This is a genomic window from Dolichospermum compactum NIES-806, assembly GCF_002368115.1.
Taxonomy (GTDB): domain Bacteria; phylum Cyanobacteriota; class Cyanobacteriia; order Cyanobacteriales; family Nostocaceae; genus Dolichospermum; species Dolichospermum compactum.
The window spans coordinates 1,864,186-1,915,877 of the sequence record NZ_AP018316.1 but is presented as its reverse complement, the minus strand read 5'-3'; the positions used below and the strand labels follow the sequence as shown (position 1 = coordinate 1,915,877).

Genomic DNA, 51,692 nt, shown 5'->3' with positions numbered 1-51,692 from the left:
GCGTAAGTCCTACAAGGATAAAACCGAAATCAAAAAATGATCAAATTTATAGACTTATTTAGTGGTACAGGTGGATTTAGATTAGCAATTGAAAAGATTTGTGATAATTATAAAATTAATTCTCAATGTGTTTTTTCCAGTGATATTGATATAAATGCCCAAAAAATCTATTCAGAAAACTTTGGAGAAACACCCATAGGAGATATTACCAAAATTGACGAAAATGATATTCCTGACCATGACATATTATTAGGTGGTTTTCCTTGTCAACCCTTTAGCATTTGTGGAGAACTAAAAGGATTTGAAGATACCAGAGGAACATTATTTTTTGATATTGCCAGAATTATTAAAAATAAACAACCGTCAGCCTTTATATTAGAAAATGTCAAACAATTACAAGGACATCAACAGGGGCAAACATTAAAAATAATTATTAATACATTAAAAGAATTAGGCTATTATACAGATTATAAAATTCTCAATGCTCTTAATTTCGGTTTACCACAAAAACGAGAAAGAATTTTAATCGTCGGCTTAAAAAATCAAAATCATTACCATAACTTTAATTGGCCATTAATCAAAATGCCCATGCAGCCTTTATCAGAAATATTAGAAAAATCTGTTTCTGAATTTTATTATGCTTCCGAAAAAATTCGCCAAAATCGGTTACAAAAAGTCAAACCTGAGCAAAAATATGAGCAACCAACAATATGGCATGAAAATAAATCTGGTAATATTAGTATACATCCTTATTCCTGTGCTTTGAGGGCAGGAGCATCTTATAATTATTTATTAGTCAACGGCGAAAGAAGATTAACCGCAAGAGAAATGTTGAGATTGCAAGGTTTTCCAGAATCTTATAAAATAGTAGGCAGCTATCAAACCATGCGAAAATTAACTGGTAATGCGATCGCAATTCCTTGTGTTGCTACTGTGATTGATTCTGTAATTAAGACAATATATTGAAAATTATCACTTATGAATTATCTTTATCTTCACGGTTTCGCTTCCAGTCCAAATTCAGCAAAAGCCCAAAACATTCAACAAAGATTATCACAACACCACATCCCAATATCTATCCCTGACCTAAACAGTGGCGGATTTACTCACTTAACCATCACTCGACAAATTCAACAAATTGCGGCTCATCTTCCTGCAAATTCCCAACCTGTAACCCTCATTGGTTCTAGCTTAGGTGGTTTGATATCTGCCCATTTAGCACAACAACATTTACAAGTACAACGCCTAATATTATTAGCGCCAGCTTTCGGTTTTTTATCCCACTGGTTGCCAAAATTAGGCATAAGATTAAAATTATGGCAATTAATGAAATATATGATGATTTATCATTATGGCTATCAAAAATCACTGCCTCTACATTATAATTTTGTTACCGATGCTAAACAATATTCAGAAGATTTATTACAACGTCCCCTTCCCACCTTGATTTTACATGGTAAACATGATGAAGTAATCCCCATCCAAGCTAGTCGCACTTTTGCTATTTCCCGTCCCTGGGTAAAATTAATAGAATTTAATAGTGATCATAGCTTAGGCAATGTCAGCGATGAAATTTGGCAAGCAATTTATTCATTTTGTCAATTATCATAAATAACAAAATGTAACAAAGACAAGTTTTACCAATTACCAATTACCAATGACAAATCTTAAATTTATTCGTTCCGATTTATCCCAACTTAACGCTTATAAAGCTCATCCTGGTAGCGATAGTGCTGAACCAGTCGCCGTCCAATTTGACAGATTAGATACTAATGAAAGTCCCTTGGATTTACCACCGGAAATCAAAGAAAAATTAGCCTGGACTTATCAGCAAGTTATTGAAACTAATCGTTATCCTGATGGTGGACACGAGACTCTAAAAAATGCCATTTCCCAATATGTAAATGAATCAGCAAATCTAGAAAATTCAACTTTCACCGCTGCGAATATTTCCGTCGGTAATGGTTCAGATGAATTAATTAGATCCCTATTAATTGCCACCTGTTTAGGGGGAGAAGGTTCTATATTAGTCGCCAATCCTACCTTTTCCATGTATGGAATTTTAGCCCAGACTTTAGGCATTCCTGTAGTTACAGTAGGCAGAAATCACAGCAACTTTGAAACTGATTTAGCAGCCGCAAAATCTGCCATTTCCCAAACACAAAATCCGCCCATTCGCGTCGTTTTTGTCGTTCACCCCAATTCCCCCACCGCTAATTCCTTAACAGCAGCGGAACTGGAATGGTTAAAAAGTTTACCAGAAGAAATTTTAGTAGTTATTGATGAAGCTTACTTTGAATTTAGTCAAACCACCTTAGGCGGAGAATTATTACAACATCCTAACTGGATAATATTACGCACCTTTTCTAAAGCCTTTCGTCTGGCTGCCATGCGTGTAGGTTATTGTATCGCTCATCCAGATGCGATCGCCATTTTAGAAAAAGTTCGTCTTCCTTACAATCTTCCCAGCTTTTCTATCGCCGCCGCCCTCGTAGCCTTAGAAAATCGGCAACTTTTGCTAGAGTCAATCCCCCAAATCCTCAGCGAAAGAACCAAAATGATCACAGCCTTATCCGCACATCCAACCCTGGAAATTACACCCAGCAGCACCAACTTTATTTACTTGCGGATTAAAACCGATGACTCTAAATTATCAACCACCGTTTTAACAAATCTCAACCAAAAGCTGAGAAATCAAGGGACTCTGATTAGACTTTTACCCAATGGCTTAAGAATCACTATCGGTACACCCGCAGAAAACACCCGCACCCTGGAGCGAATACAAGCATTTTTGTAAAAGTAGCAACTAATTACCACTCATTCATTTTCTGTATCAATGCCTACGTGACGAACAATCGTTACAGTTTGTGTTAACACACCTACTAACATCGCAAAAGCCTCATCTGGGATACAAGCCACTATTTCAGATGGGAAAAATACCTCAAACTGATCAAGAATCTTTTTTACTCGCTCTTTAGCAATTTGACCCTCCGTAATTTGTTTAATCAAGCGAATCCATTGTCGCCTAAGCAAATAAGCTTTTTGACGATCTTCATGGGATTCAGGAATCAACAAAGACAGATTGCCTATAGGTAAAATCCCTTGGCAATCACTATCATGATCTCCACCAATCGCTGCTCCAGGTCCAGCAAACTCGGCATGGTATTCTTTAAAAAGTATTAACCCATTCCTTGTCCGACTATTAACCATGAGAACCTTGCCACCATGAATTAGTGTGACGAGCTTAGAGCCATTAAATTGCCCATTTCCATCTGGCATGATAATTTGGTTAATAACACTAATTTGAATGTGATAATTTGATACGGTATTCCCTGGTGTTACTTGGACAGTATCATTTATTTTAGAAATAAACACGCACTTTAGTCATTTTAATTATCCTATTCTATGGGATTAATGCTGGATTTCAATCAATCCAGAGTCACCTTGTTTGACAGCTTGTCATTTGACTAATCCCACGAAATTAAATGAGAATTATAAAGGATATTTGCACGGATTCAGCCATTGTTGTAGAGAGAACACCACATGAAAAAAATAATCCCAGTATTATTATTAGGCATAGCTATCTTCACCTTTGCCTTCAGTAGTCCCGCTTTAGCCGCTGACGCTGGTAGTGGCGCGGCAATATTTAAGGCTAATTGTGCTTCTTGTCACGCGGGTGGTAAAAATTTAGTTAATGCTGCCAAAACCCTGAAAAAAGCAGATTTGGAAAAGTACGGTATGTATTCAGCAGAAGCCATTATTGCTCAAGTTACTAAGGGTAAAGGCGCAATGCCAGCTTTTAGTAGGAGGTTAAAACCAGCACAAATAGAAGATGTAGCTGCTTATGTCCTACAACAAGCTGATAATGGCTGGGAAAAGTAAAGTTACATCTAACTTGATGACCTAACAATGTGCAGGGCTTTTCGCTGATTATTCCTATAGTTATAGCAGTATTCACTCTTTTAGAACTTACGCAACTAGCACTAGCACATTTTAAGGTGCATCAGACATAAAATATCTGTATATTGTCAGTATTTATACAGTCTGACGCACCCTACAATAGATTTTTTGTGTGACACTGGCGTAAGTCCTATCTTTGTGAGATGCAGTCAGCAAATCGCAAAGCCCGTAGGGGCGGGGAAAACCCGCCCTCGATTGTATTGCTATCATATTATTCATAACTAAATCATAAAATATGAGTTTATCAAGCATCACTATAGAACAGCGGGAAAAAGAAACTGAAGCCTTAAAGACTTTCCTGGTCTTTAGTTTTATTGGCTCACTAGCATTACATATTGGACTACTAGCTTTAGCTATTAATAAGTTTTTCTTCAAAGTACCTGAAGTTACAAATAAACCCATTGAAGTAACAATTTTAGAAACTCTCCCTCAGAAAATAATCCAACCACCAGTAGAGATGAAATCCCTACCAAAAATAAATTCTGGTGGTGGAAATGAAGGCGGCAAAATTTCCATACCAACAAAAACAACGATCATTAGTAAAATCAAGTCTTCTGTTGCACCTGTAAGCAAACAGCCTCAAGCAAAAAATACTGATAACTTTATTAGTAAACAATCCCCAATGCTCACGTCTCCTAAAACTGCAATCACACCAAATTCTATAAAAAATAACTTCATAGCAAACACAATTCCTGAACCAGTAATAGCAACAACTCCGACAGAAATCAAACCAATCCAAAAATTAGATGAAAATTCAAATACCCTAGCATCTATTCAACCCCAGGCAGAAACGAAACCTACAGAAATCCCATTCAAGTCAGAAACTCAACCCAATATTAGTTCTCATAATATCCCTAGCAATTCCACGACTTCCACAGATGTTTCGCAGAATAGAACTATTTTAAATAATTTAGGTGATCATCGCTGGAGAAATATTTTAGGTAAAGATTCTGGTAATGGTATTGGAAACAGTTCTGGTAATGGTATTGGAAACAGTTTTGGTAACGGTGTGGAAAACACAGCAAGGCCAGAAAATACACCAGTAGCTACCGCACCCAAACCTCCCATCGAAAACAGTTCTAAATTGAATCGTGCGGATTGTCTACAGTGTCAAATTAAGTATCCAGAGAGAGCCAGACGACGGGGCGCAGAAGGAAATCCAGAAGTTGCTATTGATACTGATAATAATGGTAATGTTACGAGGGTGCGGTTAATCCGTTCCAGTGGTGATAGTGAACTAGATGAAGCTGCTCAAAAAGCTGCTCAAGAGTGGAAATTAACACCCACAGAAGCAGGAAGAGAAGGAGTAAGAGCCTCAGTTAACTTTGCTATTAAAGGATCAAATCGTCACCGTAAACTTCAAGAACGCCAAATAGAAAAACGGCGAGAAGCCATTAAGAAAATAATTGAACAAGAAGCTTCTAGTTCCACTCCCATAGAATCACCTCCACGCAATCGAAGAAAAACAAATCCTATTATTACTGATGTCCCCTCCGAAAATACAACTAGACGGCAACAAGAATCTGCACCCTCCAAAAGTAAACCAGTTTCACTACCTCGTCAGCGTGTTGAACCTGAACAACCCAAGCAAACAGAAGAATCTCCAGCCCGTCGCGGTTCAGTTCAGCCCGTAAAATCTGACATAGGTAATCAATCTAACGAAGGTAGAACCGAAAGAGTACAAAAAAGTCAGAGACGCTTAGCAGAAGTCCTCCGTCGTCGTCAAAAGTCTGCTGACTCACCACCAGCAGAATCTCCCGCACAACTAGAACCTGTGACTACATCACCAACTGAGTCTACTAGTGAATAGTGCTATAGCGGTATCCACTTGCATGAGATACATCATAGCCCACTCCTTGCTTGCGGCAAGGGGGTTGAGGGTGGGTTTATTGTATCTCACTCAATCGAGAACCGCTATAGTACACTGCGGCGTAAGTGAATGAACCATTTTAATGAGATACTAAACAAGATAATTAAACTGGTTTGGAGTTATAAAAAGGAATCAGGGTATGTCCAGATTAGCCGCAAAAACAATAAAGTTTAAGGTGAGTGTTAATTTTTGTGACTGATTTTCCTAATATGCTTAAAAAAAGCTAAAAATACATAATTATAATTCACAAGGAACAGGAGTGCTTTTGGATTTAAGTAGTAAAATTGGAGATTAATATAAAACCTCATAAAATAAATTTCAAATGCAGGAAAATATTACTTTACCAGGTGATCCACTACCATTCAATTCCATATTTTATATTGAACGCCCTCCCATTGAAAGTGATGCTTATACAGAATTAGTCAAACCAGGGAGTTTGATTCGGATTAAAGCACCTCGACAAATGGGCAAAAGTTCTTTAATGTTACAGCTAATTCACCAAGCTCAAATACATGAATATTCCGTAGTTACTATAGACTTTAAACTAGTAGATACCCAAACTTTTTTGAGCCTGAATAATTTTTTACGCTGGTTTTGTGTAAATGTAGCTCGGCAGTTGTCACTTGCATCACATTTAGATGATTATTGGGATGAGGAAATTGGCAGAAGTGTTGAATGTTAGGAAAAGATTAAAAAAAAGTACCATAATTTGATACAATCTAAAAAAATATAGATAAAGAATTATCAAATTATGCGCTTAAAGAATTTCCCAGAAGTGGTCAAAACAATATTGAAACCATTGCCCAAAAAAGATTATCCAGTTCTGGACACATTTTCATTTGTATCAGTGTGGTTACAGTATGTCATGGATAAAAGTATAGTGAGTATGAGAGATTTATTTCAAAGACTAAATAATCAAGGGATAGATTTAAAAATATCAAATTTTTCCAAGGCAAGTAAAAAGAGAGATACTCAAGTATTTTTGGAGATAATAACTGAATTAAACAATCAACTGAGAAAGAAAAAAGGAAAGGAAGAAACCCAAGCATTATTTCCTATAGATTCAACAATTATTACATTAACAAGTAAATTATTATGGAGTCAAGGATATCATCAAGTAAAACTATTTTGTGGGTTAGATAGTTTGACATCAGAAGTTGGTGGAATGGTGATTCATTTTGGGCAAGGACATGACCATAAATATGGACAAGAAACAGTAGAAGCAATTCCGTCAAAAGGAGTAGGGATAATGGATAGAGGATTTGCATCCTCCGAAAGAATATCTGAATTAAAACAACAAAAAAATAAAGCTTTTGTCTTAAGAATTAAAAATAATGTCACTTTAGAAATGCTAGAAAATGGTAATTGTAAAGTTGGCAAAGATGAAAGAGAAGTGGAAATTAGAGTAGTAGCATTTTGTGATATAGAAACTAAGAGTGAATTTCGTTTAGCAACAAACTTATTAAATGAAGGAGAAGAGCAAGTTAGTAATCAAGAGATTATGGAAATTTACATACAAAGATGGCAAATTGAATTGTTATGGAAATTCTTAAAAATGCACCTCAAGTTAGACAGACTTATGACAAAGAATGAGAATGGAATTAGAATTCAGATAATGTGCTGTTTAATCGCTTATTTGATATTGCAACTAATAGAAATACCGCAAGAATTTGGCAAAACTTTATTAGATAAACTCCGTTATCTTCAGTCCTATATGTGTCAGGAAATAAGTTATGTTCATTGGTTTAGAAAACTTATTTGGATAAGATGAAAAATAGCACTTATAGGCTAAGTTTATTTCAATATGTAAAGTTTTATTACGCTATTCAACATTTCTGGGAAATTGGTAGTAAAGTTAGTGCTTCAATTTATTTCGATAGTTATTTATTAGAGCAAATTAAAAGTCCATTAGTTTTAATTTTAAATGAAGTAGATTATGTTTTTCAACATCAACAAATAGCCCAGGATTTTTCACTTTTACTACGGAGTTGGCATGAACAAGGTAAACAAACTCTAGCTTGGCAAAAGGTTCGGTTAGTATTATTGCACTCCACTGAAGTTTATATCCCTTTAAATATCAATCAATCTCCGTTTAATGTTGGGTTGTCATTGAAATTACCAGAATTTACCATTGAGCAAGTCACAGAATTAGCTAGACGTTACAAACTAGATTGCTGTGATATTCAATCTGTGGAAAACTTAATGTATTGGGTAGGAGGACAGCCATATCTAATTCATCAGGCGTTATATTATATCCACCAGCAAAAAATTTCCTTAGAAGAACTATTAGATAATTGTACAAATGGTAAATGTATTTACAGCGGATATTTAAGAAATATACTCAATATATTGCTACAAGATGCAGAATTGTCTCAAGCATATAATCAAGTTGTCAATTCCCCAAATAGCAACATAAACTTGTCAGCGAATTTGGTTTATAAATTAGATAGTTTAGGGTTAATTAAATTAAGTGGCTATAATTATGAACCTTTTTGCGAACTGTATCGTTTATTTTTTCAAAAAAATTTACTAATAGAAAGTAATGCTATTCCGTGGGATAAATTAAAAAAAGAAAATGAAAAATTGCAATTGTTAGTTAATATTGATAAACTAACTCAACTTGCTAATCGTAAATGTTTTGATGAAACTTTGGAAATAGAATGGGAAAGAATGACATACATCCAAGAACCTCTATCTTTAATATTAGCAGATTTGGATGAATTTAAATTTCATAATGATACCTATGGACATCAAAGTGGTGATAATTGTTTACGTCAAATTGCTCAAGCAATTAATTCAGTAATTAAAAATCCAGATCATTTAGTTGCTCGTTATGGTGGTGAAGAATTTGTATTAATTTTGCCACAAGTTGACGCAGAAGCAGCTATATTCATTGCTGAAGAAATCAGAGAAACAGTAAAATCATTGAGAATTAAAATTCCTGAGTTAACAAAAAAAAATCAATTAACAAACATGATTAGCTTAACCATAAGCTTAGGAATTGCCTGTATCATTCCTTCAGGAGATTTTTCTTTAAGAGAATTTTTTGAAGCGGCTGATCAAGCACTTTATCAAGCTAAGAAATTAGGGCGCGATCGCACTATCTTAAGTTCTAAATTTAAATTTGGCTATGATGAATAATAAATATCACTAATATGAATACTTATACATATCAAGTCGGTGGTAGCCTCATAAATAATGCTCCTAGTTATGTAGAAAGACAGGCAGATATAGAAATATATAACGCTTTAAAAAAGGGTGAGTTTTGTTATGTTCTTAACTGTCGTCAAATGGGTAAATCATCCCTACTAGTAAGAACTAAACATCATTTAGAAAAAGATGGATTGAAATGTACAACTGTTGATATGACGAATATTGGCGGTGAGAATATTACTCCAAGTCAATGGTATAAGGGAATAATCGCTGATTTATGCCGAGGATTTAAACTTTTAGGAAAATTCAATTTAAAATCATGGTGGCAAACAGGAGATGATATTTCCTTGGTCCAAAACTTAAGTCGGTTTATTTCTGAATTACTAACTCAACTTCCAGACGAAAAGCTAATTATTTTTATAGATGAAATTGATAGTATCCTCAGCTTGAATTTTCCGGTAGATGATTTTTTTGCATTAATTAGATACTGCTATAATCAAAGAGCCATAGATCCCGAATATCAAAGATTGACATTTGCCATTTTTGGAGTAGCTACTCCATCAGATTTAATTCAAGATGTAAAAAGAACACCTTTTAATATTGGTCAAGCTATTGAGTTAAAAGGATTTCAAATAGAAGAAGTGGATTCTTTAATTAGAGGATTAGAAGTAGTAATACCTAATTCGTACCCAGTAATGAAAAAAATTTTAGGTTGGACAGGGGGACAGCCTTTTTTAACCCAAAAGTTATGTAATCTCATCAGTAATTTTAACACAAGTAATTATCATATAAATTTTGCTAAAGGTTATGAAGAATTTTGGTTAGATAATATTGTAAATGAATATATTATTCAAAATTGGGAATCTCAAGACGAACCAGAACATTTAAGAACTATCCGAGATCGACTACTTTATAATCAACAGCTTGTCAGCAGATTATTGGGAATTTACCAGCAAATTTTGCAAGGTATAGAAGTTAAATCTGATGATAGTAGAGAACAAATAGAATTATTGCTATCAGGTTTAGTTATTAAACAAGCAGGATTATTAACGTTTAAAAATCGCATCTATGCCCAAGTATTTAATTTGGATTGGGTAGAAAGACAATTAGCTAATTTACGTCCTTACTCGCAAACATTTGATGCGTGGTTAACTTCTCAACAAACTGATGAATCTCGTTTATTAAGAGGACAAGCACTAGCAGATGCTCAAGCTTGGGCTTGGGATAAAAGTTTAACAAATTTAGACAATCAATTTTTAGCTAGAAGTTCAGAATTAGAACGCCAAGAACAACAGCTTGTTTTAGTAGCAGAAAGAGCTAAAAATATGGAAATTCAACTACTTGAACAACACAAAAATGCTAAATTACAAAAATTTTTGTTGGCCGTAATTAGCACAGCTTTTCTAACTTCTGTCAGTTTAGGAGGAATGGCTTTCTGGTTATATCGTCAATCTCTCCAGAATGAAAAATTAGCAAAAATTAGTGAAATTAAAGCCTTAGTATCTTCTGCCAATGGTCGCTTTAAGTCTCATCAAGAATTAGAAGCATTGATGGATGCTATTAAAGCAAAAAGAGAATTAAAAAAATTAAATATTAATTATCCTGAACTGGATCAACTAACTGATAATGTTCTTCGTAAAGCCAGTTATGGAGCGCAAGAACGTAATCGCTTATCAGGTCAGAATGTTAGTTTGGTTTGGGATTTAGCCTGGAGTCCTGATGGACAAAAGATGGCAATTACTAATCGAGATGAAGTTTCATTATGGAATAAAAATGGCCAATTAATTCGGACTTTTAAAGGTCATCATGCCACAGTTTCCACAGTTGCTTTTAGTCCTGATGGCAAAATGATTGCTTCAGGTAGTCTTGATAAAACTGTCAAGTTTTGGTCATTGCAGGGGCAAGAGTTGAAAACTATCTCTGTTAATGCAGAAGTTAAAAGTATAGCTTTAAGTCTTGATGGTCAACTTTTAGCAATTGGCATGAATGATGGTAATTTAGGATTGTGGAATTTAGCAACAAGAAAACTCACTATCATTAAGGCTCATCCATTAACTATTTATAAAGTTCTCTTTACTCCCGATAGTAAAAAATTAGTAACAGGTAGTTTTGATGGTAAAGCAATTCTGTGGAGTCGAGACGGGAAAAAATTAGTTAGTTTTAATCATGGTCAAGATGCTGTGCGTGGTTTAGCAATTTCTCCTAATGGTAAGCTGTTGGCTATAGGTGGTAATAATAAAAAAATAGAAATTTGGAATCTTAATGGTAAAAAAATCAGTAATTTTCAGGGGCAACATTCAGTAATAGCGATCGCTTTCAGTGCTGATAGTCAAACTATTGCGGCTGCCAGTTGGGATAAAGTAGTGAAAATATGGACTATAGACGGTAAGGATTTACTAACTTTAGAAGGACATCAACAGGCAATTTGGGCGATCGCTTGGAGTCCTGATGGTAAAATTCTGGCTACAGGTAGTTTAGATAATAGTGTCAAATTTTGGCAATTACAAAATCCTTTACTCACAGTTTTAAGAGGCCATCAACTCAACTTAACACAAGCTGCTATCAGTCATAACGGTAAAATTATTGCTACTACAGGTTGGGATTATGTCATCAATATTTGGCAGCGTCATGGCAAATTACTCAAAAGTTTAAAAGGACATCAAAATGGCATTACCTCACTTGTCTTTAGTCCTGATAGCCAATATTTAGCAACTGGTAGTTATGATAGAACCATCAAAATCTGGAACATAGACGGCACTCTCATAGATATTCTTTCAGGACATACAGCGGGGATTGATAATATTGCTTTGAGTCCTGATGGTCAACTTCTCGCTTCCGTTAGTTTTGATCAAACCCTCCGACTTTGGCAACGAGATTACAAAAAACCCTTTAGTTTTCGCTGGCAAAAAACTATCCAAGCACATAAAGAGCCTATTGTTAGTGTAGAATTTAGTCCTGATGGTCAAGTAATAGCAACTGCCAGTTATGATAAAACAGTTCGTCTATGGAATAGAGAGGGTAAACTCCTCAACACCTTAAAAGGACATAACGGCCAAGTGTTTGATGTCACCTTTAGTCCTGATGGTAAATTAATTGCATCGTTAAGTGATGATCGAACTATCAAATTATGGCAAATCAATGGCAACTTATTAAAAACATTAGTAACTTCCAAAGTTGGATTGAACAAAATCAAATTTAGTCCAGATGGAAAAATGATAGCTGCTGCTAGTGACGAAAACACAATCAATCTTTGGGATCTTGATGGTAAGCCAATTATTACCCTATTTGGTCATCGGGCGGTAGTATCTTCTTTAACTTTCAGTGCTGATAGAAAAAGTTTAGTATCCGTGAGTGGCGATCGCACTGCTATTATCTGGAATTTACCCCAAATCTTTGCCACGAATGAATTAGATTATGCTTGTAACTGGGTAAAAGATTACTTACAGAATAATCAGGAATTAGAAAATTTAGGAAAAAATAATTCCCCCCAAGAGAAGCATTCTGATCGCCATTTGTGCGATCGTTAGAAGAAGCCGAAGTAATTTTAGATGAAAAGCCTACAGCGGTATGCACTTGAATGAGATACAGAATCTACAGTAAAAGCCTTATGGTAAGAGATTCTTACCTGCTGACTCCTGAATCCTGACTCCTGACTCTTGCTATATTCTGTTTCAATGGCAAAAAGCGTTACTCTAGATGATAAAGTTCAAAAATAATTATGACACCGGAAGACATAGCGGGTACGTTAATAGAGTTATTTAGTGCTGAAGTTGTTAAACCTATCGCCCCAGGTTCTTGGCAAGTAGAAACTACTGAGTTTAGGTTGTTGGCGCTGCTTTCAGAAGATAATACTTGGTTGCGGATATTATTGCCAATTATGCCCTTGCAAGAAGCCGCAGCTTTTATAACGCAGTTTCTAGAGGCTAATTTTGATGATACTCAGGAAACACGATATGCTGTTTATGATGATGTAGTTTGGGGAGTATTTCAGCATAATAGTGGCACTTTGACTAATGGAGATTTTGCTAATGCGATCGCTCGTCTGATTTCATTATATAGAGCTGGTGTTAATGATGTTTTCAATAATTTAGTAGAAACTCGTATCCGCGAAATTATTAAAGCCGCAAAACAACAGGGACAATCTTTAGAAGCCACTATGCAAAATCTGGATCGTTTTTATGCCGAAGGATTATTAGGAGATATTGACCAAAATGCCCAGGGAAGAGAACAAGTTTTAGCAGCTTGGCAAAGACAATTAGAACGTCTTTGGATGGAGATGTAATCGAATTAACAGGGAAAGTTTTTGGATTACTTCTCCATAAGTTCAGATTAAATTTGACTAGATATCGGTGAGATTTATCCCTAAGATTGGACAGTTTACGGATTTATTTCCAGACCAATCTGTGAAGGTATGATCATTTTTGTAATGTCTGGGTGTTTGCACCATTAATTCCCAGGCTTTTCCAGCATTTAATAAGTTGAATCGTTCGGGGTAATGTGTTTGTAATAGTTCTTGCACCATTGGCGCATAATCTGAATTCATGCCTGGAAAAATGTGATGTTCTGTATGGTAAGAAAAGTTTAAATGTAAGACATCAAATAGTTTCGGAACTCGAATAGAGAGACTATTTATCAGAGGATCATTTACATTTGTCATGCGGCACAACATATGATTGGTATAGATATAAAATATGACACCTGCATAGCCTATCCAGATAGGCAAGAAGTAGCTAAGAAGTAGTTTAATGGGATGGAACTCCAGGTAAGTCAAGATGGTGGCATGGATGGCGATAATCATGAGTAATTCTATAGCGATCGCTCTTCGTTCTTTCCCACTAACTGTAAAAGCCACCACAGGATACTCAGCCTTATCATTATTGAATAATACAACTGAGGTCAAATTCCGAAATGTATGAACTCCCCAAGCATGACCCATTCCTATAAACAATAAAATAGGATTTACCTCAGCCGACGGTACAAAAGCATTTTGAATCCATTTACCCCAACTTTTAGGTTGACTATCTAAATAATTGCGATCTGGATCTTGTAAAGAATTTGTTTTATTATGATGTTCTCGATTGTGTACTGCCTTCCATAAGGTTGGTGGCATCCATCCTATTGTGAATCCCAATAAGCTAATTATTTGTCTCAACCAAGGATTTTTCACTGTACGGCTGTGTAGCAAATCATGGGTACTAAAAAGCAAAACAATCACACTATTAGCCATCACCAATGTTAATGGTAAATACAGCCAGATAAAATACCAATTCCAGTCATCAAGATGATTGGCAATCCCCCAACCTAAAATCATAATTGCTAGATTAATTAAGAGAATCCAGAGTTTATTGATATCAGGTGAAAATGCTTCTGGCGGCAGTAAAGGACGCAGCTTTTTAGCATACTCTGCTTGCGTCATCCAAGTTTTTTGTTCAAGTGTATTCATGAATATTTTTAGTTTTGTTTGCAGGTTGATTACGCCAAGTGTGAGTGTGAGTAATTGTTAAGTTGATTTTTTACCGTGATCTCATCTAGTTTTTTTCTAAATAAAGATTAATTTTGAGAAGTTAGAAATTCTCTCAAATTTTTTCTTAAGTTTTCACTAATATCACCCGCAACAAAGCAAATATTAGGACAAGATATATCTCCACTTAACAAATTTTCTAACAGAAGATGACACAAATCCATATCATTGGAGTTATGACGGTTAAATTCTGCGTCAGCATCTGGACATAATTTAACTGCTGTGACAATAACTCCCGCAAAAATATTCTCACGCCGTAAATTCTCCACAAAAGCATTCAGCGTATCTCTGTCAAAATCATTTTTTTCTATCTTGATATTAAAACCAGCATTAGTTTCAACCCATTTAAATTCTTCTTTAATTGTATCTACGGGTATTTCAAAACCATCAGACATACGCTTTAATTTTTGTTTGATAATACGTTCCTGGATCAAAATTGGAATCCTGCCATCTAACCCACCATCCCCCGGTCCTCTGCGTCGAGGAAGTCTGGTAACTTGAGGCGCAGGATCACCGCCTAAAACTTGAACAATGCGATTAGCAATCTCTCGTTTGTCTTTAGGTGATAAAGAAATTAAATGCTCAACTAACCTTTTTTGTAGATTGCCCATTATTGCCTATTGATTGTTCTAATAAATCCAGACAAAGGTGAAATACATGATTAATAGCATCCTCAGTTGTAATAGGAGATTTCCCATTCACCAAATGAATTTCTGAACCAAGAATTAACACCATCCATCGAGGAACAGTGACTCGCTGTAATTTCTCAGTATTAGTCTTAGGTTTTTGAGATATTGCTTCTATTAATTGTTTAGCTGATTTATACTGTATTTGATCTATTATGCTTTCTCGAATGTCTAATTTTTTTGTAGAAGTAATAGCAAAGGATAATTCAATTAGTTTTTTGGCTGACTTTGTAGAAAGATAAATACCTAGTTGATCAATTAACTCTTGATCCAGTAAATTCGAGTCAAACGTTATAGATATATTTTTCAAATTTCCTGATATTTGACTTTTAAGTGTCTCAGTCAGCTTAGACATAAATTTTCTCACATATCAAGTTCAGCAAGAACAGAGCGTAGACTTTGCGAAAATATTTCATCCGATGTAAAGTCTAAAGGGGACAAATTTACAAACGGCAACCAATGAGGAGATAAAAATTCATCAATTCCATAATTTTGCAGCAATTTGGAGACTTTCTCATAAGGTTGATCATAATCATCACTAGGAAATCTATTATTGACAATAATTCTTACTTTAGGAACAATGTCAATTAAAAGGCCAAAATTCAGGAGGGATGCTGTTTCTTTAACTATATCCTCTAATCCAATAGGATCGTACTCAGGGACGACAGGAACAATCAGCCGCCATCCCCGCTTTGTCACTACAGCAGCAGGTACTTTATAATAATCGTCTGTGTCAGCAACCAGAAAATCATAATTATTTGCACCAGGAAAGGAATCAGGTAAGGGTTCTGTTTCTCTAATATCTATCTTATTTCTGTCATTTGCAAAGTAATCTATAGATTTTAAGAAATTACCCATTCGGCTTCTTCCAGCAAGGTCTAAAGCCCAAAGACGTTTGTTTTGCTGGGCTAGTAGTAAGGCAATATTTGTAGCCACTGTTGTTTTTCCTACTCCACCCTTGGTTGCATTGACTACGATTTTCAGCACTCTTATTACTCCATTGTATGAGGAAGATTGTTCTAAGTTGAGGTTTGTATTGAAAAGACTGTTTTCTTCACCTATTCAGGTAACTCAGCAGCATTACGAATGTTTTGCAAAATTAAACTAGGTGCAGTTCGTTTAACTAAACCAGTTAATACGTTACCAGGACCAATTTCTACAACTTTCTCAATGCCATCTTCTACTAATTGCAAACAAATTTCTCGCCAGCGGACAGAACCAGTCATTTGTTGAGAAAGACGCTGTTTTAAAGTTTCCGCTGCCACTGCTGGAATTGGATCTACATTAGATAAAACTGGGACAGTTGCTGACTGAAAAATCACTGAATCCAGAACTTCTTGAAATTCCATTGCGGCTGCTTTCATTAAATGGGAATGAAATGCACCCGAAACCTTTAAGGGGATAGCCCGTTTTGCTTTGACTTGTGACATGACAGCCTGTACAGCGTCTGGAGTTCCAGAAATAACAACTTGGAGAGGACTGTTATCATTTGCTAAAACTACATCAGGTGTGGCACTAATAACTTTTTCTAATTCTTCTCGGTCAAAGTTCATTAATGCTGCCATCATTCCCCCAGCAGCACTATCCATTAATTCTGCCCGCCGTTTTACCAAATGTAACCCAGCCGACCATTCAAAAACACCTGCCACATAAAGAGCGATATATTCGCCTAAACTATGACCTGTAACTACGTCCGGCTGCTGTCCTTTTTCTCGCAAAATATCAGCAATAATACTTTCGATTACATATAAACTAGGCTGGGTATAAAGTGTCCGTGATAAGGTGTCAATATCACTTTGACAGATATCTATTACAGACCAACCCAAAATTTCTTCAGCTTGAATAAATTTTTCTTTGGCAGATGGTAGATTTAACAAGTCTATTCCCATTCCCAATGCTTGAGAACCTTGTCCGGGAAACACCCATGCAGTTTTAGTCATTTGTTATTAGTCGGTGGTCAGTTGTTAGTTGTCAGTTGTCAGTTGTCAGTTGTCATTGATTATTAGTATTAATTTTCTACTTTTGACTTTTGACTTTTGACTTTTGAATTATCTATCTTCCCCATTGAAAAATTGCTGCACCCCAGGAAAGACCGGCACCAAAACCAGATGTGGCAATGATATCATTAGGTTTAATTTTCCCGGCTCGCACTGCTTCATCTAAAGCCAGGGGTATAGATGCGGCGGAGGTATTACCATAGTCGGCAACATTGCTGATAATTTTATGTTCGGGAATCTCTAAGCGTTCAGCAACGGCATTGATAATTCTTTGATTTGCTTGATGCAATACTAGCCAATCTATATTTTCAACTTTGAGATTAGCTGCAAATAGGGCTTTGTCTATCACTTCTGGAACTCTTTGCACAGCGAAGCGGTAGACTTCTTTGCCGTTCATCGTAATAGGATGATATTTGCCTGTAGATACATGAATTTCTGGTGTCAGTTCTGTGCTAGAGGCGTTATAGGCTAGGTTGAGACAATTGTTTTGAGAACCGTCGCTTTTGAGGCAAAATCCTAATAGGCGATCGCTTTTATTAGCCTGTAATACCACTGCCCCTGCCCCATCACCAAATAACACACAACTGCGTCTATCTTGCCAATCTACCCATCGAGAGAGGATATCAGCCCCAATTAAAAGTACATTTTGATAGACACCTGTTCTGATGTATTGTGCGGCTGTAACTAAACCAAAGACAAAACCAGAACAAGCGGCGGTTAAATCAAAGGCGACTGCTTTGGTAGCACCTAATTCACCTTGAACACGGCAAGCAGTGCCAAATAGGTCATCAGGGGTGGAGGTGGCCAATAAAATTAAATCTATGTCTGCTGCTGTGATCCCAGCGGCAGCAATGGCCTGTTGACTAGCCGCAGTGGCCAATGATGCCAGTGAGTCAGGGGGCAACGCTAACCGTCTTTGACGAATTCCTGTTCTTGAGGCAATCCACTCATCTGATGTTTCTACCAGTTGAGTTAACTCTTGGTTGTGTAAACAAGTTGCTGGGACTGCTGAACCACTACCTGTAATTGCTATACCACCGTTAAAAAAATTTTGCACTTCTTTTTTTCCTCAATTGTCAATTGTCATTTGTAAATTGTCAGTTGTCTTGTTTGTAAGCATTAATAACGAGTACCAATGACAATCCCAATTTTAGATTAGAGATCAAGAATTTTAGATTTACAAAAGTATTTATGAATCTAAAATCCGCAATCTAAAATCGGATGACAAATGACAAATAGCTGTTAACTTAGTATTTCCACGTTGAAGAAATAATAGCTAACTACTTTCATTTTGGAGAATTTGATATTGGGACTGGAGTCTTTCTAGCACCTGATTATCTACCGCTTCTTTAGCCATACGAATGGCACTAAAAATAGATGGTGCTTGGGAACTGCCATGACCAATAAAACAAATACCGCTGACACCTAAAAGCAAAGCTCCTCCGTGTTCAGCATGATCCATGCGTTGTTTAACGCGCTTTAGATTAGGCTTTAAAATTGCTGTACCGATTTGACCGTGTATCCCTTGGGGTAATTCTTCTCGCAGGATTTGTAGAATTACGCCTCCAACCGCTTCGGCAAATTTTAATAAAATATTACCCACAAAGCCGTCGCAGACAATCACATCAAATTCACCGGATAATACATCACGCCCTTCCGCATTACCAGTAAAATTAATTTGAGTATTTTCCCGTAACAATTGGTGGGCGCGAAGAACTACTTCGTTACCTTTAGTATCTTCTTCGCCAATATTCAATAAACCTATTCTGGGTTTTTCTGTCCCCAAAACATACTGACTGTAAATTGAACCCATGACTGCAAACTGCTCTAAAAATTTAGGGCGACAGTCTACATTAGCGCCGACATCCAGGATCATTACTGGCTTGCCGGCTTTGATGGTGGGGAATACTGTGCCAATTGCTGGGCGGTCAATTCCCGGTAATCTGCCTAACCGCAGCAAAGCTGATGCCATAGCTGCACCAGAGTGTCCAGCAGAAAATACAGCATCTGCTTGTTGATTTTTGACTAAATCCATCGCTATATTGATGGAAGATTTCCGCTTGCGTCTAACTGCGTTGAGAGGATCTTCATCCATAGCGATCGCTTCCTCGGCAGGAACAATCTCCAAATCCGCCATAGTTGTCCTTGGCGGGATAATAGCCTCAATTTGTTGGGGATCTCCAACCAATAATATTTTTACACCCAATTCCTCTCGCGCCCGCAGTGCGCCGGCGACGATTTCAGCGGGTGCATGATCTCCCCCCATTGCGTCAATTGCGATCCTTACACCAGTCGATCCCATTGCTCAGAGCTTATAGAAACCTTACAAATTTTATCAGATTGCAATACTTAAAAATTTAAAATTATCAAAAAAGCATAAGAAAATCTACTTTTTTTGAAACCAAGAGAATTAGTATATTTAATTTCACTTAATTACGCTTGTTAATTTTTATTTAGAGTTAAATAAATAGTATTGATAATTACAGCAGTTTTAGCTGTCATGAGGTACGGTTTTTCATCACCAAACTTGTAGGGGCGGGGAAACCCCGCCCTCCATTGTGTTGCTAATGTCACAAAGCAAATCAAAAATTAGATTCCCGACTTTTTCAAAAAATCGAGAATCTGGAAAAAATCCTATAAACTTCTGGGAAGGTGTGTATCTAACCAAGTAACTAAATCAGATATTCCTGCAAAGTCTAAAAACTCTTCTCCTAATATTTCTAATTGTTCAGTAGGTAATAACCGAATCCGTTCAACTATAAATGAATCCATTTCCCCAAACCGCCGATTTAAAAGACGATTCAAAAAACGAACAGCTTCTTTTTGTTCTCCTATTTTTTCTCCTTTCTGTTCTCCCTTTTGCAAAATATCCTGATAAATTACAGATTCTTGCATAATATCCTCACTCAATAATTGACGAATTAGATTTTTCTCGAATCGTAAACCTGCTAAAATCTCTGTGTAAGCAGCAGTATTCTGTCTGGCTGGTACATCTGTAATTTTAGCAATTTCTGTAGCTACTGGGGATAATAACTCTGGTGCGGAATTTGTTTTTGTTAATGGTGCTAGTGGAAGTAATGCTGGGTTATTGAGAAATAAAGCTGAATCTTGTTCCCACATCCTGATGACTCGATAGCAATGAGATGTCATTTCATCAATATAAGCTTCGGTAAAAGCGATTTCATTACTTGTTTCTTGTAAGAAAATCACCACTTGGGTAACAGGTAGATTATACTGTCTAACTAATCTGACAAAATAATCTAACATTCTTAACGGAATGGGAGTTTCTGATTTAGTATTGGTTTGAAATTCTAGATGTAGGATTCTGTTTTTTGTTTGCAGCAATATAACGGAATCTGCGCGAATTGGTTCAATGCTTAATTCGGTTTTTAAGACTTTAATTTTTTCAACTTCTTCAGGTAATAACCAATTGGCAAAATCAAAGGGATATTTTTCTGCTAGGATTTTGCAAACATTATCAAAACTCACAATTCACACCCTGATTCACAGTTTTCTAGATTTATGGTAATGGCGGGGTTTCCCCGCCCTGTTGAGGTGAAATTAAATTAACTCAGAACCCAGCTAACCAGTGTTCTCACACCAAAACCAGTTGCCCCAGCACCATTGTAGCCATGTTCCTTATCAGCCCAAACTGGCCCGGCAATATCTAAATGCGCCCAAGGGGTATCCTTAACAAACTGCTTCAGGAATAAAGCCGCAGTAATAGAGCCGCCATAACGGGGTCCGGTATTTTTCATATCGGCAATACCTGATTTTAGCCCTTCAAAATATTTATCTTCCATCGGCATCCGCCAAATTTTCTCACCAGCATTGTCAGCGGCTGTTTGTAGTTGGCAAGCTACCGCGTCATCTGGTGTAAATAAACCGGCAATATCTTCACCCAAAGCGACCACACAAGCACCTGTAAGGGTTGCTAAATCAACGATCGCATCTACACCCAATTTATCCGCATAAACCAAGGCATCAGCCAAGGTTAACCGCCCTTCAGCATCAGTATTGTTAACTTCGATTGTTTTGCCATTTGATGCAGTTAAGATATCTCCTGGGTGCATAGCCTTGCCGCTAATCATGTTTTCGGTAACGGCGGAGATGAAGTGAACTTCCACATCTGGTTTTAACTGCCCAATGGCTTTAGCTGCGCCTAAAGTTGCCGCTGCACCACCCATATCCATTTTCATGGTTTCAATCCCACTACCAGCGCCTTTAATGTTCAATCCACCGGAATCAAAAGTTACACCTTTTCCGATAATTGCCAGTTTCCGCTTAGGTGTACCCGCTGGTTTATAGGTGAGGTGAATGAATTTTGGTGGTAAATCAGAAGCTTGGGCGACTCCCAAAAATGCCCCCATACCTAGTTTTTCGCATTCTTCCTGTTCGAGAATTTCCAGTTGTAACCCGTATTCGTGAGCGATCGTTTGGGCAGTTTCTGCCATAGTAATAGATGTAACCGCATTCGCTGGCGCTGCTACCAACTGTCTCGCCAAAATCACACCGGAAACAATTTGATTTGCCCGAGTAATAGCCGCTTCTTGTCCAGCTAAACCAAGTAAATCAATGGTTTCGATATTGGGATTTTTATCTTCTGGCTCAGATTTAAAGCGAATATCTTGGTAAAGTGCCAATTCTATGCCTTCAGTTAGTGCTTGGGCTGTGGTGGCTGGGTCATTGTTCCACAGTGGTAAACTGATACCCAAAGTCTTGGTTTTTTGCTTTTTGGCGGTTTTGGCTATAGTCGCAGCTACACGGCGTAAACTGTCTAGTTTTAGTGCGTCTGGTTTTCCTAAACCAACCACAATCACCTTCTTAACTGGGTAAGTCCCACCTAAACGAATAACAACGGTGCTATTAGCCTTACCTGTAAACTCTTCCTCGGTAATAACTTCTTTTAAAATCCCCGCAAATTTATCATTTAACTTGACCAGATCCCCAGTTAACTCCACCGCATCTTCAAATAGACCAAAGGCTAAAGTATCACCAGTCCAATCTAATAATCCTGTATTTGTAAGTTGAATCGTCATTTTTGTAATTTCTGTCTATCTTTCTTCATGTACCAGTATTGCTCAAATTTTGGGAATCATGGGCGTTGTACGCAACGTCCTGACAATCTGATAAGATGAGAAATAGTTGACAAATATCCAATTTACAAAGTTTTATCGGTTTTTTAGCCATCTGTCCCTTGTAAAAATTATTATTATGCCTAAAGAAATCAATCAGCCTCAATTACCACCAACCAGCGCCATTGATAGTGTCACTAATGTGGCCTTTGAAAATTGGTTTGAATATTCAGTCCGGGCCCAACCTCACCATACTGATTATGCGGGTATAGTTTGGCATGGTACTTATTTAACATGGATGGAAGAAGCACGGGTAGAATGCTTACGTTCCATCGGCATTGAATTTGCTGATTTAGTAGCTTTAGGTTGTGATTTGCCTGTTGTAGAGTTGTCAATTCGTTATCATCAGTCGGTGAAATTAGGAATGCCAGTCTTAGTAAGAACACGGATGGCTGAGGTGACAGGAGTGCGAATGAACTGGGACTACACCCTTATTTCTCCTGATGGTCAAGACTTATATATTACTGCTTTGGTAACGTTAGTCGCTTTAGATCGGGAAAAAGGTAAAATTATGCGTCAGTTACCACCCGCGTTTCAAGATGCTTTGGCGAAAATTTCTGGTTCTCGGAAGATTGGGTAATGGGGACGGGGAATTATAATAAAAAAACTTTTCCAGCCACCCATACTTTTAATATGTCTAAATCAGTAAAAATATCTAATCATTTAACACAAAAGGTTCAAGAAAAAGAGAAAGAGAAAGAGAAAGAGGAACAACTAATTAATGAACTTAGACTTTTATTAAAAACCTTGATTTATCAAGAAGAAGTTATAATTAAAGCCATTATAGCTTGTCTTTATGATATTGGTTCAACAAATTTGATAAATCATAAGTCTAATTTTGGAACTCTCAATAAAACTCTAAAATTTATGACTAAAAAGTCGAAGCCAGTAGCTAAAATGCTGGCTTGGCAATGGTTTAATAAAAATTGTCCCGAGTTAATTACTCAATGGCTGCAAAGTAAGGTGACATTTGTAAAAGTGGAAGAAACGAAGATAGAGGTGATGGTAGATAATGAAAATCTCAGGTTAGCTTCTATGTCTCAACTTCCAGAAGAAAATCAAGTTAATCACGTAAAACATCTGCATTTTCAGGTGAAATTGTTAACAGGTATTTTAGTTGTAGTTTTAACTATCTTTTCTGGTAGTTTTATTTGGTTGAATTATTCATTAAAGCGATCGCATTTGCAAACTGTAGAAAAACTCCAAAATCAAGTTAAAATCCTAGAATCTGGTGTCAATAGACATTAGTAATTAAAAATGAATAAACATACAGCACTTTGAGTGTTATGAAGTACAAGAACCCCAACCCCCTCCCCGCAAGCAAGGATGGGACTATGATGTATTTCATTCAAGTGCAAACTGTACATACAACAGCTTCGTAGAAATCTAAAATCTAAAATTGATATGTTGCGGGTTTTAATTCTCGGTGGAATTGGTGATGCAGTGGAATTGGCTGCTAAGGTAGCAAATATTCCTGGTATTGAGGCGATCGCTTCTTTAGCCGGTCGAACTCGTAAACCTGCTAATCTTGTTGGTAATGTGCGGATTGGCGGTTTTGGTGGTGTCCCAGGATTGGTTAATTATTTGCGAGAAATGCAAATTGATCTATTAATTGATGCTACTCATCCTTTCGCTAATCAGATTTCTGAAAATGCGGCCGCAGCGACCCAGGAAGTAGGTATTCCACGATTAATGGTAATTCGTCCAGCTTGGGAAAAATTAGCGGATGATTGCTGGTTAGAAGTAGAAAATAATCTTGCTGCTGCTGCTGTTTTAGCAAATCAAGCTAAACGAGTATTTTTAACAATTGGTAGACAAGAAATTGCGACTTTTGCACATTTACAGGAAATTTGGTTTTTAATGCGGATGATTGATCCACCAAATACTGATGTTATTGTCCCACCTGGATTAATTTTATGCGATCGCGGTCCTTTTACTTTAGAAAACGAACAGGAAATCCTTCTCAAATACAATATAGATACCATTGTTAGCAAAAATAGCGGTGGTAGTGCCACATATCCCAAAATTATCGCCGCTAGGAAACTCGGAATTAAGGTTGTGATGGTAAATCGTCCACCTGTACCCCCAGGAGAACAAGTTCCAGACGTAGATAGTGCGTGTAAATGGTTGTTTAACAAGTTGGATATTTTATAAAATTAAGGTAATTAATGGAGGGACGCAACATGGTGATTAAGAAACCAGATATTAACAATACTCCTCAAAATCTGATTTTACCTTGTTATTCTAAATCTGAGGAAATGCTCAGATATTCTATTCAATTATTAATTCACTATCTCAAATTTGCAGATGTGCCAACTCCTTATTCAAATAATACGAATTATTGTCTTGTTTAGCGATCGCACCTTTCCCTCTATCATACCCTAATTCAGCAATGCCCAATCCTGTACATCCTAAAATCCTGGACATCCTGATTCAGACAATTAAAATTTCAGCATCCCACCAATAACCTACAAATCACAATCCTGTACATCCTAAAATCCTGGACATCCTGATTCAGACAATTACAATTTCAGCATCTCACCAATAACTTACAAATTACCAACGAACCATACAAACTGTAGGTTGGTTAGAACGCAATGAAACCAGAAATGTTGAATAGCGTAATAAAACTTTACATATTGAAATAAACTTAGCCTATAAGTGCTATTTTTCATCTTATCCAAATAAGTTTTCTAAACCAATGAACATAACTTATTTCCTGACACATATAGGACTGAAGATAACGGAGTTTATCTAATAAAGTTTTGCCAAATTCTTGCGGTATTTCTATTAGTTGCAATATCAAATAAGCGATTAAACAGCACATTATCTGAATTCTAATTCCATTCTCATTCTTTGTCATAAGTCTGTCTAACTTGAGGTGCATTTTTAAGAATTTCCATAACAATTCAATTTGCCATCTTTGTATGTAAATTTCCATAATCTCTTGATTACTAACTTGCTCTTCTCCTTCATTTAATAAGTTTGTTGCTAAACGAAATTCACTCTTAGTTTCTATATCACAAAATGCTACTACTCTAATTTCCACTTCTCTTTCATCTTTGCCAACTTTACAATTACCATTTTCTAGCATTTCTAAAGTGACATTATTTTTAATTCTTAAGACAAAAGCTTTATTTTTTTGTTGTTTTAATTCAGATATTCTTTCGGAGGATGCAAATCCTCTATCCATTATCCCTACTCCTTTTGACGGAATTGCTTCTACTGTTTCTTGTCCATATTTATGGTCATGTCCTTGCCCAAAATGAATCACCATTCCACCAACTTCTGATGTCAAACTATCTAACCCACAAAATAGTTTTACTTGATGATATCCTTGACTCCATAATAATTTACTTGTTAATGTAATAATTGTTGAATCTATAGGAAATAATGCTTGGGTTTCTTCCTTTCCTTTTTTCTTTCTCAGTTGATTGTTTAATTCAGTTATTATCTCCAAAAATACTTGAGTATCTCTCTTTTTACTTGCCTTGGAAAAATTTGATATTTTTAAATCTATCCCTTGATTATTTAGTCTTTGAAATAAATCTCTCATACTCACTATACTTTTATCCATGACATACTGTAACCACACTGATACAAATGAAAATGTGTCCAGAACTGGATAATCTTTTTTGGGCAATGGTTTCAATATTGTTTTGACCACTTCTGGGAAATTCTTTAAGCGCATAATTTGATAATTCTTTATCTATATTTTTTTAGATTGTATCAAATTATGGTACTTTTTTTTAATCTTTTCCTAACATTCAACACTTCTGCAATGAAACCCAACAATTTAATCATCATCTATATTATTGTGAAAATGTTGTGTTTTCTAAGTTAAAGGTAAAAAATGAGCGATCGCACTAATCCCCAAACCAAGAACTACCAATACCAATACCCAAACCAAAAATCGCAGCTAAAATACCAACACCGACTACAACTCCTGCTGCATTCTTCAGATGTTCACCAAGTTTTTCAGCATCATTTCTCTCTTGAATAGCCTTCAATAGATAAAACTGATCTTCATCACTGAGAGCAGCGATATAATTCTCAGAAATTTTTTCAATAGCAATAGACTTGAAAAAACTAACACGTTGTTGTTGATGTTTGTCCAGATTATCCAGTTCATGTTGCCGTCTTGCATACTCTCTATGACTGATAACTAAATATATGTAAGTATAACTTAACATATAAAAAGTGGTATTATGGCTATATATCAAGTTAATAGAGTACATTGGCACAAGCTTAACGCACCATTTCAATAAAAAAATCAAAATGGTGCGTTACATTTCAATTAACGCACCTTACAAATTAACTATAAGCCTCCATCGGTAAACATAAACATTGACAACACAATGCAATTGCATTACATTGAAAATAGAGTATAAATCTCAAAATTGTTATGTTTGTCAAACCCATACCATCCTCAGAGTCTACCCTAACAGATAGATATCAAACCACAATACCCGAACCCGTGCGTAAAGCTCTAGGCTTGGGTAAACGTGATAAAATCCGCTATGTGATTCAACCTGACGGTAAAGTAATTATTTCTCGCGCTGATCAAAAAGAAGAAGATCCGATATTGGGGGAATTTTTAAACTTTATCGCCCAGGATATGCAAAAAAATCCTCAGCATATACAACCAATTAAACCAGATTTAGTAACCCGTATTCAATCCTCAGTTGTTGATGTGGATGTTGATCTGGATGCACCACTATCAGACGAGGATGAGTAAAGGTGTCTGAAAATCAATCTTTAATAATTAATGGATGGACTATATTTGCTCACTCCTTATTTCTGGAACAGTTAGAAGAACTGATCATACAGGTAGAAAACTTACGTCAAAAATATCCTCAAGAATACAAACAGAAAAACGCCACAAAACGGTTAGCTGCTATTTTCAAACTTGCATTTAATGTCATTCCTCAAGATCCAACATTAAACGATTATCGTCAAGGTACAACCTTGGGACATGAATACAAACACTGGTTTAGAGCTAAATTTTTTCAACAATACCGATTATTTTTTAGATATCATCAACAGAGTAAAATTATTGTTTATGTTTGGGTAAACAACGAAAACACCAAGCGAGCATATCAAAGTAAAACCGACGCTTATCGAGTTTTTCAGAAAATGCTAGAAAGCGGCCATCCTCCAGATGATTGGCATGATTTATTCAAAGGAGCAGAAAATCAAAATCATCGTTTAGAACAGATTTTCAAAACAGAAATTTAGTTAGTAGGGTGCGTCAGCGTAACGCACCATATCCGACAATGAAAACTGTACATCCTAAAATCCTGGTTATCCTGATATGGCTAACGCCACACTACGCTATCAGACAATTAAAATTTCAGCATCCCACCAATAAATAACCTACAAATTACCAACGAACCATAGAAACTGTAGGTTGGGTAGAACACAGTAAAACCCAACAAATTAATCATCATCTATAATTATTGTGAAAGTGTTGGGTTTTCTCAACTTTGTCGCGGGTCTTCATCTGGTGGATGCCAACCACCTTTTATCCAAAAACGACGTGCTTTGATAATAGAACCTTCATTATGCCTTTCATCATTGAGGTCTAAGCGATTACAAGTAGCCCTTCCTGTAGCAGTAATACCAATAATTTTTAAACCATCTGCTGACCAAAGAAAATGGTCTAACCATTTCTGTTTTCGAGGATTAAATATGGGAATGATATCTCCAGTTTGTCTGATAGCCAAGCTATATCAGGATATCCAGGATTAAAGGAGTTTAAAAATCTCTTCAATATCAACAGGTAAATATGGAAAAACAGAGTCTTCAGAACCATCATGTAAATGATGAGGATAGGTTGCAATTTCAGGATGATGGGGTGCGTTATCCCAACGTTTGATTAGTTCTCTATTTTCAGTTTGCCAATGAAAACTATATTTAATTATTTCTACTTGTCCAGGTTCTATTTTAAAAAACTCAAACATTTCTAAAAAACTACCATCTTTTAATATCACACGATAACGCCATAAACCTTTATCAGTTTGTGCTTCTTCTCTAAGAATTTTAAAATTTACAATTTTTGGACAAAGTGTGATTATAGATTTGATCCAAGCTAAATAATCATCGGCGTTTTTAATATTTTTCATAAGGCTTGTTCTAACTTATGGATTTTTGTTAAAATATCTTTGCGGAGTTCGCATAAACCAAACCATTCAAAAAAATCCATTTCATCCCCTAAATTTCCTGAGTTAAATTGTTCTACAAATTGTTCAGAAGTGAGTTCATATTTTTTTTCAAAATTATCTATATCTAAGTTATATGTAGCTAGTTTTTGACGATGACGAGTTAAAATTACATTTAGGAGTTGCCCAATAATTCTTTCTAATTCTGTATTGTCGCTACAGTTTTCACTCAGCAATTCTAATTTTTCTAATGTATTCATAATTACATATGCTTTTGGTGAGGTTTATCTTTATAATACACTATCAATCTGATTTTTTTTGTCTGAATCAGGATAACCAGGATTAGAGGATTTATAGGATGTTGTTTTTTATTTGATGTGGGGATTTTGAGAATATTTTTGTCTGAATCAGGATAACCAGGATTAAGGGATTTACAGGATGTTGTTTTTTATTTGATGTGGCGATTTTGAGGGTATTTTTGTCTGCATCAAGATAACCAGGATTTGAGGATTTACAGGATGTGGTTTTTTATTTGATGTGGGGATTTTGAGGGTATTTTTGTCTGCATCAGGATAACCAGGATTAGAGGATGTACAGGATGTAATTTTTTTATTGTTTAGGAAAAATGGCAATTTTTGGATGATAGATAATATACTGTGATTGTAATTATCATTTTTCAATATTCACAGATAATTCATAAATAACAATCCTGTACATCCTAAAATCCTGGACATCCTGATTCAGACAATTACAATTTCAGCATCCCACCAACAACCTACAAATAACAATCCTGTAAATCCATGAACACACCTAATACCCAAAATAGAAAATTAGATGAAATCACATATATCATTAATGGCTGTGCAATGAAAATACACCGAACTTTGGGAAATGGTTTTCAGGAGGTTATTTATCAAAGATGTATGGAAATTGAGTTGCAAAAATCAGGTTTAGGTTTTGGAAGAGAGGTAGAACAAGTAATTTATTATGAGGGAATTGAAGTAGGAACAAGAAGGGCGGATTTTATAGTTGAAAATCAGGTTGTGGTGGAGTTGAAAGCGATAATTAATTTAGAATATGTTCATTTAGCGCAAGCGAAAAATTATTTGGTAGCTTATAATTTTCCTGTGGGTTTATTGATTAATTTTGGTGCGTTAAAGTTGGAATATAAGAAGGTTTTTAATTCTAGATATCAGGGTTAATTTGTCAGAATCAGGATTTCCAGAATTAGAGGATATTCAGGATGTTGTTGTTTATTTGAAGTGGGGATTTTGAGGATTTTTTTGTCTGAATCAGGATATCCAGGATTTAAGGATTTACAGAATGTGGTTGTTTATTTGAAGTGGGGATTTTGAGGGTATTTTTTGTCTGAATCAGGATATCCAGGATTTAAGGATTTACAGGATGTTGTTGTTTATTTGAAGTGGGGATTTTGAGGGTATTTTTGTCTGAATCAGGATATCCAGGATTTAAGGATTTACAGGATGTTGTTGTTTATTTGAAGTGGGGATTTTGAGGGTATTTTTGTCTGAATCAGGATAACCAGGATTTAAGGATTTATGGCTAACGCCACGCTTCGCTATCAGGATGTTGTTGTTTGATTGTCTATGAGAAGTACAGATTTTAGGATGTTAGATAATAAGTGATCCGTTAAATTATTTGTTTTTATTTGTTGACTGTTGGTGTAACTGTATTTTATAATATCTCAATATTCACAGACAATTCATCAATAACAATCTGTCTGAATCAGGATAACCAGGATTAGAGGATTTTCAGGATGTAGTTGTTTGATTGTCTATAAAATATAGAGATTTTGGGATGATAGATAAGTTATCAGTTAAATTATCCGCTGTTAATTCTTGACTATTACTGTAACTGGATTTTATCATCTTTCAATATTCACAGATAATTCATCAATAACAATCCTGTACATCCTAAAATTCTGGACATCCTGATTCAGACAATTACAATTTCAGCATCCCACCAATAACCTACAAATCACAATCCTGTACATCCTAAAATCCTGGACATCCTGATTCAGACAATTACAATTTCAGCATCCCACCAACAACTTACAAATAACAATCCTGTAAATCCTAAAATCCTGGATATCCTGATTCAGACAAAAAATATGAATCAGATATTTTAATTATGTTGGGTTGCTTTCCTTAATCTAAGCTAGAAGATGAGCGATTTCTAGGTCGTGCTTTGCCATCGCACTAAGTTAGAATAATTTACCTAGTATTTTATGGTTCGTATTTACAAATTAACTCAAGTACCATCTGTCGATGATTACGTAACTGGTTTAACTGCAATTCAGTCTCGTATCAGTGAAAAACAACGTCGTTTACTTCAAGTGCAGTATCATACCCCCAATAGGAAAGTAACAGCAACTCAGCTTGCAGAATTAGCTAATATTGAAGGTGGTCGTCCAGTTGTTAACTCTCTATATGGAAGAATGGGACATTTATTTTGCGATGCAACTGGATTTGACGCTTACAAACATATAAATGATAAATATTTTTGGTGGTCTGTTTGGTCTATTGGTTATGCAACTCGTAATAATTTTATATGGGAAATGCACCATGAAGTTGCTAAAGCTTTAGAGTTATTAGGTTGGGTTAATAACAATGATCAATTTGTAGATAAAGATAAATCTTCTAATTTACTATATGAGAAAATTTTTAATGAATTAGTATATGAAAGAGATGATCGTAATCCTCCTGATAATAGGCGACTTGCACAATTTAAGATGGGATGGTTAAATGCAAAATCATCAAAAAAAACATATACAAATAAAACATTAAATAAGCGTCTGACATGGAACAATTTAGGATATCGTTTTGGCACGCAATTAGGTAATTTAGATGATTCTTATATAGAAGAAACTTATAATTTTCTTGCGAGTAAATATATAGCAAACCATGAAGTTAGCCTTAAAGATATAACCAAAGATACAGTATTTTTTGCTGAAGAAGTTAACCCATCTGAAATTTTTCGGGAAGGTGTAATACATCAAATCTCTGTCAATGCCTATGAACGTGATCCGAAAGCACGTCAAAAATGTATTTCACACTATGGTACAAGTTGTTTTATTTGTGGATTCAATTTTGGTCAAACCTTTGGTGAATTAGGTGAAGGTTTTATTCATGTTCATCATCTTAAACCACTGTCGCAAATACGCACAGAATATGAGGTTGATCCTGTAAAAGATTTGCGTCCTATTTGTCCAAATTGTCATGCAATGATTCATCGAAAGTCACCTCCTTTTAGTATTGATGAAATAAAATCCCTGATTTCATAAGCTATTAGCTCGTAGGGTGCGTTAGTGCCAGCGTAACGCACCTTATCCCACAATGAAAACGGTGCGTTAATGAAATGTAACGCACCCTACAATTAACTAACTATAAGCCTCCATCGGTAAACAAGAACAAACAAAATTCCTATCCCCAAAAGCAGCATCAATTCTCCCCACACTTGGCCAGAACTTATATTCCTTATTCCAAAGTGCAGGATAAGCAGCTTGTTCACGGGAATAGGGATGATTCCACTCACCAATAATCAAACTTTCCGCAGTGTGAGGAGCATTTTTCAAAAGATTATCGTGAATGTCCATTTTACCAGATTCAATTGCCGCAACTTCCTCACGAATCGCAATCAAAGCATCACAAAATCTATCTAATTCCTGTTTAGATTCACTTTCCGTTGGTTCTACCATAATTGTCCCAGCTACAGGCCAAGAAACAGTAGGTGCATGAAAACCATAATCCATTAACCGCTTCGCAACATCATCAATTTCAATCTGCGCTGATTTCTTCAAACTTCGCAAATCTAAAATACATTCATGTGCCACTAAACCATTTTTTCCCTGATACAAAACCGGATAATATGATTCCAATTTCTTAGCCATGTAATTAGCATTCAAAATGGCAATTTTGGTGGCTTCCGTCAACCCATCTGCACCCATCATGATAATATACATCCAAGAAATCACTAAGATACTCGCACTACCCCAAGGTGCAGCAGAAACAGCACCCAAATCACCACCCATTCTTACTACAGAATGTCCTGGTAAAAACGGGACAAGGTGGGAAGCAACACCAATGGGACCCATACCGGGACCACCACCACCATGGGGAATGCAGAAGGTTTTGTGTAAGTTCAAATGACAGACATCTGCACCAAAATCACCAGGACGACAAATACCGACTTGGGCATTCATATTAGCGCCGTCCATGTAAACTTGTCCACCGTGAGAATGAATTACTGCACAAATTTCTTGAATTGCTTCTTCAAATACCCCATGAGTTGATGGATATGTCACCATTAAAGCTGATAATTCATGACTATGTTTTTCAGCTTTGGCTTTTAGATCTTCAACATCAATATTACCATGATCATCACAAGCAACTCCCACAACTTTCATCCCACACATTACCGCACTTGCGGGATTTGTACCATGTGCAGATTGGGGAATTAAACAAATGTTTCTGTGTCCTTCTCCGCGACTTTGATGATATTCATGAATTACCAAAAGTCCCGCATATTCACCTTGAGAACCTGCATTTGGTTGTAAGGAAATTCCCGCAAAACCTGTAATTTCTCTTAACCATGCTTCTAGTTGTTGGAACAGGATTTGATAACCTCTAGTTTGCGAAATTGGCGCAAAAGGATGAATTTTCCCAAATTCTGCCCAAGTAACGGGAATCATTTCTGAAGTTGCGTTTAACTTCATGGTACAAGAACCCAAGGGAATCATTGAAGTTGTTAATGATAAATCCTTGCTTTCTAGTTGATGTAAATAACGTAATAATTCAGTTTCAGAATGATAACGATTGAAAACTGGATGGGTGAGGTATTTACTTTCACGGGATAATTGAGAATTAGAAATTGGTAATTCTTCAACTGTAAAAGGTAATTGATCTTTCAATGCGAAAATTTGCCAAATGTCAATTAAATCTACTTCTGTGGTAGTTTCATCTAAGGAAATACCCACAGTTGAATTATCAAAAATTCTCAAGTTGATATTTCTCTCATGTGCAGCGTCGAGAATTGCTTCTAATTTGGTATTTCCTAATTCTACCCGCAAGGTATCAAAGAAGTTTTCAGAAGTGATTTTATAACCTAACTTTTTCAGTCCTGCGGCTAAAGTTGCGGTTAGTTGATGGATGTTTTGGGCGATCGCTCTCAATCCATCTGGTCCATGATAAACTGCATACATACTCGCCATCACTGCCAATAAAACCTGCGCTGTGCAAATATTACTGGTGGCTTTATCTCTGCGGATGTGCTGTTCACGGGTTTGCAAAGCTAAACGTAACGCAGGTTTACCATGAATATCCTTTGATACCCCCACAATTCGCCCTGGAACAAGTCGTTTATACTCTTCCTTCGTGGCAAAATAAGCAGCGTGTGGTCCCCCAAAGCCCAAGGGAATACCAAAGCGTTGGGTGCTACCTACGGCAATATCAGCCCCTAATTCACCGGGGGGTGTGAGCAATAATAAGCTCAGAGGATCTGCGGCTACAGTCACCAATGCACCCTGAGCATGAGACTTTGTGATAAAATTGCGATAGTCGTAAATTGTCCCGTCAGTTGCGGGATATTGCAGAACTGCACCAAAGATAGTTTCGGTAAAATCAAAGGTTTGATGATCACCGATAATGATGTTTATCCCTAAAGGTTTGGCGCGTGTTTGCAAAACATCAATGGTTTGAGGATGACATTCATAGGACACAAAATAGTTATGTGATTTATTTTTGCAGACACCATAACTCATAGTCATTGCTTCTGCGGCTGCTGTTCCTTCATCAAGTAAAGAAGCGTTAGCAATTTCTAAACCCGTCAAGTCAATAATCATGGTTTGGAAATTTAACAACGCTTCCAAACGTCCTTGGGCAATTTCTGGCTGATAAGGGGTGTAAGCTGTATACCAACCGGGATTTTCTAAGATGTTGCGTTGAATGACGGTAGGGGTAATACAGTCATAATATCCCATGCCGATAAATGAGCGATAAACTTGATTTTTATCCGCTATTTGCTTTAATTTTGCCAGCGCTGCATATTCGCTCTGTGCTGCTGGTAGATTTAGGGTTTGATGAAAACGAATTGCCTGTGGTACTGTTTTATCAATGAGGTCACCAAGGCTGGAAAGACCTAAGATATCAAGCATTTGCTGAACGTCATCGGGGTTTGGTCCAATGTGTCTTTGTGCAAAGTTGCCTAATTTCTGACTGGTGTGAGGTTGAGTGCGCGGGGGATTAGCTACCACAAATCGTTCTCCAAAGGTTTCTGTATTAATATATTGTAATGATCACTTTTGGATATTAGGGTTTTTTCTATATCTTGATTTTTTTCTCGCAGAGGCGCAGAGGCGCAGAGAGGAAAGGAAGAAATTAAGGATTGGTTGAATTTATTGATTGGTAATGTTTCCATTTTTGCTGTAATCGCTTTCTTTTTTCGGGTGTTAAGGTAGGGAAACAGTGGGGACAGGAAATACTTTTTTCATATTCTGGGGAGGTTTTATCTTTTTCGGAAATGGGATATCCACAAGCAAAGCATAATTCTTGATTTCCTATTTCTAAGTTATGACTAACTGTGATTCTTTCATCAAAAATAAAACATTCTCCTTCCCATAAACTTTCTGTTTGGGGAACTTCTTCTAGATATTTGAGAATCCCTCCTTTGAGGTGATAAATTTCTTCAAAACCTTGAGAAAGTAGATAAGATGAGGCTTTTTCGCAACGAATTCCTCCAGTACAAAACATTGCTACTTTTTTATGCTTTTTGGGGTCAAGATGTTTTTGTACATATTCGGGAAAATCTCGAAATATCTGAGTTTGCGGATTTTCTGCTCCTTTGAAAGTCCCAATGGTGACTTCATAATCATTGCGGGTATCAATGACTGTGACTTCTGGGTTAGAAATTAAATCATTCCAGTCTTCGGGTTTGACATAAGTTCCTACTTTTTCCGCCGGGTTTACTTCTGGTAAGCCTAAAGTGACAATTTCTGGCTTTAAGCGGATTTTTAACCGCTCAAATGGGGGAATTTCTGTGTAGGATTCTTTATGTTCTAAATCTGCAAACCGTGAATCATTGCGAAGAAAGGCTAAAACTGTGTCAATTTGCTGACGAGAACCAGCAATTGTACCGTTAATTCCTTCTTGTGCTAGTAAGATAGTTCCTTTAATTCCTTGTGATTGACAAAAGGATAATAAGGCTGCTTGCAGTTCGCTACAATCAGGTAAACTCACAAATTTATATAGTGCAGCAACAACTATCAGATTTTCTTGGTTCATGGTATTGGCAAATTAATAATAATAGTTTATGATAATGTGGTTATGTAAAATTGACCTTTTTTACATAAAAAACAGACTTGGGGGTTTAGCTCAGTTGGTAGAGCGCCTGCTTTGCAAGCAGGATGTCAGCGGTTCGAGTCCGCTAACCTCCATTAATTTTCATGAAAATATCTCACTCAAAGTCGCAAAGAATAAAAGCCATATTTCAATTCAGCAAGCCTTAATTATGTTTAAATACTAGGGAAAAGTTATTTGCTGGCATGGGGTGAGTTTGGTGCAATGTTAGATTTTGTGCCTCAGCGGCTTTAACTACATCTTCTAAGCTACGCACTCCCCAATCTGGATTTTGTGCTTGTAAGGACTCATCAAAAGCAGCGTTACTGGGTGCGGTATGTTCTCCATTTTGTTTGTAGGGACCATATAAGTAAAGTATACCATCGGGGGGCAGAATCCGCCCAGCCCCTGCCATTAGTCCTAAACAGGTTGACCAAGGGGAAATATGAATCATGTTAATATTGACAATAGCAGAAATAGGTGGCTCTGGAAATGGTTCTGTTTCTACAGGCCATATTGGTGAACTAGCATCTAAATCTATGGGTGGTTGCATGGCTTCACAGGGGAAAAATTCAGCCCATGCGGCGATACTAGCACGCAGTTCGGGGTTAGGGTCGGAAGGCAGCCATTGTCGAGGTGCGAGGTGATAGGAGAAAAATGTAGCGTGTTCACCTGTGCCACTGGCGACTTCTAAAATAGTCCCATGTTGAGGCAATATTTGTAAAAGCAATTCTAGAATGGGTTCGCGGTTGCGTTGGGTTGCGGGGGCAAATTTTCGCTGGTCGGGTGGTGTGTTCATATCTGGTGAGCATTCACTATGATAATTAAATTAGCAACGATTTCTCAACTTTAGCTTTTTTGCCACACTACAGGAGAACAACTTGCCTAAATCTATTCATTCTACCCAACCTCCGCTTAAATTTATTCCTCAACGTCATAATCCCTTCGTTGTTAAAGTTGTGTCTTGGTTTTTACCTTTGATTTTGCGGGTGAGAACTAGACCTTGGCTACCTGCGGGTATTGTCAATATTGAAGCCAAAAATGCGGAAGGATTAGCCAAATTATACCACGAATTTCAGGCAGGTAAGGTCAGATTTTTAATCGCTTTCCGTCACCCAGAGGTGGAAGATCCTCTGTCTATGTTATATCTGCTATCACGGATTGTCCCCCAGTTAGCAAGGGAAAAAGGTATTAATCTTAAATACCCTGTTCACAGTCATTTTATGTATGAAAGAGGAATGACTTTATGGGCAGGAAATTGGTTAGGATGGTTATTTTCTCGACTTGGTGGTGTACCGATTCGTAGGGGAAGACGCGTAGATAGAAATGCTATCCAAACGGCCAGAGAATTATTTGCTAATGCAGAAATGCCGATAGCGATCGCTCCTGAAGGTGGTACAAATGGACACAGTAGTATAGTCAGTCCTTTAGAACCGGGTGTAGCCCAGTTGGGTTTTTGGTGTGTGGAAGATTTAAAAAAGGCTAACCGCGAAGAACAGGTTTTTATTATTCCTATTGGCATTAAATATAGTTATGTTAATCCCCCTTGGCAAAAAATAGATTGGCTGTTGTCTAAATTAGAGGCTGATAGCGGTTTACCTATGACGGAAATTAGTGCAAATGGTAAGGAACAGGAAGGAATTTTATATCAGCGGGTGCTGCGTTTAGCTGAATATCTGATTTCGGAAATGGAGGAATTTTATCGGCGTTTCTATCATCAGGAATTTCCAGAAATTATCAGTTCAGAAGTTCCTATAAATGAAGTTTTAATTACTAGATTACACCGTTTGATGGATACGGCTTTGAAAATTACGGAAAAGTATTTTAATGTGCAGTCTCAAGGTAATTTTATTGATAGATGTCGCCGTTTAGAAGATGCTGGTTGGAATTATATTTATCGAGATGATATTGCCGATATTCCAAGTTTACCACCTTTTAAACGTGGTCTAGCCGATTGGGTGGCAGAAGAAGCAGATTTGAAAATGCAGCACATGAGAATTGCTGAAAGTTTTGTGGCGGTTACTGCTGATTATATTCTGGAAAAACCCACACCAGAAAGATTTGCCGAAACCCTTTTATTAATGTTTGATATGTTGTCTCGCATTCAGAATTCTACTTTACCAGGAAGACCACGTTTAGGTTTAAAACAATCAATGATTTCTGTTGGTGAACCGATTAATGTGAATACAAGATGGGAAAATTGTCAAGGGAATAAACAAGCTTTGCGTCAGGGTGTTAGTGATTTGACGCAGGATTTACAGGTGATGTTGGAGGGGTTGATTAAGGATTAAGTTCACGCAGAGGCGCAAAGAGGGTTTATTTGTGTCTCTGGGTGAGGTTTTATAAGAAATATTTTACAGTCCCATCTTCAATGGTTAAATCGCTCACGACCTTAATCAAAAGTTAGTGATGAATATTACTTCTATAGCTTAGGAATAAATTAGTATCATAATAGTGATATACTGACTGAGAGCGATCGCTACACTTGACATTAGGCATCGCACATTCCCTCAACTGTAAGCTGATACTGGAGGGATTGATTAAGGATTAGTTGGGCGCAGATGTATAAACTTAATCATGTAAATCATAGTTCTGATATTTTTCTTCTAAAGCTTCAATTTGTTCACGACGGGCTTCTAATTCTAAACTACGACGGGCTAAATCTTGATTTTGTAAGGTTAAACTTTGCTGCCAATTCTCCATTTTTACTGCTTGTTCTTTGAGAAATTCAGGAGTAATTCCCGTAGAAAGATAGACTTCTACTAAATTAATTATCCAGTCAGTAGCATCTTCAATTGTTTCAATTTCACCTGTAGAAGATAGTTTAACTAAGACTAATAAGTTATTACTTGTAGTATTTCCCTTTCCTAACAGAATTAAAGTTTCTTCTGAAATTGTTAACCAAAAGTTTTCTGATTCTTGTCGTGCTAATAAACGTAATTGATATTGATCTAAAAAATCATTTTTATGTACTTGGGCAAGATATAACATAATTTTTAAGGAATAGGTAATGGGTAATATAGCGGTATGCACTTGAGTGAGATACAATCAGCAAATCGTAAAACCTGTAGGGGCGGGGTTTCCCCGCCCTCAATTGTATTGCGTCCGAAAGATAACCGCTATAGCGAATTTTCCCAATTACCAATCACCCATTAAAGCAATATCTACGATAATGTCTCCAAACGTATGCGTAAAATTTCTGCTTGTTTTTGTGCTTCTGCTAAAGCCTCTCTTGCAGTCTGCACTACGTCTGCGGGTGCTTTATCCACAAACTTAGAATTGCTTAATCTGGCACTTAAAGATTGGGCTTCCGCTTCGGCTTTTTGTAAGCTTTTCTCCAGTTTTGCACGGACAACTTCAATATCTACAACTCCTTTTAAGGGAATAACTACCTGTACAGTCCCGACAACACCCGAAATGGAATTTTCTTTTTCTTCAGTTGGGGTTGGTGGTAATTCTGATTCAGTTGGTGTTTCACTGGGTGGAAAGTATTTTGCAAATAACTCTTCTCTTGCTTCCCCATTGAGTAAATAACGGAAAGCAAACCAACCAACATAACCTAAACCAACTATTTCAAAGCTAGTACCAAAGAAGGGAATATCTAATGCCGTATTTCCCACAAATACAGCTACTTTTAAACCGATAAGGGCGACAATTGTTAAACCAATTATCTTTAATCCACCCCAATATTTATTATCTTCAACTTGTGCAATCTCTTGGGGAACAATAACAGGATTAGGATCAAAAATTGTCAAAGTTTCCACTTTGGCTAAATCTTGAATATAAGTCTGTCCCGCAGTGAGAATAAATTTTTCACTTTCGCTTTCAGTTTGCAAATTTGCGGTAATTTTTACACTTGGTTTAATATCTGCTTCCGCCCGTAAATTGCGAATTGTCCGAATTGTGCCAATTAATAAATCAAACTGTGTTTCCAAAACTGAATCAATGAAATTTTCATCGGCTTCAGGATAGGATTGTAAAGGTAAAAGTTGGGGATTTTCGGCAGGTTGTTGGGTGAGAGTTTGCCAAATTTCCTCTGTAATGTGGGGCATAAAGGGATGAAGTAATTTTAAAATCCCTTCTAAAATGTAGGCGATGATTTGTTGGGCAACTTTACGAGATGTTGGTTCTGCTTCTTTCTGTAATCTGGATTTGACTAATTCAATATACCAATCACAGAAATCACCCCAAATAAATTCATAAAGCCCTTTTGCTGCTTCTCCTAAACCATAATTGTCAATATCATGATTTGTTTGTTTAACAACTTGGTTAAAACGGGAAAGAATCCACTTATCACTTAATTCTGTGGGAACTGGTTGACCTAATTGGGATGGGGTTTGTCCATCCAAATTCATCATTACAAATCGGGCTGCATTCCACAACTTATTGGCAAAATTGCGAGAAGCTTCGACAGAAATAGATTCATCTTTTTTGCGGTCATATTCTAAACGAATATCTTGACCAGCCCCAGCAACTTCCTTAATTAAGGTATAGCGTAAGGCATCAGTCCCATATTTGGCAATCAACAATAAAGGATCAATCCCATTATTTGCTGATTTGGACATTTTCTTATTATTTTCATCCCTGACTAAACCATGAATGTACACAGTTTTAAACGGCATTTTTCCGGTAAAATGTGTTCCCATCATCGTCATTCTGGCTACCCAGAAAAAGATAATATCAAATCCAGCCACTAGGGTCGCTGTAGGGTAATATGCCGTTAAATCTGGTGTTTCTTCAGGCCAACCTAACGTGGAAAATGGCCACAGTCCAGAGGAAAACCAAGTATCTAAAACATCAGGGTCTTGAACTAATTTCACATCTTCCCCAAATTGCACTTTAGCTTTTTCTAAAGCTTCCTCTTCATTACGAGCGACAAAATAGGGTGTGGAATCGGTAATTTCTCCTTCGGTTTCGCTGACAGCATACCAAGCGGGGATTTGATGACCCCACCACAATTGGCGAGAAATACACCAGTCACGCAGATTTACTAACCAATCACGATAAACCTTAGACCAACGTTGAGGGACAATTTTGGGGGAATCTTGATTATCGAAAAAATCTAGGGTTTTATCAGCCAGGGGGCGGATTTTCACAAACCATTGGGTAGAAAGCAGAGGTTCAACGGGGACTTTTCCGCGATCGCTATAAGGTACTGTATGTTTATATTCCTCAACCTTGACTAAAACGCCTTCAGCTTCTAAACGGGCTAATAAATTTTTCCGCGCCACAAAGCGGTCTTGACCTTGAAAATCACCGGCATTTTCATTCAGCGTGCCGTCCTTGTTCATAATATTAATGAACGGCAAATCATGACGTTTACCCATTTCAAAATCATTGGGGTCATGGGCTGGAGTCACCTTCACGCAACCTGTCCCAAAGGTTGCGTCCACCAATTCATCACCAATAATCGGGATTTCCCGGTTCATAATTGGTAAAGTTACGGTTTTCCCAATCAGGTGTTTATATCTGTCGTCATGGGGATTAACCGCCACACCTGTATCACCTAACATAGTTTCAGGGCGAGTTGTCGCCACTTCCAGAAACCCAGAACCGTCGCTGAGAGGATAACGGAAATACCACAGATTCCCATTTACCTCTTTGGGTTCTACCTCCAAATCAGATACCGCCGAACCAGAAGCGGGACACCAATTCACCAAATAGTTACTACGATGAATTAATCCCTCTTCATGAAGGCGAATAAATGCTTCTAAAACCGCTTTTGATAAACCTTCATCTAAAGTAAAGCGTTCCCTTGTCCAGTCTACGGATACCCCTAACCGTTTTAACTGATTAATAATTGTCCCACCAGATTCCGCCTTCCATTGCCAAGCCCGTTCTAGGAACTTTTCCCGCCCTAAATCATGGCGAGTTTTGCCCTCGGCTTTAAGTTGTTTTTCTAAAATCGTTTGTACAGCAATACTGGCGTGGTCAGTTCCCGGTAGCCATAGGGTGTTCCGTCCCTTCATGCGGTGGTAACGTACCAGGGTGTCAATGATAGCCCCTTCAAAGGCGTGACCCATGTGTAAACTGCCAGTCACGTTAGGTGGAGGGATAACGATGCAGTAGGGTTCGCCTTTGTGGTTGGGGTCAGCTTTGTAAACTTGGTTGTCTTCCCAGAATTTTTGCCATTTGGCTTCTGTGGAAAAGGCTTCGTAAAGACTGGGGAGATTAGGAATAGTTACGGTCATGCTGGGAATACTAGGTTTGTAAGGATTCTACTAAATTTTGCCACAGGGTTGGAATGCAGTAAATTATCTAGTTTTTTGTATAAACTACAATTATGCCCCTAAAAGTTGGTAAGGCAATGAAACAAAATTAAACAGACGCGCACAAACGTTGGGCTTGACTTGGTTCTACCCAACCTAAAATTCTCTACCCTGTCACTTATCTTGCAGTAATAACAATTTGCATTGGTTAGATAACCACTGAAATATTGAGAAATTTCAATTAAAAAATTGTATTCTTTTCTTGAAGATTTGATAAAACTTCCCCAAAACAATACCTTGTCCATTTTCTGCTTTGTTGGGTTAAGTGACAGCGCAACCCAAGGCATTTGTTGGGTTTCATGCTATTGCTCCGCGAACGTTTATGTTCCACAAGCCAACATACAAATCAAAGCCTTTTCCAATTTGGACAAGGTATTGCAAAATAAACCTATTGATTAGAGAATATCTGGCAGGCAATTAACACCAAACTTAAAAGCCATCCACAAAATTTATATTAACTCTGCTTTTTTGTTGCCAATATGGGTAATATAAAGCAGCATGATATGGATACTGAAAGTAGATGTTAGTAGAAGGAAAAATATGAGAATTTTAGTGACAGGCGGCGCTGGTTTTATTGGCTCTCATCTGATTGACCGATTAATGAATGATGGTCATGAAGTCATTTGTTTGGACAATTTCTACACAGGAAAGAAACATAATATCCTCCATTGGTTAGACAATCCTAATTTTGAAGTGATTCGTCACGACATTACCGAACCAATTCGCTTAGAAGTGGATCAGGTTTATCATCTGGCTTGTCCAGCGTCCCCTGTGCATTACCAGTATAACCCCATTAAAACTGTTAAAACTAACGTCATTGGTACACTCAATATGTTAGGTTTAGCTAAACGGGTTAAAGCCAGATTTTTATTAGCTTCTACAAGCGAAGTTTACGGAGATCCAGAAATTCATCCTCAGACTGAAGATTATCGAGGCAGCGTCAATCCCATTGGCATTCGCTCATGTTATGATGAAGGCAAAAGAATGGCTGAAACCCTGGCATTTGACTACTACAGAGAGAATAAAGTCGAGATTCGCGTTGCCAGGATATTCAACACTTATGGACCGAGAATGTTGGAAAATGATGGGCGCGTAGTCAGCAATTTCGTGGCGCAAGCATTACGAGGTATGCCTTTAACTGTTTATGGTGAAGGTCAACAAACCCGGAGCTTTTGTTACGTTTCTGACCTAGTAAATGGGCTAATGCGATTAATGAATGGTGAACATACAGGACCTATAAATCTGGGGAATCCTGATGAATATACGATTTTAGAACTAGCTCAGGCTGTACAAAACCTGATTAACCCAGATGCAGAAATTAAATTTGAACCCCTACCTGCTGATGATCCCCGTCGTCGTCGTCCCGATATCACCAAGGCACAGACTTTGTTAGATTGGGAACCCACTATTCCTCTGCAAGATGGTTTAAAACTGATGATTGAAGATTTTCGTCAACGTTTCCAACAGGTTTAGCATTACTTTTTACCTGAATTATCACCAATCATTGATTCACAACTGACAACTGACAACTATAAAAAACAGGGGTTTTAAAAATGCGTGTTTGCGTAATTGGTACTGGTTATGTTGGTTTAGTAACAGGTGCTTGTTTGGCTCATATTGGCCATGATGTAATTTGCATAGATAATAACGAAGAAAAAGTAAAATTAATGAAGTCTGGGCAGTCACCGATTTTTGAGCCAGGACTTTCGGAAATTATGCAATCTGCTATTAATAGTGGCAATATTCAATTTTCTAGTGATCTCGCTGCTGGTGTTCATCATGGACAAATCCTGTTTATTGCCGTAGGAACTCCTCCTTTACCCAATGGTGAAAGTGATACTCGCTACGTAGAAGCGGTAGCTCGTGGTATTGGTGAAAATCTCAATGGTGGTTATAAGGTCATTGTGAACAAATCTACTGTTCCTATTGGTTCTGGCGACTGGGTAAGAATGATTGTTGTGGATGGAATTGCGGAACGTCAAAAAACATTATTGGCATCTGGTGATACAACTAGTGAGGAGAAATTATCGGAGATTGCTCACCAGTTTGATGTAGTCAGTAATCCAGAGTTTCTGAGGGAAGGTTCAGCGGTTTATGATACATTTAACCCTGACCGGATTGTCTTAGGTGGTAATAGTCAACAAGCCACAGGCATGATGAAAGAATTATATGCACCAATTATAGAACGCAAATTTGGGGCTAATCAGTCTTTACCTTCCGTTCCAGTGTTAGTAACAGACCTCAGTTCCGCAGAAATGATTAAATATGCGGCCAATGCCTTTTTAGCCACCAAGATTAGTTTTATTAATGAAGTTGCTAATATATGCGATCGCGTCGGTGCGGATGTTACCCAAGTAGCAAAAGGCATCGGTTTAGATTCCCGCATTGGTAGCAAGTTCTTACAAGCTGGTATTGGTTGGGGTGGTTCATGTTTCCCCAAAGATGTTTCCGCCCTCATTCACACCGCTGATGATTATGGCTATGAAGCCCAACTTATGAAAGCTGCTGTCAGTGTTAACGAACGTCAACGCCTAATCGCCCTAGAAAAACTCCAACAAGCTTTAAAAATCCTCAAAGGTAAAACTGTGGGACTACTCGGTTTAACCTTCAAACCAGATACAGACGATTTACGGGACGCACCGGCACTCATGTTGATTGAACAACTTAACCGACTGGGGGCAAAAGTCAAGGCTTACGACCCCATTATTTCTCAAACAGGAATGCGTCATGGTCTTTCCGGTGTGTTAGTAGAAACCGACGCGGAAAGACTAGCAGATGGCTGTGATGCTTTGGTACTTGTCACCGAATGGCAACAGTTCAGCACTTTGGACTATGGGAAAATGGCAAAATTGATGAACCATGCTGTCATGATTGATGGTCGTAATTTTCTTGACCCCCAAACCATGATCAGGCATGGATTTCAGTATGTAGGAGTGGGAAGGTAAAAGGGGCTGGGGGGGATTTTCTTCTTTTTTCTCCTGACTCCCCCCATAAAAATTAAATTGCCGCCCAGAGTCAACTAGGCGGCGTTAATTTTTTCAATTTTAGAATTGTTAAGAACTGTGAGGAATTCTTTCTATTTCTGCATAACCACTAAAAATCAATCTTTGACCTTCTGTTTCTAAACGATTTAGTCGCATTTTTACCCCATCTAAATCAAAGCGATCTAAATCAACCATATTATCCAAAATTTCTACCAATGCCACACTTAAAGTCTGGGAAATTTCTCTTTGTGCTTCTGGAACTCCCTCAAGTTCAATCTTTGGTTCTTTGAAAGAAACCCGCCTTCTTCTTTCAATCCCGATACCGATGGTCATACCTAGTGGTATGAGTTCGCCGTTGTTTAAATCGGCTTTAGCTACTAAATGCAAGCGATTTTCAGGTAATAGCTTGACCTCAACTTCGGTAAAAGAAATTGGTTCGCCACCAGATATGGCAATCAAAGTGGGTTCAGAAAGGTTAAGCAGGCGCTTTTTCACCAGTTCTGACTCAAAAGCCCGATTAATGCCTTCTTCTGATAGAATCACCTGAGCTACAGCCTGGGTGGGTTGTTTGAGGGTAAGTTTACCACTTAAAACCGAGCCGAAGTCAATGGCGACTGCATCGGTTTCAAAAGACATTTCCTCTACTGCGAAGTCTTTACGAATTACTAAGCCGCAGCCCTTCATTTTAAAGCTATCAATGCTGCCTTGCAACAGTTTGCTGGAGGGATAGCAGCGCACAAAGACTTCTACCGACTCGCTCTGGGTAAACAGGTGGCGAATCGTTTGACTGGCGACTGTGTTGAGCATTCGCTCTCCCCAATCGGTGCTTTTCGTATCTGTTAAACCAGTAAGTCCGCCGAACATTAGGTTTTAGTCTCTAGAAGTTCTTTATATTTTTGTAACAAATTGTGAACAATTATGCAAGCGATCCCCTGATTTAATCTCCTAATGACTTAGAACAGGATAACTGATGGTTGATTGACGATTCCGTAATTTTTCTTTATTTTCTGTAATAAATAATTTAAATTACTCAAATCTAAGTCCTGGATTATCGTCGTTATGCTAAATTGGGGGTAAAAAGTGCGATGAAAGTAAGATTTATTACCAACAGTTAATTAGGGGCGAGGGCGATTTTTTCCAGATTGGGTTAATATAGGGATAGCAGTAAAACCGCCTAAGTTCTCCTATATTTCCCATAATAGACTTATTAGCAAGTAAATTTAAATTATGTTACCTCTAACCCCCCCTCTCACTAAACAAGATTTTATTAACTCTGGCTGGAAAGAAGTGGTTAATAGCAGCGAGAGAAAAGAATGTCTTAGCTATCACATGACTTTCTGGAATAAGGCAAAGCAAGCAGAAGCAGTAGTCAATATTAGAGAACAGATTGTTTTTGAAATTTTGGCCTTTGTAACCGGTGCTGCAATCAATCCAGAATTAAACGATGAGTTTTTTGGTGAAGTTTTTAGCAACCTCGCGGAAGAATATTTAAACTTTTTAACTGAAATTGCACTTGAAATATCAGATCCAGAACTTCAGGCACGAGTAGCTGATATTCTGTGGGTGAAAAATGGTAACTACCAAATGGCGCAGTTAGCAGTTGAGGCTTATTTAGAATCTGCTAAACAATTAGAAGATCCTCAAAAATGGACTCACTGTGTTGATAGGATAGAAAGATCGCTTAAGTTAGCACGCAAAATTAATTATAAACCAGAAATTGTTATTGAATATATAGACGAGGTTTTAAATCGCTATCAAGGAGAAGATCCATTATGGCTATCAATAAAGCTGCATGAGCTTTTACAAGACGAAAAAAACATAAACCTTTTGCGGAAAACCAAACTTTTAAATACTTCTAAATATTCTGATTTAGCTAAGAAAGGGGCAATTTTTCAAGAATTCAGTAAAGAATGGGATAAAGTCCGAAACTACTGGAAAATTAAAGCAGAATGGCATCGTATTGAAAAAAATGTAGAAAAGGCATATACAGCAAGAATGGCTGCCGCTGAAACTTACATCAAGGAATCTGAAGATTCTTTAACTAAACATCCAACCCCTTACTTCAAAGCATCACACGATTTACAGAAAGCTTTTGAAGCATTTGAAAGGTTACAAAGCCAAGGTACAGAAGAGGAAAAAGCAGTAATAAAAAATAAATTAGAGCAAATTCATAAACGTCTTCTTGAGTATCAGCAAAAGTCATCTAATGAGTTAATAACAATTTCTTCTGAGTTTAATATTAGTGAAGAAGTAGAATTAGCTAGATCACAGGTTAAAGGTAAAGAATTTCCAGAAGCAATATTAGCTTTGGCTGTTTTAGCGACTCCACCTAAAGTTTCTGAACTGCAAAAAATGGTAGAAGAAAATGTAGTATTATCCCGTTTCTTCCCAATAGTGAAAATGAATGAGATGGGTAAATTTGTAGCGCGTCAGAACTTTAATGACGAGGAAAAAGTAATTAGGTATGAAATGTATGTAGAGGCTATTGGATATCAAAAGATTTTCGCTCAGGCTTTTATTGAACCAGCTAGAAAACAAATTATTTCGGAACACATAATACAAAAATCAGAAGACCACAAAATAAAAGAATCCGACTTACTTCCACTAGTTTCAAATAACCTTTTTGTACCATCAGGAAGAGAATATTTATTTGCAAAAGGTCTTTATGCTGGATTAATGGGAGATTTTATTACTTCTACTCATATCTTAATTCCCCAAATTGAAAACTCCGTTCGTTATCTACTCTCGAAGCGAGGAGCGATAACTTCTGGAATTGACAACAAAAATAATGGTATTCAACAAGAAAACAATTTAAATACAACTCTTTTCCCTAGTAAATATCCACAAATTACTTCAATTTTTGATGAAGATACACTTTTTGAGATTCAGGGTTTATTAGTAGAGAAATCCGGGTCAAATTTAAGAAATCGCATGGCTCATGGTTTAATTAATGATAATGAATTCTTTAGTCCTATTTTCTCTTACTTGTGGTGGGTAACATTGCGACTATGCTTTGGTTTAGGAATAGAAATACCTCAAGAAATTGTGGAAGAATCTAACCCTTTAGTCAAATTTACTGGTATGTTCAAACATGATCCATTTTTTGATGAATTTGTCGAAGAAATAACTATAAATCGGCGTAAATTAGATGAAGAAATGGTTGCGGAAGAAGCTTCTATAGAGGAGAATCATGCAGCGTGAGCATCTATATTCTTGATACTAATACCGTGACTCTTTTGCAATATGAAAATAATCAAATTATTCAACGTATTAGAGGATGTTTGAAAAGTGGTATTCCGTAATTTTCATCACATTGCTACCCCCCTTAGTCCCCCCTTGTAAAGGGGGGAAACAATAAAAATCCAGTTCCCTCCCCTTTACAAGGGGAGGGTTAGGGTGGGGTAAAAAATATTTGATACATCAACCATAACTTTTCAAACACCCTCTAAGAATAGCTGCAATAGCTTTAGTTAATCAAGCAATTGTAGTGACTCAAAATTACGAAGATTTTATCAAAGTTCCTAATTTAAGCATTGAAGATTGGACTCTAGAATAATTCTTATAAAGCTTATTTCTATAAATAAAGACGCACAGATTCCCGACTTCTCCAAGAAGTCGGGGATCTAAATTCCTAAATTAAATCCTCAATTAAATTATAATGCTTTTCGTTGAGTCTGATAAATGTGAATTTGGTCTACTAAACCCCCAATACCAGGAATATCATAACCATAAAGTTGAAACCCCTTACCGACAGAATTAGTTAAAACTGCTGAACCCTTACCTTGATAATAAACAGGAACTGGACGGTTAGCATGATTTCCCCAACCATATTTGATGTTAGGATTAGAACCCCAAAAATGACCAGCTTTGATAGAATCAGATTCAGCAGTTAAAGCTTCTGCACCTTTTTCTTTTAGCAGTTCAGAAAAATTGGGATTTAAAGTGAGATAATGATCATGATCAGCGGTGACAATTAGTAGATTATTTTCCCAACCACCGTTATTTTTAATCCAGTCAATTGTTGTTTTTACAGCTTTATCAAAATCCAACACTGTCCCGATCATATTATCTAAATTATCATCATGGGCAGCCCAATCAATATCACCACCTTCTACCATTAACCAAAATCCATCTTTGTCCTTAGATAAAACTGCTAAAGCTGCTTTGGTTAAATCATCAAGTGTGGGATTTTCATTAATTTCTTTTGCAATAAAAGATTTATCGGTTTCTCCCGCAAGTAGAGGCCGAACTGTATCGGGGTTTTTTCCTTGAGAACCAAACAGGGAAAAAATACTCAAGCCTGTATTACTGTAATCACCGTCAGCGGTACTTACAGGGAGATTTCCCTCTTGTCCCCTAGCTCCATATAATCCTAACAAGCGATCGCCCTGATTTGGATCTAATCTCGCCGCAGTAGTTGCTAACTTATCAGCCGCATTTTTCCCTCGTTCTAAAAATGTATATTGATAACGGTTTTGATCAGGGTTTTTGCTTAACTCTTTATATGTCGTTTTCCTGATATATTCAAACTTAGTTGGCGGTTCTACACCCGTAGGTAGAGGTTGACTACTAGCACCCGTAAGCGGATGACCACCACCTAAAATTACAGTTGGTTGATATATGCGAAGTTCCTGCTGGAGAATATTATCTAAAGTTGGATAATCACCATCATATTTATTGCGACGATTAACGTTTGCTGCTGCTGCACCCGGTGTAGCATGATCTACAGGAACAGAAGTGACAATCCCAGTAGATTTACCACGATCAGCCGCAGTTTTGAGGATAGTTTCTAAAGGTTTTTCAAATATATCCACAGAAATAGCATTGTTATAGCTTTTGACTCCTGTGTACAAAGTAGTTGCTGTATTGGCAGAATCAGGATAACTATACTTAATATACTCAGGATCATTACCCGGTGTCCAAGGATTTATTCCCCCGCGCTGAGGATCATAACCCACTAAATTACCTACCGCATTAGGATTAAGATTTTTACCTCCTCCAGACGGTGTATTTCCGGGATTAAATTGGGGTTGGAATTTAAACCCTGGTAACATCGGACTAGCACCTGTAATCGGATTAGAGTTAGACAACGCAGAGTTACCCGTGCTGAAAATTCCATTACCAGGAGCAATTGTAGTACCATAGGTGGTAGCCAGGGCATAATTATCTAGGGTTTGAAAACTCAGTCCTTCCCCCTTACCAGAAGTGTAATTATATCCTTTAGCCATAGCCCCAGCGCGAGCCATTTCCCAACCCATACCGTCCCCAATCATCAGAATCACGTTTTTGGTCTTGGTGACAGGTGTAGCGGCACTAGAATGGTTAGTCAGAGTGATGAATATACCAACTACAATGATCAACGCTGTAGCCAGTAACCGGCGGTTGAATCGGGATTGGGAACTAGATTTAATTACCATTCGTGAAATGCCTGTCAGGAAATTGCTTTATGATGAGAGAATATTACAAAATGATCACAAAACTTTAAATTGACTCATCATGGCGAAAATTCAGTTTGCTAGAGGTATTGAAGAAACAGTAGTTCCAGATGTCCGGTTGACAAGAGCAAAACAAGGGGAAAGTGGTACAGCCACGTTTGTCTTCAACAATCCTGACATCTTGGCACAAGATGGTACAGATGAAGTTACCGGGTTGTATTTGATTGACGAAGAAGGGGAAATCGTGATTCCTGGGGTTCAGGGTAAATTTGTCAACGGTAAACCGGAATCCTTAGAAGCGATTTATGTGATGAAGTCTAATGAAGAATGGGATCGTTTTATGCGGTTCATGAATCGCTACGCCGAAGAAAATGGACTAGGATTAAGCAAGTCTTAATTAGTCAGTAGTCAGTGGTCAGTTGTCAGTTGTCATTTGTCATTTGTCATTTGCCATTTGCCAATTGTCATTGACTGGAAAAAATATATAACATCTATAATGGAATTTCAACCACACCCCAATACACAGCAAGTTTCTGTAACTTGTGCGGTGATTACCGTCAGTGATACCCGTTCCCCAGATACAGATAAAAGTGGTCAATTAATTAAAGAACTACTTTTAGCTGATGATCACACTGTGTCATTGTATCAGATTATCAAAGATGAGCCTAAAGAAATTCAATCCCAAATGACAACCTTGGGCGAAGATACTCGTATCAATGCTGTGATTTTTAATGGAGGAACGGGAATTGCTCCCAGGGATACTACTTATGATGCTTTAGAAAAGCTATTAGAAAAGACTTTACCCGGATTTGGGGAATTATTTCGGTTTTTAAGTTATCAAGAAATTGGTTCTCGCGCTATGGCTTCTCGTGCTGTCGCCGGCGTTTATCAAAGCAAAATCATTTTTTCTCTTCCTGGTTCTAGTAATGCTGTGCGACTGGGGATGGAAAAGCTGATTTTACCAGAATTGGTACATTTGGTAAAACAGGTAAATTTGCAGAATTAAACATAATCGAACTTCCAGACTCCGGCTGGGAATGGGAGTTTGAGGCTCTGCCTTAAATACAGTGAATATAGTGGAGGCAGAGCCAGGGAACGAGGGAAAAATCACATCCTGTTAATCCTTAAATCCTGGACATCCTGATTCAGACAAAATTCCGTAGGGGCAA

General features: G+C 37.2%; 44 protein-coding genes, 1 tRNA gene and 2 pseudogenes. 25 read left to right on the top strand and 22 right to left on the bottom strand.

Translation table 11 applies throughout. The features are described 5' to 3' along the window. The first annotated feature begins 36 nt into the window (after nucleotides 1-36). From dcm to CA730_RS09225, 3 genes are read left to right on the top strand one after another with little or no spacing between them, the layout of a single operon-like run. A complete protein-coding gene (gene dcm / locus CA730_RS09235) occupies nucleotides 37-966 on the top strand; it encodes a DNA (cytosine-5-)-methyltransferase (RefSeq protein ID WP_096666593.1) in 930 nt (309 codons plus the stop codon). Nucleotides 967-978: 12 nt separating this feature from the next. Further along, the gene (locus CA730_RS09230) at nucleotides 979-1,611 is read left to right on the top strand and encodes a YqiA/YcfP family alpha/beta fold hydrolase (protein WP_096666590.1); all 633 of its coding nucleotides are present in this window, start codon (nucleotides 979-981) and stop codon (nucleotides 1,609-1,611) included. 46 nt (nucleotides 1,612-1,657) lie between these two features. Continuing rightward, nucleotides 1,658-2,797, top strand: coding sequence for a histidinol-phosphate transaminase (locus CA730_RS09225; protein ID WP_096666587.1), 1,140 nt, complete (start codon nucleotides 1,658-1,660; stop codon nucleotides 2,795-2,797). Between the two features lie 20 nt (nucleotides 2,798-2,817). Here CA730_RS09225 and CA730_RS09220 read toward each other — a convergent pair whose 3' ends face one another. Then, nucleotides 2,818-3,279 (bottom strand): hypothetical protein, encoded by a 462-nt coding sequence (locus tag CA730_RS09220; RefSeq protein WP_231940059.1) that lies wholly within the window; start codon nucleotides 3,277-3,279, stop codon nucleotides 2,818-2,820. Between the two features lie 264 nt (nucleotides 3,280-3,543). On the opposite strand from CA730_RS09220, the gene petJ reads away from it, so the two are divergent. The 7 genes from petJ to CA730_RS09185 all read left to right on the top strand — a co-directional run bounded on the left by petJ (nucleotide 3,544) and on the right by CA730_RS09185 (nucleotide 13,265). Continuing rightward, nucleotides 3,544-3,882 (top strand): cytochrome c6 PetJ, encoded by a 339-nt coding sequence (gene petJ, locus CA730_RS09215; protein WP_096666583.1) that lies wholly within the window; start codon nucleotides 3,544-3,546, stop codon nucleotides 3,880-3,882. A gap of 313 nt (nucleotides 3,883-4,195) precedes the next feature. Beyond that, entirely contained in the window at nucleotides 4,196-5,770 is a 1,575-nt protein-coding gene (locus CA730_RS09210; RefSeq protein ID WP_096666580.1) for an energy transducer TonB, read from the top strand. Between the two features lie 382 nt (nucleotides 5,771-6,152). Beyond that, nucleotides 6,153-6,512 carry an AAA-like domain-containing protein gene (locus CA730_RS09205; protein WP_231940058.1) on the top strand — a complete coding sequence of 120 codons (360 nt, stop codon included), beginning with the start codon at nucleotides 6,153-6,155 and terminating at the stop codon, nucleotides 6,510-6,512. A gap of 69 nt (nucleotides 6,513-6,581) precedes the next feature. Next, nucleotides 6,582-7,601 (top strand): transposase, encoded by a 1,020-nt coding sequence (locus CA730_RS09200; RefSeq protein ID WP_053537527.1) that lies wholly within the window; start codon nucleotides 6,582-6,584, stop codon nucleotides 7,599-7,601. Further along, nucleotides 7,598-8,971: an AAA-like domain-containing protein gene (locus tag CA730_RS09195; protein WP_231940056.1), complete on the top strand. Its 1,374-nt coding sequence runs from the start codon at nucleotides 7,598-7,600 to the stop codon at nucleotides 8,969-8,971. Before CA730_RS09200 ends, CA730_RS09195 begins: the two co-directional genes overlap by 4 nt. 14 nt (nucleotides 8,972-8,985) lie before the next feature. Then, complete coding sequence (locus CA730_RS09190; protein WP_096666577.1) at nucleotides 8,986-12,510, top strand: WD40 domain-containing protein; 3,525 nt, start codon at nucleotides 8,986-8,988, stop codon at nucleotides 12,508-12,510. A 191-nt stretch (nucleotides 12,511-12,701) separates the two neighbouring features. Further along, nucleotides 12,702-13,265 (top strand): hypothetical protein, encoded by a 564-nt coding sequence (locus tag CA730_RS09185; protein WP_096666574.1) that lies wholly within the window; start codon nucleotides 12,702-12,704, stop codon nucleotides 13,263-13,265. Between the two features lie 57 nt (nucleotides 13,266-13,322). Here the strand turns inward: CA730_RS09185 and CA730_RS09180 are convergent, their stop codons facing one another. The 9 genes from CA730_RS09180 to CA730_RS09140 form a co-directional block, all read right to left on the bottom strand. Beyond that, nucleotides 13,323-14,426: a fatty acid desaturase family protein gene (locus CA730_RS09180; protein ID WP_096666571.1), complete on the bottom strand. Its 1,104-nt coding sequence runs from the start codon at nucleotides 14,424-14,426 to the stop codon at nucleotides 13,323-13,325. Nucleotides 14,427-14,533: 107 nt separating this feature from the next. Then, nucleotides 14,534-15,115 (bottom strand): hypothetical protein, encoded by a 582-nt coding sequence (locus tag CA730_RS09175; protein ID WP_096666568.1) that lies wholly within the window; start codon nucleotides 15,113-15,115, stop codon nucleotides 14,534-14,536. Then, the gene (locus CA730_RS09170) at nucleotides 15,087-15,545 is read right to left on the bottom strand and encodes a hypothetical protein (RefSeq protein ID WP_096666566.1); all 459 of its coding nucleotides are present in this window, start codon (nucleotides 15,543-15,545) and stop codon (nucleotides 15,087-15,089) included. Before CA730_RS09170 ends, CA730_RS09175 begins: the two co-directional genes overlap by 29 nt. An 8-nt stretch (nucleotides 15,546-15,553) precedes the next feature. Continuing rightward, nucleotides 15,554-16,177, bottom strand: coding sequence for a nucleotide-binding protein (locus CA730_RS09165; protein WP_157749943.1), 624 nt, complete (start codon nucleotides 16,175-16,177; stop codon nucleotides 15,554-15,556). A gap of 71 nt (nucleotides 16,178-16,248) precedes the next feature. Then, nucleotides 16,249-17,130, bottom strand: a complete 882-nt coding sequence (gene fabD / locus CA730_RS09160; RefSeq protein ID WP_096666560.1) for an ACP S-malonyltransferase — start codon at nucleotides 17,128-17,130, stop codon at nucleotides 16,249-16,251. A gap of 112 nt (nucleotides 17,131-17,242) precedes the next feature. Further along, nucleotides 17,243-18,244 (bottom strand): beta-ketoacyl-ACP synthase III, encoded by a 1,002-nt coding sequence (locus CA730_RS09155; RefSeq protein WP_096666557.1) that lies wholly within the window; start codon nucleotides 18,242-18,244, stop codon nucleotides 17,243-17,245. Nucleotides 18,245-18,463: 219 nt separating this feature from the next. Then, nucleotides 18,464-19,489: a phosphate acyltransferase PlsX gene (plsX, locus tag CA730_RS09150; protein ID WP_096666554.1), complete on the bottom strand. Its 1,026-nt coding sequence runs from the start codon at nucleotides 19,487-19,489 to the stop codon at nucleotides 18,464-18,466. 332 nt (nucleotides 19,490-19,821) lie between these two features. After that, on the bottom strand, nucleotides 19,822-20,676 hold the full coding sequence (locus tag CA730_RS09145; protein WP_096666551.1) for a DUF4351 domain-containing protein: 855 nt from the start codon (nucleotides 20,674-20,676) through the stop codon (nucleotides 19,822-19,824). Between the two features lie 77 nt (nucleotides 20,677-20,753). Further along, nucleotides 20,754-22,226, bottom strand: a complete 1,473-nt coding sequence (locus tag CA730_RS09140) for a leucyl aminopeptidase (RefSeq protein ID WP_096666548.1) — start codon at nucleotides 22,224-22,226, stop codon at nucleotides 20,754-20,756. Between the two features lie 175 nt (nucleotides 22,227-22,401). Here CA730_RS09140 and CA730_RS09135 point away from each other — a divergent pair, with 175 nt between their 5' ends. The 4 genes and pseudogenes from CA730_RS09135 to CA730_RS09120 form a co-directional block, all read left to right on the top strand. Continuing rightward, a complete protein-coding gene (locus tag CA730_RS09135) occupies nucleotides 22,402-22,902 on the top strand; it encodes an acyl-CoA thioesterase (RefSeq protein ID WP_407919780.1) in 501 nt (166 codons plus the stop codon). Nucleotides 22,903-22,955: 53 nt separating this feature from the next. Further along, nucleotides 22,956-23,570, top strand: a complete 615-nt coding sequence (locus CA730_RS09130; RefSeq protein WP_096671402.1) for a hypothetical protein — start codon at nucleotides 22,956-22,958, stop codon at nucleotides 23,568-23,570. A 156-nt stretch (nucleotides 23,571-23,726) separates the two neighbouring features. Continuing rightward, nucleotides 23,727-24,476, top strand: coding sequence for a cobalt-precorrin-6A reductase (locus tag CA730_RS09125; RefSeq protein WP_172891166.1), 750 nt, complete (start codon nucleotides 23,727-23,729; stop codon nucleotides 24,474-24,476). Nucleotides 24,477-24,559: 83 nt separating this feature from the next. Next, nucleotides 24,560-24,676: pseudogene (locus CA730_RS09120) on the top strand (IS1 family transposase); the annotation flags it as partial. 317 nt (nucleotides 24,677-24,993) lie between these two features. Here CA730_RS09120 and CA730_RS09115 read toward each other — a convergent pair. Then, nucleotides 24,994-26,013: a transposase gene (locus CA730_RS09115; RefSeq protein WP_053537527.1), complete on the bottom strand. Its 1,020-nt coding sequence runs from the start codon at nucleotides 26,011-26,013 to the stop codon at nucleotides 24,994-24,996. 175 nt (nucleotides 26,014-26,188) lie between these two features. After that, nucleotides 26,189-26,566, bottom strand: a complete 378-nt coding sequence (locus CA730_RS09110; RefSeq protein ID WP_157749942.1) for a hypothetical protein — start codon at nucleotides 26,564-26,566, stop codon at nucleotides 26,189-26,191. Between the two features lie 161 nt (nucleotides 26,567-26,727). Between CA730_RS09110 and CA730_RS09105 the strand changes: the two genes are divergently transcribed. Beyond that, complete coding sequence (locus tag CA730_RS09105) at nucleotides 26,728-27,060, top strand: type II toxin-antitoxin system PrlF family antitoxin (protein ID WP_096666542.1); 333 nt, start codon at nucleotides 26,728-26,730, stop codon at nucleotides 27,058-27,060. A 2-nt stretch (nucleotides 27,061-27,062) separates the two neighbouring features. After that, nucleotides 27,063-27,560: a type II toxin-antitoxin system YhaV family toxin gene (locus CA730_RS09100; RefSeq protein ID WP_096666539.1), complete on the top strand. Its 498-nt coding sequence runs from the start codon at nucleotides 27,063-27,065 to the stop codon at nucleotides 27,558-27,560. Between the two features lie 242 nt (nucleotides 27,561-27,802). Here the strand turns inward: CA730_RS09100 and CA730_RS09095 are convergent. The 3 genes and pseudogenes from CA730_RS09095 to CA730_RS09085 all read right to left on the bottom strand — a co-directional run. Beyond that, nucleotides 27,803-28,033, bottom strand: a pseudogene (locus CA730_RS09095) (HNH endonuclease); the annotation flags it as partial. A 36-nt stretch (nucleotides 28,034-28,069) separates the two neighbouring features. Beyond that, on the bottom strand, nucleotides 28,070-28,447 hold the full coding sequence (locus CA730_RS09090; RefSeq protein WP_096666535.1) for a toxin-antitoxin system TumE family protein: 378 nt from the start codon (nucleotides 28,445-28,447) through the stop codon (nucleotides 28,070-28,072). Further along, complete coding sequence (locus CA730_RS09085) at nucleotides 28,444-28,743, bottom strand: hypothetical protein (RefSeq protein WP_096666531.1); 300 nt, start codon at nucleotides 28,741-28,743, stop codon at nucleotides 28,444-28,446. Before CA730_RS09085 ends, CA730_RS09090 begins: the two co-directional genes overlap by 4 nt. A gap of 540 nt (nucleotides 28,744-29,283) precedes the next feature. Between CA730_RS09085 and CA730_RS09080 the strand changes: the two genes are divergently transcribed. Next, entirely contained in the window at nucleotides 29,284-29,685 is a 402-nt protein-coding gene (locus CA730_RS09080; RefSeq protein ID WP_096666528.1) for a GxxExxY protein, read from the top strand. 1,046 nt (nucleotides 29,686-30,731) lie between these two features. Continuing rightward, nucleotides 30,732-31,787 carry an HNH endonuclease gene (locus CA730_RS09075; RefSeq protein ID WP_231940054.1) on the top strand — a complete coding sequence of 352 codons (1,056 nt, stop codon included), beginning with the start codon at nucleotides 30,732-30,734 and terminating at the stop codon, nucleotides 31,785-31,787. Between the two features lie 96 nt (nucleotides 31,788-31,883). Here CA730_RS09075 and gcvP read toward each other — a convergent pair whose 3' ends face one another. Together gcvP and trhO are read right to left on the bottom strand one after the other, a co-directional pair. Beyond that, on the bottom strand, nucleotides 31,884-34,754 hold the full coding sequence (gene gcvP, locus CA730_RS09070) for an aminomethyl-transferring glycine dehydrogenase (RefSeq protein WP_096666524.1): 2,871 nt from the start codon (nucleotides 34,752-34,754) through the stop codon (nucleotides 31,884-31,886). Nucleotides 34,755-34,878: 124 nt separating this feature from the next. Then, nucleotides 34,879-35,781 carry an oxygen-dependent tRNA uridine(34) hydroxylase TrhO gene (trhO, locus tag CA730_RS09065; protein ID WP_096666522.1) on the bottom strand — a complete coding sequence of 301 codons (903 nt, stop codon included), beginning with the start codon at nucleotides 35,779-35,781 and terminating at the stop codon, nucleotides 34,879-34,881. Nucleotides 35,782-35,860: 79 nt separating this feature from the next. Between trhO and CA730_RS09060 the strand changes: the two genes are divergently transcribed. Then, a tRNA-Ala gene (locus tag CA730_RS09060) sits at nucleotides 35,861-35,933 on the top strand. 68 nt (nucleotides 35,934-36,001) lie between these two features. Here CA730_RS09060 and CA730_RS09055 read toward each other — a convergent pair. Then, on the bottom strand, nucleotides 36,002-36,634 hold the full coding sequence (locus CA730_RS09055) for a DUF938 domain-containing protein (RefSeq protein WP_096666519.1): 633 nt from the start codon (nucleotides 36,632-36,634) through the stop codon (nucleotides 36,002-36,004). 82 nt (nucleotides 36,635-36,716) lie between these two features. Here CA730_RS09055 and CA730_RS09050 point away from each other — a divergent pair, with 82 nt between their 5' ends. Then, nucleotides 36,717-38,126 (top strand): lysophospholipid acyltransferase family protein, encoded by a 1,410-nt coding sequence (locus tag CA730_RS09050; RefSeq protein WP_096666516.1) that lies wholly within the window; start codon nucleotides 36,717-36,719, stop codon nucleotides 38,124-38,126. A 280-nt stretch (nucleotides 38,127-38,406) separates the two neighbouring features. Here the strand turns inward: CA730_RS09050 and CA730_RS09045 are convergent, their stop codons facing one another. Continuing rightward, a complete protein-coding gene (locus CA730_RS09045; protein WP_096671396.1) occupies nucleotides 38,407-38,826 on the bottom strand; it encodes a hypothetical protein in 420 nt (139 codons plus the stop codon). 173 nt (nucleotides 38,827-38,999) lie between these two features. Beyond that, nucleotides 39,000-42,026 (bottom strand): valine--tRNA ligase, encoded by a 3,027-nt coding sequence (locus CA730_RS09040; RefSeq protein WP_096666513.1) that lies wholly within the window; start codon nucleotides 42,024-42,026, stop codon nucleotides 39,000-39,002. A 618-nt stretch (nucleotides 42,027-42,644) separates the two neighbouring features. On the opposite strand from CA730_RS09040, the gene CA730_RS09035 reads away from it, so the two are divergent. Both CA730_RS09035 and CA730_RS09030 read left to right on the top strand, forming a co-directional pair. Beyond that, complete coding sequence (locus CA730_RS09035) at nucleotides 42,645-43,577, top strand: UDP-glucuronic acid decarboxylase family protein (protein WP_096666510.1); 933 nt, start codon at nucleotides 42,645-42,647, stop codon at nucleotides 43,575-43,577. Nucleotides 43,578-43,657: 80 nt separating this feature from the next. Further along, nucleotides 43,658-45,049 (top strand): UDP-glucose dehydrogenase family protein, encoded by a 1,392-nt coding sequence (locus tag CA730_RS09030; protein ID WP_096666507.1) that lies wholly within the window; start codon nucleotides 43,658-43,660, stop codon nucleotides 45,047-45,049. A gap of 108 nt (nucleotides 45,050-45,157) precedes the next feature. Here the strand turns inward: CA730_RS09030 and CA730_RS09025 are convergent, their stop codons facing one another. After that, entirely contained in the window at nucleotides 45,158-45,952 is a 795-nt protein-coding gene (locus CA730_RS09025; protein WP_096666504.1) for an LmeA family phospholipid-binding protein, read from the bottom strand. A 363-nt stretch (nucleotides 45,953-46,315) separates the two neighbouring features. Between CA730_RS09025 and CA730_RS09020 the strand changes: the two genes are divergently transcribed. Then, a complete protein-coding gene (locus CA730_RS09020) occupies nucleotides 46,316-48,289 on the top strand; it encodes a DUF4209 domain-containing protein (RefSeq protein ID WP_096666501.1) in 1,974 nt (657 codons plus the stop codon). 452 nt (nucleotides 48,290-48,741) lie between these two features. Here CA730_RS09020 and CA730_RS09010 read toward each other — a convergent pair whose 3' ends face one another. Beyond that, the gene (locus tag CA730_RS09010; protein WP_096666498.1) at nucleotides 48,742-50,505 is read right to left on the bottom strand and encodes an alkaline phosphatase; all 1,764 of its coding nucleotides are present in this window, start codon (nucleotides 50,503-50,505) and stop codon (nucleotides 48,742-48,744) included. 79 nt (nucleotides 50,506-50,584) lie between these two features. Between CA730_RS09010 and psb28 the strand changes: the two genes are divergently transcribed. Continuing rightward, on the top strand, nucleotides 50,585-50,920 hold the full coding sequence (gene psb28 / locus CA730_RS09005; protein ID WP_096666494.1) for a photosystem II reaction center protein Psb28: 336 nt from the start codon (nucleotides 50,585-50,587) through the stop codon (nucleotides 50,918-50,920). A gap of 99 nt (nucleotides 50,921-51,019) precedes the next feature. Beyond that, a complete protein-coding gene (locus tag CA730_RS09000; RefSeq protein ID WP_096666491.1) occupies nucleotides 51,020-51,529 on the top strand; it encodes a MogA/MoaB family molybdenum cofactor biosynthesis protein in 510 nt (169 codons plus the stop codon). Nucleotides 51,530-51,692: the final 163 nt, after the last annotated feature.

Excerpts from the sequence above, each read along its gene's own strand:
- petJ (WP_096666583.1), top strand. The coding sequence starts at position 3,544 with ATGAAAAAAATAATCCCAGTATTATTATTAGGCATAGCTATCTTCACC.
- CA730_RS09175 (WP_096666568.1), bottom strand. The coding sequence starts at position 15,115 with ATGGGCAATCTACAAAAAAGGTTAGTTGAGCATTTAATTTCTTTATCA.
- CA730_RS09220 (WP_231940059.1), bottom strand. The coding sequence starts at position 3,279 with ATGCCAGATGGAAATGGGCAATTTAATGGCTCTAAGCTCGTCACACTA.
- CA730_RS09010 (WP_096666498.1), bottom strand. The coding sequence starts at position 50,505 with ATGGTAATTAAATCTAGTTCCCAATCCCGATTCAACCGCCGGTTACTG.
- CA730_RS09210 (WP_096666580.1), top strand. The coding sequence starts at position 4,196 with ATGAGTTTATCAAGCATCACTATAGAACAGCGGGAAAAAGAAACTGAA.
- CA730_RS09055 (WP_096666519.1), bottom strand. The coding sequence starts at position 36,634 with ATGAACACACCACCCGACCAGCGAAAATTTGCCCCCGCAACCCAACGC.
- CA730_RS09135 (WP_407919780.1), top strand. The coding sequence starts at position 22,402 with ATGCCTAAAGAAATCAATCAGCCTCAATTACCACCAACCAGCGCCATT.
- CA730_RS09085 (WP_096666531.1), bottom strand. The coding sequence starts at position 28,743 with ATGAATACATTAGAAAAATTAGAATTGCTGAGTGAAAACTGTAGCGAC.
- CA730_RS09200 (WP_053537527.1), top strand. The coding sequence starts at position 6,582 with ATGCGCTTAAAGAATTTCCCAGAAGTGGTCAAAACAATATTGAAACCA.
- CA730_RS09225 (WP_096666587.1), top strand. The coding sequence starts at position 1,658 with ATGACAAATCTTAAATTTATTCGTTCCGATTTATCCCAACTTAACGCT.
- CA730_RS09035 (WP_096666510.1), top strand. The coding sequence starts at position 42,645 with ATGAGAATTTTAGTGACAGGCGGCGCTGGTTTTATTGGCTCTCATCTG.
- CA730_RS09130 (WP_096671402.1), top strand. The coding sequence starts at position 22,956 with ATGTCTAAATCAGTAAAAATATCTAATCATTTAACACAAAAGGTTCAA.
- CA730_RS09140 (WP_096666548.1), bottom strand. The coding sequence starts at position 22,226 with ATGACGATTCAACTTACAAATACAGGATTATTAGATTGGACTGGTGAT.
- CA730_RS09090 (WP_096666535.1), bottom strand. The coding sequence starts at position 28,447 with ATGAAAAATATTAAAAACGCCGATGATTATTTAGCTTGGATCAAATCT.
- CA730_RS09185 (WP_096666574.1), top strand. The coding sequence starts at position 12,702 with ATGACACCGGAAGACATAGCGGGTACGTTAATAGAGTTATTTAGTGCT.
- CA730_RS09170 (WP_096666566.1), bottom strand. The coding sequence starts at position 15,545 with ATGTCTAAGCTGACTGAGACACTTAAAAGTCAAATATCAGGAAATTTG.
- plsX (WP_096666554.1), bottom strand. The coding sequence starts at position 19,489 with ATGGGATCGACTGGTGTAAGGATCGCAATTGACGCAATGGGGGGAGAT.
- dcm (WP_096666593.1), top strand. The coding sequence starts at position 37 with ATGATCAAATTTATAGACTTATTTAGTGGTACAGGTGGATTTAGATTA.
- trhO (WP_096666522.1), bottom strand. The coding sequence starts at position 35,781 with ATGAACCAAGAAAATCTGATAGTTGTTGCTGCACTATATAAATTTGTG.
- CA730_RS09115 (WP_053537527.1), bottom strand. The coding sequence starts at position 26,013 with ATGCGCTTAAAGAATTTCCCAGAAGTGGTCAAAACAATATTGAAACCA.
- CA730_RS09230 (WP_096666590.1), top strand. The coding sequence starts at position 979 with ATGAATTATCTTTATCTTCACGGTTTCGCTTCCAGTCCAAATTCAGCA.
- CA730_RS09020 (WP_096666501.1), top strand. The coding sequence starts at position 46,316 with ATGTTACCTCTAACCCCCCCTCTCACTAAACAAGATTTTATTAACTCT.
- CA730_RS09180 (WP_096666571.1), bottom strand. The coding sequence starts at position 14,426 with ATGAATACACTTGAACAAAAAACTTGGATGACGCAAGCAGAGTATGCT.
- CA730_RS09025 (WP_096666504.1), bottom strand. The coding sequence starts at position 45,952 with ATGTTCGGCGGACTTACTGGTTTAACAGATACGAAAAGCACCGATTGG.
- CA730_RS09040 (WP_096666513.1), bottom strand. The coding sequence starts at position 42,026 with ATGACCGTAACTATTCCTAATCTCCCCAGTCTTTACGAAGCCTTTTCC.
- CA730_RS09125 (WP_172891166.1), top strand. The coding sequence starts at position 23,727 with ATGTTGCGGGTTTTAATTCTCGGTGGAATTGGTGATGCAGTGGAATTG.
- psb28 (WP_096666494.1), top strand. The coding sequence starts at position 50,585 with ATGGCGAAAATTCAGTTTGCTAGAGGTATTGAAGAAACAGTAGTTCCA.
- fabD (WP_096666560.1), bottom strand. The coding sequence starts at position 17,130 with ATGACTAAAACTGCATGGGTGTTTCCCGGACAAGGTTCTCAAGCATTG.
- CA730_RS09190 (WP_096666577.1), top strand. The coding sequence starts at position 8,986 with ATGAATACTTATACATATCAAGTCGGTGGTAGCCTCATAAATAATGCT.
- CA730_RS09080 (WP_096666528.1), top strand. The coding sequence starts at position 29,284 with ATGAACACACCTAATACCCAAAATAGAAAATTAGATGAAATCACATAT.
- CA730_RS09105 (WP_096666542.1), top strand. The coding sequence starts at position 26,728 with ATGTTTGTCAAACCCATACCATCCTCAGAGTCTACCCTAACAGATAGA.
- CA730_RS09030 (WP_096666507.1), top strand. The coding sequence starts at position 43,658 with ATGCGTGTTTGCGTAATTGGTACTGGTTATGTTGGTTTAGTAACAGGT.
- CA730_RS09000 (WP_096666491.1), top strand. The coding sequence starts at position 51,020 with ATGGAATTTCAACCACACCCCAATACACAGCAAGTTTCTGTAACTTGT.
- CA730_RS09045 (WP_096671396.1), bottom strand. The coding sequence starts at position 38,826 with ATGTTATATCTTGCCCAAGTACATAAAAATGATTTTTTAGATCAATAT.
- CA730_RS09205 (WP_231940058.1), top strand. The coding sequence starts at position 6,153 with ATGCAGGAAAATATTACTTTACCAGGTGATCCACTACCATTCAATTCC.
- CA730_RS09195 (WP_231940056.1), top strand. The coding sequence starts at position 7,598 with ATGAAAAATAGCACTTATAGGCTAAGTTTATTTCAATATGTAAAGTTT.
- CA730_RS09075 (WP_231940054.1), top strand. The coding sequence starts at position 30,732 with ATGGTTCGTATTTACAAATTAACTCAAGTACCATCTGTCGATGATTAC.